This is a genomic window from Burkholderia sp. BE12 (assembly GCF_002959955.1).
Taxonomy (GTDB): Bacteria; Pseudomonadota; Gammaproteobacteria; order Burkholderiales; family Burkholderiaceae; genus Burkholderia.
In genome coordinates this window covers 1-42,901 of the sequence record NZ_PREY01000046.1, presented here as the reverse complement: position 1 = coordinate 42,901, position 42,901 = coordinate 1, and the positions used below count along the sequence as shown (strand labels likewise).

Here is a 42,901-nt window from a genome sequence, read left to right as displayed (position 1 = left end):
CCGACGAGAGACCGGTCGACGTGGAAGTCGAAAGCGACGTGACGGAGCTGTTGGCCGAACTGAGACCGGTGGACAGCGAGTTGATGCCGGTCGAGGTCGAGGTCGAGAGAGAGCCGATCGAGCTATTAGCCGACGAGAGACCGGTCGACGTGGAAGTCGAAAGCGACGTGACGGAGCTGTTGGCCGAACTGAGACCGGTGGACAGCGAGTTGATGCCGGTCGAGGTCGAGGTCGAGAGCGAGCCGATCGAGCTATTCGCCGAGGAGAGACCCGTCGACGTGGAAGTCGAAAGCGACGTAACCGAGCTGTTTGCCGAGCTGAGACCAGTGGACAACGAGTTGATGCCTGTCGAGGTCGACGTGGACAGCGACGTGATCGAGCTGTTAGCCGACGAGAGACCCGTCGACGTGGAAGTCGAAAGCGACGTAACCGAGCTGTTTGCCGAGCTGAGACCGGTGGACAACGAATTGATGCCAGTCGAAGTCGAAGTCGAAAGCGACGTAACCGAGCTGTTAGCCGAGCTGAGACCGGTGGACAACGAATTGATGCCAGTCGAAGTCGATGTCGACAGCGACGAAATCGAGCTATTAGCCGACGAAAGACCCGTCGACGTAGAAGTCGACAAGCTGACGATGTTCGACGTCGTGGTGCTGGCCACGGCGTAAAGCTGGCTACCGTTGATTGCATCCGTGCTGGTTGCACTGATCAACCCGGCCGCCACATTTTGGATGCGACGCTCGGAACCCGCGGCGCCCACGCTCACAACACCAGCGGCCGAATTCGCGCCGGCATAGGTACCGAATGTCTGACTTCCGATCGTCGTGCTGCTGACAGCACCGGTGCCGCCCGTCGCCGTATTCGCGGTACCGGTCGTGGCCGCACCAGAGCCGAGCGCGACCGAGCCCGTCACGTTCGCGTTGGCGCCAGCCCCGAATGCCAGTGCGTTCGTCGCACCGGATACCGCGGTATCGCCGATCGCGATGCCCCCGGCCGCGGTAGTCGTACTGCTATTGCCCAGTGCAACCGAGCCCTGGCCGATCGCACTGTTGCTGTTGCCGATTGCCACGGCACCGTTCGCGGCTGTCGTCCCCGCCGCATTGCCTGCAGCGACGTTATTTGCACCCATCGTCACGGCACCCGTGCCGTTCGCAATGTTCGGGTCGCCGATCGCCACCGCGCCGTTACCGCTCACGGTCTGTTGGCTGCCGATCGCAACGGCACCGGTCCCGGACTTGACGGTCGAACGGTAACCAATCGCCGTTGAACCCAAACCGGCCGTCGACGAAACGCTCGAGGTGTCGCCGATTGCAACCGACGAATTCGCCCCTGCCGTTGAAGTACTTCCCAGTGCCACGGCGGCGGAACCCGCGGCGGTCGACTGATTGCCGGCAGCCAGCGCGGCGAAATTCGACGCGACGGTTCCGATACCGAGCGCCGTTGCGTTCGTTCCGGTTGCATTGGCGCCGAGGCCAAATGCCGATGCTTGTCCGGCCGACGCGACAGATGACGCACCAACGGCAGTTGCATTAGCGGCCGTCGCGGCCGCCCTGTTGCCGAGCGCGACCCCGTTCCCACCCGACGCAACGGCCGTCACACCGATGGCGGTATCCTGCTGACCGCTTGCCGTGGCCTGGTTGCCGATAGCCGTCGCATCCGTGTTCGATGCAACCGCACCAAAACCGGACGCGTAACTTGTGGATCCGGTGGCGCTTGCGTTGAAGCCAACTGCCGTGCCGTCGAGTCCGGATGCCTTGGCGCCCCCACCCAGTGCAACTGCATTGCCACCCGTCGCAGAGGCTGCAGCCCCAATTGCAACGTTATTCGTGATCGAAGTGCTCCCCGCGACACCCGCAACCGCGCCGTCACCTTGCGCGATGCCGTACGCGCCATTGGCGGTCGCACCGCGGCCGAGTGCGATACCCGACGTGGCGGTCGATGCGACGGACGATTGACCGCCGATCGCGATGCCGTCCGACGCGGCGGACTGCGCGCCCTTCGTTGCGTTGCTGCCGATGGCGACCGCGCCCGCGCCCGATGCGATGGTCGAGTTTGCCTGCGACAGCGGCGTCGTTCCGTTGCCCCCCGCGCCGCCGATGGCGACGGAGTTCAGCGCATTTGCAGTCGAGCCGAAGCCGAGTGCGGTCGCTCCGGCACCGCTGGCCGTAGTTTCGAGGCCGGCCGCGACGCCCCAGAGGCCAGCCGACGACTGCATGCCGGTGGCGACGGCGCCGTTGCCGGTCGCCTGCGCGAACGAGCCATATACCGTGACGCCCGTCCAGCCGTTGCCGTTGGAGTTACAGCCGGCGACGACCGAGTACGTTCCGGAGCCGTCGCCGGCCTGGTTTTGCGTGCCGCCCGGGTTGACGCGGCCGACCGCGCCGCTGCTTCCCGTCAAGCAGGTTTGCTGTGTGTTGAGCGTATTGGCTTCGGCCAACCCGGGCAGGCTGATCGCCAGAGCCGCGACGGCGGCGACCACTACGGCCGACTTGTTCGGCTTGCCCCGTGCCGAATCGTATTCCGATGCCGCGACCCAGGCGCCAAGCGCTTCGTTCCAGATCGAGCGGTATGTGCGGTTCATGTCCTGCTACCTCCAAATGTGCACGCCACACACCGGTCTCTTTTGTTAGAGGATTACTCCGTGCGCTCGCGCGAATCTCAAAATTGATGGGCGGAGTTTATTGGAGGTGGATTTTAGAGATTGACAAACAGTGATAAATGAAGCGTTTTTAAAGTTAAAAAATGGTTAATGCATAGCGTTTTGATGTATCGAGTGCGAATGAATTTGAAAGATTCTGGAATGTACAATGTATGGTTTGAAATCTCCCCTTGAGTCTGAGAAATATTCATATAAATCAATGGCTTGAGAGGTGATTGTGCGCCAGGTCACACACTTTGTCGTCCAAAAAGTAAGACAAATGAAATAGCAAACGTTTGCGTGGCATGAGAGTCTTTCATGTTTGTAATGCAAACTGGCATGCTGAGAGATAATGTCTGGCGTCTTTAATTAACTTGTTAATGTTTTTGTTTAGAATGGACTTGTATTTGTATTTATTAATTATCTGATAATTAAATTTATCTGATATTGAGCACATTGGATTGTGCTGATTTGCGCATATCGGTCGGCGCAAGGTGCCCGTGTGGCGGGCGTTCCGGGCTGCCCGGCCCCTGAAAGTTGTAAAAAAATGCTACAGAGGGCGAGAATGAAACAATCCGCGTCAATTTATCGGATTTGTCCTATTGACGATGATGTGGATATCGGCGTTAAGGCGGAATCGCTGCGCATGCCGGAAGCCGAGCTGACGCGCTCGCGGCGGGTATTTCGCGTGATGGCGACAGGGCGTCAAAGACCGCGGGTCGGCGTCGCAACAGGGCCTGAAATGTCAGATCCATGGCGCGGCGATTTGACGCTCATGCGGTCTGCGCGTCGACGTGTCGAAGAAAAATAGGGGAGGATTGAATGTGTCGGATACGCGACATTCGGTCCAGGAACATGGACCGAACCGGGCGCTTGCCGCATGACCGGCGGCGAGCGCCCGACTTTACTTCTTCAGAAACCGCAGCGTGAACCGCGCCATCCGCGGCACGAACATCGGACGGAGCAGGCGCTTGTCGTAACCGGCCATCCGCCGGTCGTTCTCCACGAGACACAGCTCGATCAGCTCGCGCGGGTTCAGTGCATCGCCGATATCGGCGGTGCCCGTGGCCGGAAAATTCGCGTCACGCGCGGCGCCATCGGCATCGATGCCGCGCGCGATGTTCATGCGGTCGCGGATCAGTTGCACCCACACGGCCGCCACGCGTGCGAAGAACCACGGCCGGCGCCACCACGGCATCGTGCGCCAGTACCATGCGTACCAGTTCACGAAGAACAGGATGTGGCGGCCTTCTTCCTGGATCACCGGCTCGAAGGTCTCGACCAGTTCGGGCGGGAAATAGCCGGAGCGCTGCGCGGAGCGGAACAGGCCGAACGCGAAAAAGCTGTCGATGCATTCGCTGAAGCCCGTCATCATCCACGACCATTCGGGATCGGTCGGCGCGGGGTAGGCCGGCTCGGGCGCGAGCCGGATGCCGTATGCCTCGACGAGCTTCGACAGCACGACCTTGTGGCGGGCTTCCTCGCCGCCGTCCATCTCGAGCGCGCGGCGCAGCAGCGGATCGTCGACCGTCGCGGCGTAAGTCGCCACGCGGATCGACGCGCGGCCTTCGGTTTGCACCGCGATGTCCCAGATCGGCAGCGACGTGAGCCGCCTGAGTTCGGCCGGCTGGAGCGGCGGCCAGTCGATCACGGCCGGCTTGTACGGGTTGTGTGTGTCGAGCAGCATCCGACAGAACATCTGCTTGTGCGCATCGGAACCGATTCGGACCGGACCTTGCCTCTCGAAGGTCCAGTTGCGCATCGCGTGATCTGCGGCTGCATGTTCTTCCTGCAGCGTGTCGGTCATGACTATTGTTATGCGATTACGGATCGAAAGATTTTTGCACAGCTTCCGTAATCGCGTATTTTCGACGGGCCATGTGCACGCCGCCCGCGCGTGTCACGCGTTCGTGTCGACCCAGAGGCGGCCCCAGCGCGACGCGTAGGCGAGGGCGTGCTCTTCCTCGAAGAAGAAATCGATCGCGTCGAATGACACGGAGCGCGGCGACGGCCCGCCGCTCGCGCGTTCGATCGTCAGGTTGGCGGCGAACAGCCCGTTCGGCAACCGGGCGGCAGCGGGAGCGACTTCGTAGCCCTTGTAGCGGATCGTACGGTTCATGGCGTGCGCGGAAAAAGTGCGGACTTTCAGCGTACGAAAACCGGCCGGCCGCGTGAACCAATCTTTCGGCCAATGCAAATTACGCGGCGGGCTGAATCGTTATCGGGGTGGTGCGCGGGAACGGTGCTTGGGCAGGAGCGACGAGGCGTCCGGCACATCGCCACGCGTCGGAAGACGCGCCGCGCAACCCCGGCGACGCTCGTCGACCGAAGGCGCGCGGCGGAATGCGGAGGTTACTGGTTGGCGACTTTCAGCACGGGTGCGAGCGCGTCGACCGATGCCGCATGCGAGGCCGCGCGATGCGACGCGAACGCGAGCGCGAATTCGGCGGCTTGCGCGCCGACCGTCTCGAGTTGCGCGACGACCTTCGGATCCGAGCAGCTGTCGGCGCTTTCGAAGCGCGTTTCCAGCGTGTTGACGGTTGCGCCGAACGGCGTCGGCCAGCCGCGCAGCGCATGGACGATCGAGCGCAGCGACGTCAGTACGGTGCCGGCCGCCTGCCAGCCGTACGCGGTGACGATCAAGCCGACCGCGCGGCCGTCGAGATACGGGCGGTCGTCCGCACGCAGCTCCTCGAGCGTGTCGAGTGCGTTCTTCACGAGACCGGACACGCCGCCGTGATAGCCGGGCGTGGCGATGATGATCGCGTCGGCCTGGCGCACGGCGTCGATCAGCTCGCGCTGCGCGTCGGTCAGCGTTTTGTGTTCGGGTGCGTAGTGCGGCAGCGTATGCAGGAACGGGCCGTCGAACAGACGCGTGCGCGCGCCGGCGGCTTGCGCGCCGCGCAGTGCGAACGACAGCGCCCGTTCGGTGGACGACGCGGCGCGGGTGGTCCCGCCGATGCCGACGACGAACGGGCGGCGGTGTTGATCGAATGCAGTCAAGGGGCGCTCCTCGGAATGGCTGGCCCGGCTAAGCACAGGCTTAAAACCAGATGGTAACGACCCCGTCGCCACTCTGAAAACGACTTTTCGTTCTATCGATATGCCGCGCCGCCACGGCAATCGTGTGCGCAGCCCCGCAGATCGATAGCAGAAATGCTTGGTTGGGACGGTGCGCCACGGTCGATAAGATGGGCTCGTCTCCTCCATGATGTCTCTACTGACATGGGTTGGCCCCGCCGCGCGGATGCTGGCGGGGCTTTTTTTCGTCCTCGGCCGGAAAATGGGGGGCGATACGCGATGGCGCGGCCCGTTACTCGAACACCGGCCGGAAGAAGCTGCGCTCGTAGCTGACGATGCATCGCGTTTCCTCCGCGTAGCGGAACGCGGCCTGACAGGCCGGATCGTCCTTCGAGCGTTCGCGGTAGCGCTCGTATTCGGCGAGGCTCGGGAACGAGAACATCGCGAGCGCGATGTTGCTCGCGCCTTCGGACGGCAGGAAGTAGCCGTGATGCGTGCCGCCGAACTGCTCGACGAGCGGAATCCACATCTTGCCGTAGGTTTCGAATTCGACGAGTTTGTACGGATCGACGACGTAGCGAAGGAAGCAGGTGATCATGGGCGCTCGCGGTGGGGTAACGGAGCGGCGAGTCTGGGGCGCGGGGCGGCACGTGTCAACGGCGTGCGCGCCGGGTAGGCGCATCACCACGCGGCTTCGTTGCACGCGGCATCGGAAAGCACGGTATTCGTTCCCTTCGCCTGCCGCGTTACCCCGGGATTACCCGTCGCGGCTGCGCGTCTCGCCGCCGCCTTTCGCGAGGCGCCATGCGATCGCGCCGAGCACGCCGACCGCAACCACCAGCGCGCCCCAAAGCACGTAGCGGCGCCCGCTATCCAAATTGGCAGTTGCCGTCGGCGAGACCGCCGATACCGGCAGCGCCGCGCCGACGCGGGCGGGCCGCACTTCGGGCGCCATGCCGACCAGCAGTGCGTCGCGGCTCACGGCCGACGATACGAGCGACGCGTCGCCGACGCCGAGCGTAAACGGCGGCGTGCCGCGCGCGACGAAGGTCAGCGCGGCCGGATGCCAGCCGAGCGCGACGGCCGGCTGGCCGCCGCCGAGCCCGCCGTTGCGCATGTCGACGACGATTCGCCACGCGCGATCCGTATTCGCGATGAACTCGAGCGGCGGATTGCGCTGCTCGCCGCCCTTGCCCTGCAGTCGGAACAGCACGGCGGCCGCGACGTCGCGCCACGGCGCCTGCGCATCGGCGCGGCTTTGCAGCGTCGCGCGCGCGACGGTGTTCGGCTGCGGCAGGTCGATGCGCACGCGGTCGACCGGATACGCGCCGTCGGTGTCGAACAGATACTCGCCCGGCGCGGCGCCGGCACGTATCCGCACGGCGTCGCGCCACTGGCGCGGCACCGACGCCGTGTCGGTGCCGCGTGCGTCGCGCGAATGCGTCTCGACGTCGATCGACGCGATCGCCGGCGCGTCGTCGAGCCAGTCCAGCCGAAGGTAGCGCGGCGCCGCGCCGTCGAGCGCAATGCGCTCCTGCACCAGCATGTCGTTGCCGCGGCCCACTTTCAGCAACTGCGTGCTGCCGAGCGGCCGCCAGCTGCGCAGATCGTCGCTCGCCTCGACGGACACGCGTCCCTGGTAGCTGTCGTCGTCCACGTGTACGAGCAGCGCGTCGATGCTGCCGTCGGCATGCGACAGGTCGATGAGGTCCGCGCGGCGCCGGGTGCGCGAAGGCGTCGCGACGGCCGCGCGCAGCGCGCCGTCGGGGCCGACCGTCACGCCGAGCGACGCGTTGCCGTTCTCGGCGCGCGCGAGCGGCAGCGGGAACCAGTGCACCGGCGTGCGGGACGGCGGCACGGCGGGTGCGGCCGCGGCGGGCGTGTCGAGCGAGTACGGCACCGGCTCGCCCGCGCCGTTGAAGACGCGCACGTCGCCGAGATCGTCGCGCCGGCTCGCCGCATACACGGGCTGCGGCACGGTGAGCTGGTAATACGCGGCACTGCCGTCGAGATCGAGCGCGAAGCGCTGCGTGATGCGTCCGGCGTTCGGTGCGCCGTCGGCTGCCGCGAACGACGCGAGCAGGCTCAGCCCGAGCAGGGCGGCGAGTCGTTTCATGGCTGGCCGTCCTGTTGGGCGGCGGCCTTCGGCGGCAGCGGCGAGAAATAGCCGATCAACAGCAGCAGTACACCGATGCCGATGAACGACACGATGCGCTCGATGCCGGTGACGTGCGACAGGTCGAACAGGAACAGCTTGACGACCGTGAGCGCGAGCAGCGCGGCGCCGACGAACCACAGCGGTCGCAGCCCGCGGCGCGTGGCCCAGATCGTGATTGCGAGCGCGCAGACCGTCCAGTACACGGACACCGACGCCTGCACGAGCGTCGATTCGGCCATCGCGCCGAACTCGTACGGCACGCCGGCCCAGTGATGCAGCGTGCGCAGCAGGATCGCGTTCAGCCACAGGAATACGGTCGCGCCGGCCGCGCCCAGCAGTTCGACGCGATACTTGTCGAATGACCAGCCGAGCTTGCGCGCGCGCACGAACCACGACGCGGCGAGCGCATAGACGACCGCGAGCACGAGATCGAGCGGATTGAACAGCGGCACGCGCGCCCAGCTTCCGCCGTCCTGCGTGAAGTTCGCGTAGAAGGTCCACGCCCACATCACGACGATCAGCGGCAGCGACGCGAACGCGCAGAGGCGGGCGATGCCGTCGCGGCGCGTCAGCCACATCCCGGCGAACGCGAACAGGCTCCAGCCGACCATGAACACCTGCTGAATACCGAACGACGACAGCACGGTGTCGATGTCGTAGCCCAGGTGGAAGCGGTGATGCAGCGTGCGCAGCATCAGCGCGTTGAACCACAGGAACACGGTCGCGATCGCCGTATAGTCGACGGCGCGCGGATGCCATGTGATGCCGAGCGTTTTGAGGCGACGCAGCCACGCGGCGAAGGCGACGAAGACGAGACCCTGCGCGACGTCGAGCGGATTGAGCAGCGGCAACCAGAAGAGCGGCGCTGCGTCGCCGTCGCTCACCGTGCTGGCGATGCTCCATAGCCACAGCAGCGCGGCGAGCGGCGCGGCTCCCCATACCTGATAGGCGCGCGGGAACGCCGCGACGGGCCAGCGCAGCCGCGAGCCGGGGCCCGACACGAGCAGGAGCAGCGCGCCGAATCCGTACGCCCATGCGCTCCAGCTCCATGCGCCTTCCGGGACGAACGCGCGCAGGCGCCAGAAACCTTCGAGCGACAGCAGCCCGCACAGGGTCCAGAACGTCAGCGTATGCAGCGGCGCGAGCATGCGCGCTGCAACGGAGGGCGCCGCGCCGCTCGCGTCGGCGGCGTCGGTCGTGCCGCGCGACTGGCGCCACAGCAGCGCAAGTGCCGCGCCGATGGCCACGGGCCACGCGAACGCGCCCATGCCCGACAGCGGCGCTTCGTGCGCATCGAACGCGCGCAGCGCGAGCAGCGCCAGCACCGGCGTGAGCGCTAGCGCGGGCCATTCGGCGAGTGGCCACGCGAGCCGGCGGCGCGCGACGTGCGCGAGCCATGCGGTGCCGGCCGCGAACAGCGCGGTCGTATCGACGACGAAGCGGTCGGCGTGCAGGTCGACGTGACGGCTCGCATGGATGAGGATCTCGTGCAGCCCGCCGCTGACCCACCACAGCAGCCCCCACGCGGCGGCCGCGACACCGATCTCGGGCATCCAGGCGTGCCATGCGCGCGCTTCGCCGCGCCCGTGCAGCCACCAGCCGGTGAACAGGCCGGCGAGCGCGATCAGCAGCATCGCGATATACGGGCTGTTGAGCACCGGCAGCGCAGCCGTGTCGGCCGGGCCGAGCAGGCTCGTGAAGAACGCGCTGGCCGCGGCGACCTGCATCAGCAGCCCGAAGCCGAACGGCAGCAGGCGCTTCTGGCGCACGCCGAGCCACACGACGGCTGCGCCTTCGATGGCCCACGCGGCGCTGGTCGTCGGCCCCGAGAACGCGAGCGGCACCGCGAGCGTCGCGAAGATGACCGCGAGCGCGAGCATCGATTCGAACAGCAGCCCGAGGCGGTCGCGGCGCCGCGCGAGCCATGCGGCGACCGCGACGTAGAACGCCGACAGCGCGACCGCGCTCCACGCGAGCCCGAACGGCAGGTCTTTCACGAGCGACGCCTGCAGCGCGGTCGCGACGATCGGTGTGCCGAACACGAGCGTGCCGTCCACGTAGTGTCGCAGCGCGAGTTCGCGTTTCACCGCATACAGCAGCGCGATGCCGACATACATCAGGAAGAACAGGACGAGGAACGGCTCGGTGCTCGCGAACAGGACGGGGCGATAGGCCGTCACGCCCCACGCGGAGCCGATCGTGAACGTGAACACGAAACCGAGCAGATTCAGCGGGCGCCAGGCCTTGAACCACGCGATCGCGAAGATGCCCGCGTTCAGTAGTGCGTAGTAGCTGAACAGCGCGACGTGGTTGCCCTGGCCGGTCGACAGCAGGATCGGTGCGAGGAAGCCGCCCGCGCTGCCCATGAACGCGAGCGGCAGCGCGTTCTGCCGCACCGCGAGGAACGCGCTCAGCGCGCAGACCGCGACCATCAGCGGGAACGCGGCGCCGACGGGCAGCAACGCATAAAGCTTGGTCGCGGCGAAGATCGTCAGGTACAGGATGCCGACGCCGCCGCCTTGCAGCACGAGGCCGTATGCGGCGCGGCGCGCGCGCACGCGCCAGCCGATCGCGAGCAGCGCGGCCGCGGCGAGCGCCGTGCCCGCGAGACGGAATTCGATCGGCAGCATGTCGTTGTCGGCCGCGTACTTGAGCAGGAACGCGACGCCGAAGAACAGCACGATGATCCCGACGCGCACGACCGTATTGCCGCCGAGCAGCCAGTCGCGCGCGGCGCCGAAGGCGCGTTCGGCGATGCCGGGTTCGCGCGGCGCGAGCGGTTCGGGCGGGGTGGTGGGGGCGATGACGGTGGTGTCGGCGTGAGCGGACGCAGGCGCGGCGCGTGCCGCGGTTGCCGGTGCTAGCGGTGTAGTGGGCGCCGGGGTCGAAGGGGGTGCCGGCGGGCCCGCGCGTGCGGCGACCGGTTGTTGCGCGGGTGGTGTCGGGAAGTGTGTCGGCAGCGGCGCGGAGGCGGCGTCGTCCGAAGTCGTTGGCGCGCTGCCGCCGGATGTCGCCGCGCCGGCCTTCGCGCCCGCCAGTTGAGCGCGCAGCGCGTGGAGTTCGCGCGTGAGCGTGTCGACGGTTGCTTCGAGGCGCGCGACGCGATCGGCGAGCGGTAACGGGGCAGGAGGCGGCGCGGAGACGGCAAATGCGTCGGGCACGGCGCGCTGGTTCTGCAGCTTGCGTTGCCGCAGCGCGTGCCCGACGCAGAACCCGACGGCGGCCCCGAGCAGCGAGCCGCTCCCGGCCGAGAAATCCCCGATCAAGGCGGCGATGCCGCCCACGACGAAACCGATTACGGCGAATGCCCAGTTCAACGCCTTGCTCCCTCTCACTATCGTTATCGTCCTTCGATCGGGATCGCACCGGATCGAGGCTGTTTCAGCACGGCCGGCAGGCGAACCGGCATGTGCGCGCCGTGCGGTTGGGCCCTCGTGCGAAAGGCCCGCGGCAACGTCGCGATCGGCGTGTTTGCGGGGAATGTATCACAGCGCGTCTGCTCCGATTTTCGGGTTTGGCGCAGTATCGCGGGGTGCGCCTTTCGGTGTCGTCATACGGCTTTTTGTACGGTCATGCTTTTTACTGGCGAATGCGGTGTGCGCTTTCGTCTGAGCAGATCCGCGCCGGAACGGACGTCAACTTGTCGGAAAGCGACGCGTGCCCGATGCGGCCTGGCGCAAAATCCCATGTGTCGTTTGCCGCGCTGCTGCGCACAAGTCCGGCGGGCGATGCCCGTCGTTGCAGGCCGTGCGCGTATTGCGCCGCCGCAATCGGCGGCGCGGCCCGCCGGACGGGGCTGGCGGCCGTGTCGTATTTGCGCAAGCGTTTGTCGTAATTCGTCGGCAGGTCGGGGTTTTTTCTGGCAACTATGTAGGCACGCTATGACAAGCGCGAGTCCCCGCTACACGAGGAGAAGGTTTCGATGGATGCCCCCAAGGTTGTGGTCGAAGGTCTGTGCAAGGTGTTTGGAAGTAATCCGCAGCAGGCGCTCGACATGCTCGCCGCCGGCGCGACGAAGGACGATGTGCTCAAGCGCACCGGTCAGGTCGTCGGCGTGCACAACGTCTCCTTCGATGTGCAGGAAGGCGAAATTTTCGTGCTGATGGGCCTGTCCGGTTCCGGCAAGTCCACGCTGATCCGCCTCGTGAACCGGCTGGTCGATCCGAGCGCCGGAAAGGTGCTGGTCGACGGGCTCGACGTCGCGTCGGCGCGCCGCTCGGCGCTGACCGCGCTGCGCCGCAAGGACATGAGCATGGTGTTCCAGTCGTTCGCGCTGATGCCGCATCGCACCGTGGTGTCGAATGCCGCATTCGGGCTGGAAGTCGGGGGCATGGGCAAGAAGGAGCGAGAGCGCCGGGCGATGGAAGTGCTCGAGCAGGTCGGCCTCGCACCGTTTTCGCACAAGCTGCCGTCCGAGCTGTCGGGCGGCATGCAGCAGCGCGTCGGCCTTGCCCGCGCGCTGGCCGTGAACCCGTCGCTGATGATCATGGACGAGGCGTTCTCCGCGCTCGATCCGCTCAAGCGTCGCGAAATGCAGGACGTGCTGCTGCAACTGCAGAAGGACCAGCGCCGCACGATCATGTTCGTGTCGCACGATCTGGAGGAAGCGCTGCGCATCGGCAACCGCATCGCGATCATGGAAGGCGGCCGCCTCGTGCAGGTCGGCACGCCGCAGGACATCATCGCGAACCCGGCCGACGATTACGTGCGTGCGTTCTTCGACGGCATCGATACCAGCCGCTACCTCACCGCCGGCGACCTGATGCAGACGGGCGCCGTGCCGACCATGTCGAAGTGCGATGCCGCGAACGTCGCCGCGTCGCTGAACGGCAGCGCCGAATACGCGTTCGTGCTCGACGCGCAACGCAAGATCCGCGGCTTCGTCACGCGCGATGCGATCGGTCAGGACACGCCGTCCGTGCGGCCGGTCGAAAGCATCCGGCGCGATGCGTCGCTCGAACACGTCGTCGCGCGCGTGGTCGCGAGCCCGAATGCACTGCCCGTCGTCGACGACGACGGCTGCTACTGCGGCTCGGTCGATCGTGCGCTCATCCTGAAGGCCATCACGCGTTCGCGAGGCTCCCATGTCTGAAATGATTCCGCTCGGTACCTGGGTCGACCAGGGCGTTCACTACCTGCTCGACCACGACGCGAAGACGTTCGACACGATCGGTCAAGCGATCGAGGGGCTCGCGGCATTCGTCGAGCATGGCCTGCAAGCGATCCCGATGTGGATGATGATGGCGATCTTCATCGGCGTCGGGCTGTGGCGGGTGGGCTGGCGCTTCGCGCTGTTCACCACCGCGTCGCTGCTGCTGATCTTCGCGACCGGCTTCTGGGACCAGACGGTCATCACGCTCGGCCTCACGCTGTCGTCGACGATCATCAGCCTCGTGCTCGGCATCCCGCTCGGCATCTGGGCCGCGAAGAGCAAATGGGTCGCCGCGATCGTGCGCCCGATCCTCGACCTGATGCAGACGATGCCCGCCTTCGTCTACCTGATTCCGGCCGCGATGCTGTTCGGTCTCGGCCGCGTGCCGGGGATCCTGTCGACGGTGATCTTCGCGATGCCGCCCGCGGTGCGTCTCACGAGCCTCGGCATCCGCCACGTGAACCGCGAGATCGTCGAAGCCGGCCAGGCGTTCGGCTGCACGCCGTGGCAACTGCTGTACAAGGTGCAGTTCCCGAACGCGCTGCCGTCGATCATGCAGGGCGTGAACCAGACGATCATGATGGCGCTGTCGATGGTGATCATCGCGTCGATGGTCGGCGCGGGCGGCCTCGGCAACGACGTGCTCGCGAGTATCCAGCGCCTCGACATCGGCCTCGGTTTCGAAAGCGGTCTGTCGGTCGTGCTGCTCGCGATCATTCTCGACCGCATCACCGAGAGCTTCGGCCGCGCGCCGGGCACCGTGAAGGCGCCGCTGTTCTCGGGCCTCAAGCAGCTCTTTCGCGTGAAGGCCGAGCCCGCGCAGGCCTGATCTTCGGCGGCCAGGAATACCCTGGCCGCGACCCTGAATCGAGATAACGGCTCCCGCGGCTTGCGCCGCGGGGCTGGCTCCCTGCAACCTCCTCGCCAGGAGACCGATGTGACGTCCGCCGTCGCTGTCGCGCCCGCCGCCTGCGTTTCACCGGTTTCGTCCCTCGCCCATTTCGGCTTCCTGACGCTGCCGAACTTCTCGATGATCGCGTTCTCGAGCGCGGTCGAAGTGCTTCGGATGGCGAACTATGTCGGGCGGGCGGAGCACTACCAGTGGTCGATCTACTCGCTCGACGGCGCGCCCGCGCATGCCAGCAACGGCATCGCGGTGCGGCCCACGCAGGCGCTCGACTACGAGAACCTGCCCGACGTGATGATCGTGTGCGGCGGCATCCGCATCCGCGACACGGTCGACGAGGGCGCGCGCGATACGCTCGCGGCGCTCGCCGCACGCGGGCTGCCGCTCGGCGGCATCTGCACGGGCGCCTACGCGCTGATGGCGAGCGGGTTGCTCGACGGCTATCGTTGCACCGTGCACTGGGAGAACCTGTCCGCCCTGCATGCCGAATTTCCGCAGGTCGGTTTCGCCGACGAATTGTTCGTCGTCGATCGCGACCGGCTGACCTGCACCGGCGGCACCGCGCCGCTCGACCTGATGCTGAACCTCGTCGGCATGCGGTTCGGCCAGCAACTGGCCGCGCAGGTATCCGAGCAGTTCATTCTGGAGCGCATCCGCAGTTCGACCGATACGCAGCCGATTCCGGTCGATGCGCGGGTCGGTTTCTCGCGTGCGGAGCTGATCGAGGTCGTGCGGCTGATGGAGGCGAACATCGAGGAGCCGCTGTCGCTCGAGGAGCTCGCGCGGCTCGTGCGACTGTCGCAGCGGCATCTGCAGCGCATGTTCAAGGTGTACCTGAACGTATCGCCGACTCACTATTACCTGACGTTGCGCCTGAAACGCGCCCGCGATCTGCTGCGTACGACCGACGCATCGATCGCACGCGTGACGACGGTCTGCGGCTTTCACTCGCCGTGTCATTTCAGCAAGGCATACCGCGCGCAGTTCGGCCATGCGCCGAGCTACGAGCGCCGGTTGCCGGGGCGCTGAACGGGCCGAACAATCGGTACGCGACGTCGCCGGGATCGCGGCGCGCGGCTTCAATAAACGATCCCGCATTCAAGCAAACGACATCACTTTGAGGAGAAGAAAGATGAAGCGCCTATTGATCGCAGCGGTGTGCGGGATCGGGATAACCGCGCCGATGTCGGCCGTTTATGCGGCCGATCCGCCCGTTTGCAAGAACGTGCGCTTCGCCGATGTCGGCTGGTCCGACATCGCGGCGACCACGGGCCTCGCGTCGACGATGCTGCAGGGGCTCGGCTACAACCCGACGAAGACGATCGCCTCGGTGCCGATCACGTTCGCGGGGATCAAGAGCAAGCAGATCGACGTGTTCCTCGGCTACTGGTCGCCGACGATGGACCCGATCATTCAGCCGTTCACGAAGGCCGGCACGATCAAGGTGCTCGCGACGCCCAACCTGACCGGCGCGAAATACACGCTTGCGGTGCCCGACTACGTGTACCAGGGCGGCCTGAAGTCGTTCGCGGACATCCAGAAATACGCCGACAAGCTCAACGGCAAGATCTACGGGATCGAGCCGGGCAACGACGGCAACGCGCTGATCAAGAAGATGATCGACGGCAACCAGTTCGGTCTCGGCAAGTTCAAGCTGGTCGAATCGAGCGAGGCCGGGATGCTGGTCGAGGTGAACCGCGCGGCGCGCGACAAGCAGTGGATCGTGTTCCTCGGTTGGGAACCGCATCCGATGAACGTGCAGATGAAGATCGACTACCTGACCGGCGGCGACGACGTGTTCGGGCCGAACTACGGCGAAGCGAAGGTGCTGACGGCGACGCCGCCCGACTACGCGCAGCGTTGCCCGAACGTCGCGAAGTTCGTGTCGAACCTGCAGTTCACGACGTCGATCGAGAACCACGTGATGATGCCGATCATGAACAAGCAGGATCCGAACAAGGCCGCCGCCGATTGGCTGAAGGCGAATCCGCAATCGCTCGACAAGTGGCTGGCCGGCGTGACGACGATCGACGGCAAGCCGGGCCTGCCGGCGGTGAAGGCATACCTCGGCGTGCATTGAGCGTGACGCGTCGCGCTTTGCGGCCGGGGCCCGAAGCCTGACGTGAACGTCGAGCCGGCGCAAGCAGGGAGACCTGCTTGCGCCGGCTTTTTGCTGTGTGCATCGCCCTCGCGCCGACGGGCGGCGGGCGATGCGCTAGACTGCTCGATCCCCGATCGAGGAGCCGGCAATGACCCGCAACCCGCTTGATGCATCCGGCCGGCTACGCGTAGCCGGCACGCGGCCGAACGGCGCGACCGCTTCGGTCGACGCAGGCGGCAACCGGACGGTCCGGTACTTCGGCCATTCATTCGCATGAAGCGCATCGGGCAAGTCGTGCTCGCCGCCGATCTCGCGGGCACGGCGGTGTTCGCGATCGAAGGCGCCAATGCGGCGATCGGCGCCGGACTCGATCTGTTCGGAGTGATGGTGCTGTCGCTCGTCGTCGCGCTCGGCGGCGGCGTGATTCGCGACCTGTTGATCGGCGCCCGCCCGCCGAGCGCCGTGAGCGACTGGCGTTATCCGGCGCTCGCGTTCGCCGCCGGGTTGTTCGCGTTCGTGTTTCATGCACGGGTCGCGTCGTTCTCGCCGGCGCTGCTGACGACGCTCGATGCGGCTGGCCTCGCGCTGTTCGCAGTGGCGGGCGCGGTGAAGGCGCTCGAATTCCGCGTCCACCCGTTCATTGCGACGCTGATGGGCGCCGTGACCGGCTGCGGGGGCGGCGTCGTGCGCGATCTGCTGCTCGCGCGGATACCGGTCGTGCTGGTCACGGATATCTATGCGAGCGCGGCGCTGCTCGGCGCGGTCGTCGTCGTGTTGTGCCGGCGACTCGGTTGCCCTCCCGTCGTCGCGGCCGTGCTCGGCGGCGTCGCGTGCTTTGCGCTGCGGATGGCGGCGGTGCGCTTCGGCTGGCAGTTGCCGAAAATCGCCGCGGGGGCGTAAGCGCCCGACTCACGACCCCTTCGTCGCCGCCGGCACGTCGAACACGCGATCGAACGCCCACTGGAACACGAACGCGTAGCAGAAGAAGAACGCGAACAGTCCGATATCGACGATGAACGCGTCGAACCACGAGATGTCGAGCCACCATGACACGACCGGCACGAGGATGAAGATCAGCCCGCCTTCGAATCCGGTGGCGTGCAGAATCCGCCGCCCGAGCGTACGCGCCGGTTGTCGGCGCGATGCTTCCCAGCGCTCGAACAGCGCGTTGAAGATCATGTTCCACAGCATCGCGATCGCCGACATCGTCGCCGACAGCGCGCCCGAATAGACGAGATCCTGCTTGAAGAGCGCCGCGATCACGGGCGAAATGCAGGAAATGGCGATCGCTTCGTAGAGCACCGCCTGCGTGATCCTGCGCGGTAGGCCTTGCACGGGGTTCCTCCGGTTCGACTGCAACCGTCGCGGCGCCACGCCGCGACGTCCCGCAAGACTAGCCGCGTTGCGCGCCCGCTTCAATTCACCTAATCTCATCCCGATTGAATCCAATTCAACCCGGCCGCATCCGGCCCGCGAGGCTTCGTGTTCTCGAAACTCCCCCTGACCGCATTGCGTGTATTCGAATCATCGGCACGGCTCGGCACGTTCAAGGCCGCCGCGGACGAGCTCGCCGTGACGCCGGCTGCCGTGTCGCACCAGATCAAGTCGCTGGAGAGCCGTGTCGGCGTGTTGCTGTTCGAGCGCGGCGCGGGCGGCGTGCGGCTGACCGAAGAAGGCGAGCAGCTGTTTCGCGCGAGTCACGATGCGTTGCTGGCATTGAGCCGCGGGCTCGACGCCGTGCGTCCGGATGCGGCCGACGCGCGCCCGCTCGTGCTGACCACCACGCCGGCCTTTGCGGCGATGTGGCTGATTCCCCGTCTCGGTGCGTTTCGCCGCGTCGATCCGCACCTGCACATCAAGGTCGAAACGGGGAACGCGCTCGTCGATCTCGAACGCGATGCAAGGATCGATCTCGCGATTCGCGCGACGTCGCGCAAGTTTCCGGCGCTGCACGAGATTGCGTTGATCGACGAGTATTTCGGCGCGTATGCGGCCGCCGGCTTCGACGCGCATCGCACCGACGCGCCGCTCGACCTGATCGAGACCGTGTGGGATACACCGCTGCCCGTGTCGGTCGACTGGGCGTCGTGGTGTCGTGCGGCGGGCCGGCAAGCGTGGCTCGAACGCGCGGTGTTTCGCCATTACGACGACGAGCATTACGCATTGCAGGCCGTGCTGCACGGCCAGGGGATCGCGCTGCTCAGTTCGGTGCTGGCCGCCGAGCATGTCGAGCGCGGTGCGTTGATGCCGATCGAGCCCGCGGTGCGGCTCGACGGCGCGCGCTTCGTCGCGCTGTGCCGGCCGGGGCGGGAGCGCGAGCCGCAGGTCAGGCGGTTTCTCGACTGGCTCGAAGCGGAAATCGCGCGGACGCGCGATGCGGTGGCGCGGATGGCGCCCGACGATTCTCGCGCCGCTACCCGAACCTGACGCAATACACCGGCGGCAAATGCGCCGATACCTGTCGCCAGTTGTTGCCGCCATCGACTGACGTCCATAACCCGCCCGTCGTCGACGCCATCGCGAGGCGCGTGCCGGAATCGTCGACCGCGAGCCCATGCCGGTACACGAGGTCGTACGCGGGCGCGGGCGGCAACCCGTTCGACAGGCTCTCGAAACTGCGGCCGCCGTCGCGCGTGCGCGTGACGACGAACCGGCCGTTCACCGGAATCCGGCACGCGTCCTTCACGGCCGGCACGAACCACGCGGTATCCGGTTCGTGCGGATGCACGGCCACCGCGAAACCGAAGCTCGACGGCTGCGCTTCGATGCGGCGCCAGTGTTCGCCGCCGTCGGTCGAGCGGAAGATCGCGCAGTGATGCTGCGTCCACAGCACGTCCGGATCGGCCGCGCACTGCACGACGCGGTGCGGATCCTGCATGTTCGGCTCGCCGCGCCGCTCGGGCGGCATGTAGTCGGCTTCCATGCCTTGCGCGGTCACGCGCCACGTCGCGCCGCGGTCGAATGTCTGCCAGACGCCGCCGCACGAGATGCCGACGGCGACGTGTCGGCTGTCGCGCGGATCGACCATCACCGAATGGATGCCCGGCGCGTCGTACCCGCCGCCGCCCCATTCGGCGCGTTCGGGGCGATCCCACAGCGCGCGGTTGAGTACCCACGATTCGCCGCGGTCGTCGGAGCGGAACAGGCCGCCGGGAATCGTGCCGGCCCACAGTACGCCGGGTTCGTCCGCGCCGCCGGCTTCGAGCGACCAGATTTGCTGAAGGGTCCACGGCGGCTGCGGCGACCCGGGCGGTTCGTCGTCGGTGTCGCTGCCGCCCGTGTGCGTGTCGGCACGGGCGGGCGACGCGTCGGCGTCGGCGGGCTGGGGCGGATAAACCGGGGCCGCACATTCCTCCCAGTCGGCGGCGCCTGCGCGCAGCCGATGCAGCTTCACGCCGAAATGGCCGAGATTGAGCGCGGCATACAGCGTGCCGTCGCGCGGGTCGGCGAGCACCATGCTGACGGGCTCGCCGATGAAATGCGGTTCGCCGAGCGTCCAGCCGTCCTTACCGTCGGGTTGCAGGACGAACAGGCCCTTGCGGGTGGCGACGAGCAGTCGATCGTTCATTGTGCGATGTCTCCGGATGGTCCGCCTTGGGGCGACGGCGCTTGGTATGGGGGGATGCGCCTGTGCATCGGTCCCTTTATCCGCCTGTCAGCGCCTGCACGACATATACGCGGCTGGCGTCGCCGAGCGCATCGGACAGGCGCTGCCGGTCGCGGATCGGCTGGCCGTCGATGAACACCGACAGGTGCTTTCGCAGCGCGCCCTGATCGTCGACGATGTAACCGCGCAGCCGCGGTTGCTCGCTGAAAATGGTGTCGAATGCTTCGCCGACCGTGTGCGCGTCGATGTCGCGCTCGGGCGTTTCGACATGCCGCTGGATCGATGCGGCGAAGAAGAGGTGCGCCATGGCGGTAGCTGGCAGGAGCCGCACGAAGGGATGGCTTGTAGTTTAGGCGATCCAGCGGGTGCCGAAAGGCGGAACGGAGCGCCGTGCGCGGCGCGGCGGCTAGACCGGAATCGAGCGCCCCCTGATCCGGATCCCGAGCCGCACGACGCCGATCACCGCGTTCGACAGCCACATGAGCCAGCGCGGCATCCCGCGCCGGCGGATATCGAGCAGCAGCACGATCCGAACGGCGTCGCTGTCGTTCCATACCTCGTGCGTGAACGTGTCGTCCCACAGCAGGAAGCGGCCTTCGTCGAGCCGGTATTCGTGGCCGTCGACCTTCAGCACGGCGGCCGGCGTGCCGTCCGCGCGCTTCGGCATCGACAGCACGAGATAACCGCGCAGGATGCCGCGAAACGGCCCGCGATGCGGCGGGATGTGCTTGCCGGGCGCGAGGAACGACAGCGACGCGGACAGCACGTCCGGCGACGCCGCGACGAGCGACGCGACGGTCGGGCAGCGCGACAGGTTGCGCGCGAACGGCTGGCCGTACGCCTGCATGATGAACATGCGCCAGTCGCGCGCGTCGTTGGCCGAGATGTCGTACTGCTCGCGCATGATTTCGTGAAAGCGCGGGATGCGCGGCATGTCGCGTGCTACGTCGAGCGCCTCCGCGCGGATCGCGGGCCACGCGCGCACGAAACGCTCGGCATCCGGGAATGCGGCCGTGTCGAGCACCGCGCCGCTGTCGATATGGCGGTCGTACAGCGTGCGCAGCAGGGCGGCTGCATGGTCGTAAGCGGCGGACATGGTCGATCGATGGGCGGTCCGGATGAAGTGGTGGTCAGTCTGCCCGAAGCGCGACGGGCGCTGCGTTACGTCAGGTTACGCCGGCTGACGAACGAATGACAGGCCGGGAATAAACCCGCCCCCTCCGTCGTCATACGGGTGTAGCACGTCGTCTCGTTGACTTCTGAAGGAGTGGAACATGAACAAGCACTGGCTGGTGGCCGCCACGGTGGCGGCGATGTCTTTCGCGGGTGTCGCGACGCAAGCGTCCGCACAGGCGCTCACGCGCGCGCAGGTCCGGCAGGAACTGATCGACGCTGAAAACGACGGGCTGCGCTTCGTGACCGATACGTCGTATCCGGACGTGAGCCCGCTGTTCCAGCACGAGGCCGAGCGGATGCCGCAGCGCCAGGCCAGCACGGCGGTCGGCAGCGATCCGGCCATGTCGTCCGAAGCGGGCAAGCCGGCGGCGATGTCGCCGCGTCGAGGCGCCGCCGCATGCGTCGGCCCCGCAAGCTTCTGCGCCATCTATTTCGGAAGCTGATCCACCTGCCTGCATCCGCAGGTCACGCCTATACCGTGGTTGATCGATACGTCACATTGAAGGAGTTCATGATGAAAACATATATCGCACTACTGATGATAACCGGAGCGATCGCCGGTCAGGCGGCATTCGCGCAATCGGCCGCGCCGCTGACGCGCGCGCAAGTTCGCGAGGAGTTGATGCGTCTGGAAGCGGCCGGATACGACCCGGCGAAGGGCGACGAAGGCGAGTATCCGGCGGATATCCAGGCGGCGGAAGCGAAGCTTGCCGAGCAGGATCGCTCGCGCATGGCGGCGTCGGCCGCGCACGCACCGGATGCCGGCATGCCGGCGCAAACCAGCAACTAGGTGCCGACATGGTCGTGTGTCACGGCTGGCCGCCGTGTTCGCGGGACGGCAAATCGCATGCGCTTCGCGCCGCACCACGTGCCCGAAGGGCGCCGGCCGCGATGCCGGTCGTTGCACGCCGCTTCGCGCGGCGTCGCGATCAACTGGTCAACCGGTTCCGATGAGCGGCCCGATCGATCACCACGGCATCATGCGCTGCACGACCTGGTCGCGCAGCACGAAGCGGTGCATCAGCGCGGCTGCCACGTGCACGCAGATGCCGGCGAACAGTACCCACGCGAGAATGCCGTGCACGTCGCCCATCGCGTGACCGAATCCGGAGCCGGCTGCCGACAGCGCCGGCAACGGAACGATGCCGACGAGCGTCACGGCCCACGCGCGTGACGACGCGTTGATCCAGCCGAGCAGCGGCACCGCGATCAGCAACAGGTAGAGCGCGCCGTGCGTGATGCCGGACAGCGCGCGCATCGCGGGCGACAGATCGCTGGCGGGCGGGCGATGCGTCGCACGCCACAGCACGCGGCACGCCATCGCCGCGAGCAGCGCCGTGCCGACGATCAGGTGCGCGGCGATCAGGCCGACCGGCTGCGTGTCGCGATGCACGTCGGGCATCGTCCAGCCGATCGCATATTGCGCGACGACCAGCGCCACGATCAGCCAGTGAAGAGAACGGGCAACGGCGTCATAACGGGCGGGTGCGGACATGAAGACTCCTGACGGGCCACGGGGATGGCATGGTGCGGGCGGATTCTACGGCCGAATCCTTAACGAAACGTTAAGCGCGCGGCTCCGCTCGCCCCGCATCCGTCGACGGCAGCGTGATCGCCACGCCGAGGCCGTGGCCGCCGATGCCGGATTCGAACCGGACGGTGCCGCCGAAGTATTGCGCGATGCGGATCACGATCGACAGTCCGAGCCCGCTGCCGGGCGACGGCGTGCCGCTGCCGCGATAGAACCGGTCGCCGAGCCGTTCGCGCTCGCCGGGCGCGACGCCCGGCCCGTCGTCGCGCACGACGATGCATTGCCGCGAGCCGTCGTCGCGTACGCCGAGCTCGATGCGTCCGCCGGGGCGACCGTACTTGATCGCATTGTCGACGAGATTGTCGAGCAGGATGCCGATCAGGATCGGATCGGCGTCGATCGTCCGCGCGGACAGGTCGCCGCGTACGATGTCGATGGCCTTGTCCGCGGCTTTCGACAGATGGCGGTCGATAGCGGCATCGACGAGTTCGCGCACGACGAGCACACGCGCCGGAATGCGTTCGTACTCGTCGAGCCGCGCGAGCAGCAGCAGTTGTTCGGCGAGCCGCGCACTGCGGTCGACGCCCTGCACGACGCGCTGCATCGCCAGATGCTTGTGCGCGGGATCGTCGGTCGCGATGGCCACCTGGGCCTGCACCTTGATCGCGGCGAGCGGCGTCTTCAGTTCGTGCGCGGCGTCGGACGTGAACGCGCGCTCCCGGACGATCGATTGCCGCAGCCTCGCGAGCAGGCGATCGATCGAGTCGACGAGCGTGCGTACTTCATCCGGCACGGTCGCGATGCCGAGCGGTTCGAGCGATCGTGCATCGCGCGCGCCGATCAGCGTCGACAGCGTCTTCAGCGGTGCGAGACTGCGTCCGATCATTACCCACAGCAGCAGCGCCAGCACCGGCAGCGCGATGACCAGCGGCTGGACGATGCCGCGCGCGATACCGGTCGCCAGATCGCTGTGCGTATTCGACATCTCCATCACGCGCACCCGGCGCCCCGACTCGGGCGCGCGCAGCGTGTGCGTGCGCCATTGCACGTCGCGGATGACGATCGTTTCCGGTACGTCGGTCGAGCCGCGCGGGTCGGGCAAACCGGTAGCGTCGGCCGGGAGGCTCGACGCGACGACGTTGCCTTGCGCGTCGCGCACCTCGAACAGCACGTCGCGCGGCAGGCGATCGCCGTCGGCATCGGGGCCGGATTTCGCATCGCCGCGGGCCAGTTCGACGCGGGCGTCCGGTGGGAAGCGCGCGAGACGGTCGAGGTCGGCCGCCGACAGATCGACGAGCAGCGACGCATATTCGACGAGGCGCGCGTCTTCCCATTCGCCGATCTCGCGCGTCGCGTGCCGGAAGCTGCCGAACACGGCGACGAGCCAGACGACGGTCACGCAGCCGATCGCCATCAGCGACACGCGGCGTCGTATCGAGCCGGCGATCACGGAAGCTCGACCACGTAGCCGATACCGCGGACGGTACGGATCAGTTCCGCGCCGAGCTTCTTGCGCAGGTTCGACACATGGACCTCGATCGCATTGCTTTCGATGCCCTCCTGCCAGCCGTACAGGCCGTCCTCGAGACGTGCGCGCGACTGCGGCATGCCCGGGTGCGTGACGAGCTGAACGAGGATCGCCCACTCGCGCGACGTGAGCGCGATGCGCGCCGCATTGCGCGTCACGGTATGCGTGGTGAGGTCGATCGTGATGTCGCGCCATACGATCTCGTCGCCGGCACGGCCCTGCGAGCGCCGCACGAGTGCGCGGCAGCGGGCGAGCACTTCGGACAGTTCGAACGGTTTCGCGAGATAGTCGTCCGCGCCGTCGTCGAGGCCGCGGACACGGTCCGCCACGGTGCCGCGTGCGGTCAGCACCAGCACGGGGACCGTATCGCTGGCGTCGCGCAGCGCGCGCAGCAGTTCCGTGCCCGATTTGCCGGGCAGCCCGAGATCGAGCACGACGAGTGCGAAGCGCGTCGTCGCGAGCGCGGTCGCGGCCGCATGTCCGTCGCGCAACCAGTCGACGTGATAGCCGGCCTGGCTCAGGCTGATCTCGAGGCCGCTGCCGATCAGGTCGTCGTCTTCAACAAGGAGGAGTCGCATGGTCGATTCGGGGTGCGGGCGTCTGCGATTGTACGAGCGTGACCGTGCGCACCGTGAAACGGATTGTAATTGCGCTGCCGCAAATGTCGGACGATTCTGAAGAACGCTTAAGGTTTGGCGCCGGCAATCCCGCTACCATCGGCCACGACGTTTCCCGGGTGGTGTCCCGCTTCCCCCGATCCCGAACCGCTCCGGCGTGTCCGGCGCGAGCCGCCCGCGCCCGAGCGTCAATCCGCGACCCGTTCGTCCGATGTCCGTTCGATGCGCGTCGCCCGTACGGGAGGTTCAATCCTGATGGCATCCTCGACGATCGGGCAATGGCGCGCCCACCTGCTGATCGCCGCACTGGCCGGCATGTTCATTCAATGCTTCGTGCTGGTTTCGTTGCTTGCATGGCGCGTACCCGAAGCATTTTTTACCACGATGACGTTCCGCATCTGGACCGTCGTTGCGCTCGCCACCGCAATCCTGACGGCCCGTAAGCTTGCCGACGCGGCGTTCAAGGCCGCGATGGCGTGCGATTACGTGCGTGTGACCGGAATCGATCGCCGCACGGTAGTCGTGTCATCCGATTGCGCGTACCGTCGGCTGGTCGTCCTTCATATCCGGCTCAACGGGAACCGGTACGGCGGCGTGCACGGGTGAGCCCGCGTGTGCGCCGCCGTTCCTTGCAATTGCGGTCGTACGGGTCATCACCGGGGGAAAGCATGGTTTTTCTGCATGTGCTGCACGCGCTGGCCGGCGCAATGTCGGTCGTCTGCGGGCTCGGCGTGGCGCTGGGCATCGCGTACACGCTCACGGCTGGCGTGCTGGTCGGCCGGTTCTTTTCCCGGGCGATGGCGCAGCCACGCACGTATCCGGGCGTCACCGTCGCGCAGCCGCTGCACGGCGACGAATGGGATCTCGTACAGCATCTTGAAAGCTACTTCGTGCAGGATTATCCGGGCCCGGTGCAGCACCTGTTCGGCGTGCACGATGCGGGCGACGCGGCGCTCGCGGCCGTCGAGACGCTGCGCGCGCGATATCCGGACGCGAACGTCAAGGTCGTCGCCGATGCGCGGCTGTACGGGCCGAACCGCAAGATCGCCAATCTCGTGAACATGCTCGAACACGCGGAGTATTCGGTGCTCTGTCTCGCCGACAGCGACGTGCTGGTCGAGCGCGATTATCTGCGCGCCGTGGTCGGTGCGCTACAGCAGCCGGATGTCGGCATCGTGACGAGCGTGTATCGCGGCGTCGCATCGCCGGGATTCTGGCCCGGCGTCGCCGCGGCGATGACGAACTACCATTTTCTGCCGGGCGTGATCACCGGGCTCTTCATCGGGCGCGCGCGGCCCTGCTTCGGCCAGACGATCGCCATCACGCGCGCGACGCTCGAACGCATCGGCGGGCTGGTGCGTTTCGCGCATCACCTGGCGGAAGATCACGCACTGGGCGAAGCGGTGCGGCAAGCGGGCGCGCAGGTCGTCATTCCGTCGCTCGTCGTCGGGCATGCGTGTGTCGAAGAGACGTTCGCGCGGTTGTACGCACACGAATTGCGCTGGAGCTGCACGATCCGCGCGGCGGACCGGCCCGGTCATCTCGGCTCGGTACTGATGCATCCGGTGCCGCTGGCGCTGCTGGCGGTGCTGTTCTCCGGCGGCACGGCCGCGGCGTGCGCGCTCGCGGTCGCGGCGCTGGCGTCGCGCGCATGGTTGATGCTGAGAACGAGCCGCGCGACCGGCGCGAGCCTGCGCGGCGCATTCTGGCTGCCGCTCGTCGATCTCCTGCAGTTCGCGGTTTTCGTATCGAGCTTCTTCTCGTCGCATGTCGTATGGCGCGGCACGCGCTTTCGCGTCGACCGGCAAGGCCTGCTGTCGCCGGCGGGGGAGTCATGACGACGGAGCCGAACCGCGACGCGGCGGCGGGCCCGGTCGCCATGCGCGGCGACGCACGGCTTCGCCATGTGGGGCGCGCGGTCGCGCTCGGCGGGCTGGCGCTCGCGGTGTGGCTGGTCTGGCGCGAGCATCCGCAAGACATCCTGCATCGCCTGCGGAGCGCCGGGGCCGGGCTGCTGGTCGCCGCGCTCGCGCACATCCTGCCGATGCTCGCGAACGCGTGGGACTGGCGGATGCTGATCCGCGGCCCGCGTCGGCCTTCGTTGCTGGCGATGCTGAAACTCGTGTGGATCCGCGAATCGATCAACGGGTTGCTGCCGGTCGCGCGCATCGGCGGCGAGATCGTGTCGTTCGGGTTGCTGCGGCAGGCGGGCGTGCGTCCGGCGACCGCCGTGGCCAGCCTCGTCGCCGACATGCAGCTCACGCTGATCAGCCAGTTGTTCTTCGCGCTGGTCGCGATCGGCTATGTGCTCGAACGCGTGTCGTCCGATGCCGCGCGGGTGGCGGCCGATCTCGCGATCGGCATGGCCGCGCTGGTGCCGGTGCTGCTGCTGTTCGCGCTGGTGCAGCATGCGCGGCCGTTCGAACGCGCGATGCGTGTGCTCAACCGCGTCACGAGCGGCAAGGTGGTGGCGCTGGTCGGCGAATCGGCACGCACCGACCAGTCGATCCGGATGATCTGGAGAAAGACGGGCGTCGTCGTGCGCTATCTGGGGATCTGGCAGACGCTGCAGTTCGCGGGCTATGCGCTGGAAATCTGGCTGGCGCTGTACTTCCTCGGCGCCGAGCCGAGCTTCGCACAGGCACTGGCGATCGAGGCGCTGATCCAGCTCGTGAGCAGCATCGCGTTCCTGATGCCGGGCGGCCTGGGGGTGCAGGAGGGCGGGTTCGTGCTGATCGGCGGGCTGCTCGGGTTCGACCCGCCGACCTGTCTCGCGCTGGCCGGCGCGCGCCGCGTGCGCGACCTGCTGTTCTATCTGCCGGGGCTGCTCGCATGGCAGTGGGCGGCGGGTTCGGCGAACCGGCCGGGTGGAGCGAAACGTGCGCCGTTGCCGGCCCGGGAATCCGCCGGGCCGCGCTGACGCGGCCCGACGCGACGCGGCGGGATTCAGTGCCGCTCGTCGGCGATATGGCTGCGGATCACGTCCGCGAACGACGTGTCGCCCGTCAGCCCGAGCGCTTCCGCGCGCGACGTATCCCAGCGGCCCGGCCAGCTGCCGACGATCTTCTCGACGCGCTCGTCGGGCGCATGGCGGATCAGCTTGACGACTTCGTCGCCCGCGACTTCGCGCAGCGCCGCGATCATCTCGTCGACCGACACCGACAGCCCCGGCAGGTTGATCACGCGCTTGTTGCCGAGCTTCGCACCGTCGATCTCGCAACCGGCGACGAGCGCGTCGATCGCGCCGCGTGGCGACAGCAGCCACAGCCGCGTCGAGCCGGGCACCGGGCACACGCTTTCCTCGCCGTTCAGCGGCTCGCGGATGATGCCGCTCGCGAACGACGACGCGGCCGCGTTCGGGCGGCCGGGCCGCACGCTGATGGTGGGCAGCCGCAGCACGCGGCCGTCGACGAAGCCGCGCCGCGCGTAGTCGCACAGCAGCAGTTCGGCGATCGCCTTCTCGGCGCCGTACGACGATTGCGGGTTCAGCGCGGTGTCGTCCTGCACCACGTCGGGCAGCGCGCCGCCGTACACCGCGACGGAGCTCGTGAACACGACGCGCGGCTGGTGGCCGCGCGCACGGCACACTTCAAGCAGCGTGCGCGATGCGTCGAGGTTGATCCGCATGCCGAGATCGAAATCGGCTTCGGCCTGCCCGCTGACGATCGCCGCGAGGTGGAAGATCGCGCCCGTGCGCGTGTCGATCGCGCTTTCGAGCACCGCGCGATCGGCGATGTCGCCGACGATCGACGTCACGCGTGCATCGCCGAAATCGCTGCCCTGGACGACGTCGAGCAGCACCAGTTCGTCGATCTTCTCCGTCCGGCCGTCGGGGCCGGTCAGTTCGCCGCGCTCGAGCAGCTTGCGTGCGAGACGCTGGCCGAGAAATCCGGCGCCGCCGGTGATCAGTACTTTCATGTTCTTTGCCTCTTGGAAATTCGGATTACAGGTACGGCTCGAGCCAGCCGAGGCCTTCGGACGTGCCGGCCTTCGGCCGATATTCGCAGCCGATCCAGCCGTCGTAGCCGAGCGCGTCGATCAGCGCGAACAGGTACGGGTAGTTGAGTTCGCCGACATCCGGCTCGTGGCGTTCCGGCACGCCCGCGATCTGGATATGGCCGATGCCCGCGAAATCGCGCTCGAGTTTCATCGCGAGATCGCCTTCGACGATCTGGCAGTGGTAGCAGTCGAACTGCACCTTCAGGTTCGGCGCGCCGACTTCCGCGCGGATCGCCTGCGCGTCGTCCTGGCGACTCAGGAAATAGCCGGGCATGTCGCGCTGGTTGATCGGCTCGATCAGGATCGTGATGCCGTGCGCGGCGCCCGCCTGCGCCGCATGCCGCAGGTTCGACAGATAGGTGTCGCGATGGCGCGCGCGATCGGCGCTGGGCGGCACCATGCCGGCCATCACGTGCAGCTTCTCGTTGCCGATCACGCGTGCATAGTCGAGCGCCTGATCGATGCCGCGGCGGAACTCGTCCTCGCGGCCGGGCAGCGATGCGATGCCGCGTTCGCCCGCGGCCCAGTCGCCCGGCGGCGCGTTGAACAGCGCCTGTTCGAGGCCATGCGCGTCGAGACGCGCGCGGATCTCCTCGGCGGCGAAGTCGTACGGGAACAGGTACTCGACGGCCTTGAAGCCGTCGTGAGCGGCAGCGGCGAAGCGTTCGAGAAACGCGTGCTCGGTGTACATCATCGAGAGGTTGGCGGCGAAGCGTGGCATGGCAGCAGGTCCTGTGAATGAATGGGGCGGGGCGCCGTGCGCTCCCGCGTCGAATGATGAATCGGCCGGCGGCGGATCAGCGGTTCACGAGTTTCGCGGGCGTGAGCCACACGGCGATCGCGCCGATTACGAGCATCGCGGCCAGCACGTACATGCCCGACGACGTGCTGTGCGTGACGTCCTTCAGGTAGCCGATCACGTACGGGCTCGCGAAACCGGCGAGGTTGCCGACCGAGTTGATGATCGCGATCCCGGCCGCGGCCGCGGAGCCCGTGAGGAACGCGGTCGGCAGCGACCAGAACAACGGGGCGCAGGTCAGCACGCCGCCCGCCGCGAGCGACAGGAACACGATCGACACGGCCGTATTGTGCGAGTACGACGCGGCGACCGCAAACCCGAGCGCGCCCATCAGCGCAGGCACGATCAGGTGCCAGCGGCGTTCGCGGCGCTTGTCCGCGCTATGGCCGAACAGGTTCATCACGACGATCGCGACGACGAACGGAATCGCCGACAGCAGGCCGATCTGCAGCGTATCGGTGATGCCGGTCGATTTCACGAGCGTCGGCATCCAGAACGTGAGCCCGTACTGGCCGGTGACGAACGCGAAGTAGATCAGCGACATCCACCACATGCGCGGGTCCGAGAACACGGCCTTCAGCGAATGACCGTGCTTCTGCTGTTCCTGCGGCTGCGCGGCGATTTCGTCTTCGAGCAGTTGCTTCTCGCGCTCGTCGAGCCACTTCGCGCCGCGGATGCTGTTGTCGAGATACAGGATCGTCGCGATGCCGACGAGCACGGCCGGCACGGCCTCGATCATGAACATCCATTGCCAGCCGTGGAAACCCGATCCGCCGTGGAAGCGCTCCATGATCCAGCCCGACAGCGGGTTGCCGAAGATGCCCGACACCGGAATCGCGGACATGAACACCGCGATGATCTTCGCGCGGCGATGGGACGGGAACCAGTACGTGAGGTACAGGATCACGCCCGGATAGAAGCCGGCTTCCGCGAGGCCGAGCAGGAAGCGCAGCACGTAGAACTGCGTCGGCGTCTTCACGAACGCGAACAGCGCGGACAGCAGGCCCCACGTGATCATGATCCGCGCGATCCAGATGCGCGCGCCGAGGCGGTGCATCAGCATGTTGCTCGGCAGTTCGAACAGGAAGTAGCCGAGGAAGAAAATCCCCGCGCCGAGCCCGAACACGGTTTCGCTGAACGCGAGATCCTGCGACATCTGCAGCTTGGCGAAGCCGACGTTCACGCGGTCGAGATACGCGACCACGTAGCAGAGCATCAGGAACGGCACGATGCGCCAGAACACTTTCTTGTAGGTGCGGTCGAGTTCGCCCGAGTGGGCGGCCGCGGCGGGCGAGCGGCTTGCGGCCGCGTCGAGAGCAGTCATCGTCGTGTCTCCAAGGACGTCGTGTGCCGGCGGCGCGTAGGCCGCCGGATCGTATGTGTGTGCTGACGGAAGGGCCCGCGCACACGGCGAGCATGTGAATCGGTACGGGGTGCGCGCCGCGTTACCAGCGCGCGCCGAAGGTCTGGCGCAGTTCGTCGAGTGCCGCGTCGGACAGCGGCTCGGGCTTCGGCTGCGTCATCAGCCACAGCCGCGCCGTTTCCTCGAGCTCCTCGAGCGCATACGACGCGTGCGATACCGACGGCCCCCACATCACGGGGCCGAGGCGATCGAGCAGCACGCCGCGCACCTGGTCGGCGAGCGCCGCGACTTCGGCCGCGACGGCCGGGTCGCCGGGGCGGCGGTAACGAATCAGCGGAATGTGGCCGACCTTCATCACGTAGTACGGCGTGATCGGCGGCAGCACGTCGGTGTCGCGCCATACGCCCGCGAGCGTCAATGCGACGAGATGCGTCGAGTGCGTGTGGACGACGCCGTTCGCTTCGGCGTTGCGCGCGTAGATGCCGCGATGCAGCGCGAGCGTCTTCGACGGCTTGCCGCCCGAGACGGGCTGGCCGTCGGTGCCGACTTTCGCGATGTCGTTCGGATCGAGCCGGCCGAGGCATGCGTCGGTCGGCGTGATCAGCCAGCCGTCCGCGAGACGCGCGCTGATGTTGCCGGCGCTGCCGACCGCATGGCCGCGCGCATACAGGCTCGCGCCGACCACGCAGATCTCTTCGCGCAGTTTCGCTTCGTGGCTCATCGTGCGGCTCCGTCCAGCGCGCGCAGCGCCTTGTCGAAAAAGTCCGTCGCGCCGAAGTTGCCGGATTTCAGCGCGAGGCCGAGCGGCTGGGCGTCGGCGGTGGCCGTGGCCGGCACGCCCGGATCGATCTGCGCACCGATCTGCAGCGACTTCACGTCGAGCGCCTGCACGACCGCGCCGGACGTCTCGCCGCCGGCGACGACGAACTTGCGCACGCCGAGTTCGCGCAGCCCGCGCGCGATCGCCGCGAGCGTGCTTTCGACGAGATGGCCGGCCGCGTCGACGCCGAGTGCCTGCTGCACGGCCTTCACTTCGTCGGGCGTGGCCGTTGCATAGATCAGCACGGGTTGGGGCAGGTGCGAACGCGCGAAGGCAAGCGCTTCATCGACGACGGGCTCGCCGCGCGACGCCGCGAGCGGATCGATGCGGAAGCTCGGCCGTGTCGCACGCCATGCGGCGACCTGCGCGTTGGTGGCCTTCGACGCGCTGCCGGCGAGCACGGCCGACAAGCCGTCGATGCGCGGCAGCGATGCCGCGTTGTCGCGCTCGGGCAGTTGCTCCGCGCGGCGGAAATTCGCGGGCAGGCCGAGCGCGATGCCCGAGCCGCCGGTGACGAGCGGCAGGCCCGCGCACGCTTCGCCGAGGACGTAGAGGTCGCGGTCCGACAGCGCATCGGCGATCGCGAAACGCGCACCTTCCGCGCGCAACTGGTCGATCCGCGCGCGCACGGCGGCCGCGCCGAGCGCGATCGTGTCGTAGCGGATCAGGCCGACCGGCGACTTCGTCTGCTGCTGGAGCACGCGCACGAGGTTCGCATCCTTCATCGGCGTGAGCGGATGATTCTCCATCCCCGATTCGTTCAGCAGCACGTCGCCGACGAACAGGTGGCCGCGATAGATCGTGCGGCCGTTCTCGGGGAACGCCGGGCACGCGATCGTGAAGTCGCCGCCGGCAGCATCGAGCAGCGCGTCGGCCACCGGCCCGATGTTGCCTGAGTCGGTCGAGTCGAACGTCGAGCAGTACTTGAAGAAGAACTGTCGGCATCCTTGCGCGCGCAACCATTCATACGCGGCGAGCGATTGCGCGACGGCGTCGGCGGCGGGGATCGTGCGCGACTTCAGCGCGACGACGATCGCGTCGGCGTCGACGATCGTGTCGGCAGCCGCGCCATCGGCGGGCACGCCGATCGTCTGCACGGTGCGCATGCCGCTCTTGACGAGCATGTTCGCGAGATCGGTCGCGCCGGTGAAATCGTCGGCGATGCAGCCGAGCAGGGGACGGGAAGCGGAAGCGGTCATGGCGGGAACGTCGTTCGAATCAGCGGGCGGGCGGCAGCGTGATGCCGGGGAAAGTCTTGATCACGGCGGAATCGTCCTCGCCGCCGTGGCCGGCGCTCGACGCGCTCATGAACATCTGATGCGCGGTGGCCGACAGCGGCAGCGGGAATTTGCTGCGGCGCGCGGTATCGAGCACGAGGCCGAGATCCTTCACGAAGATGTCGACGGCCGACAGCGGCGTGTAGTCGCCGTTCAGGATGTGCGGCACGCGGTTCTCGAACATCCACGAATTGCCGGCGCTGTGCGTGATCACGTCGTACAGCGCGTCGGCATCGACGCCTTCGCGCAGGCCGAGGGCCATCGCCTCGGCCGCCGCCGCGATATGCACGCCGGCCAGCAACTGGTTGATGATCTTCACTTTCGAGCCGATGCCGTGTGCGTCGCCGAGGCGGTACACCTTGCCGGCGATCGCGGCGAGCACGTCCTCGCAGCCCGCATAGGCGGCGGCCGGCCCGGACGTCATCATCGTCATCTCGCCGGAGGCCGCGCGCGCGGCGCCGCCCGACACGGGCGCGTCGAGCATCTGCAGGCCGGCCGCTTCGATGCGTGCGCCGAGCGCGACCGCGAATTCGGGCGCGACGGTCGCGCTCGCGATCACGACGCCGCCCGGCTTCATCGCCGCGACCGCACCGTGTTCGCCGAACAGCACCGTTTCCGTTTGCGCGGCATTGACGACGAGCGTGACGACGACGTCGCACCGCGCGCCGAGTTCGGCCGGCGTCGCGCACGCGATGCCGCCTTCGGCGGCGAACGCCTGCAGCACGGTGTCGCGCACGTCGCATGCATGGACGCGCAGGCCGGCGCGCAGCAGCGAGCGTGCGACGCCGAGGCCCATCGCGCCGAGGCCGATGACTCCAACATTTCGTGACATGGTCAACCTTGATTGATTCGGGAGAGGTTCCGGACAACGGCGGCGCCCGGCTCGGCAGGCGCCGCCGGCTTCAGCAGATGCCGGCTTCCGCGAGGCGGCGGGCGGCGTTGTACATGTGCGTGCGCGCCGCGTTGCGGGCGGCCATCGGATCGCGCGCGCGGATCGCGTCGGCGATCGCCGCGTGTTCCTCGCGCACCTGCCGCGAGAAATCGTCGCGCGTCGCTTCGTTGCCCCGCGTGACCTTCACGCCGGCTTCGAGATACTGGTTCAGGAACTGCAGCGTCTTCAGGAAATACGGGTTGCCGGTGACGGCCGCGATCGTGCGGTGGAACGCGACGTCTTCCGCGACGCCGTCGCGCCCTTCGGCCGCCGCTTCGTCGATCTTGCGCAGCGCGTCGTCGATGTCGGCCATGTCGTCGGCGGTGTGGTGCAGCGCGGCTTCGGCCGCGACTTCAGCCTCGATCGCGCGGCGTACCGCGAGCAGGTGCGGCAGCGAACTCGCCTCGACGGCTTCCGCGTAGTCGATCCGCAGCGGCCGGATCGCGCCGTGCTGGTTCACGAACACGCCGCTGCCCTGGCGCGGCTCGACCACGCCTTCGTTCTTCAGCCGCGAGATCGCCTCGCGGATCACGGTGCGGCTCACGCCGAATTCCTGCGCGAGCACGGCCTCGGTCGGCAGCTTGCCGGTGGCCGAGAAACTGCCCACTTCGATCTGCTTGAGCAGTTGCTGCGCGACATGGTCGCTCATCGCGCGGGCCGGAATTTTCTCGAACATGATGCTCTGGTTTGTAAGGTGATGTGGTCATCATACAAATTTGAGCGCGCATCAGCATCCGGGATAACCCTCGTTTCACGGCGAGGAACGTCGGCTAAATTGACTGGAACCGGTTCCAAAAGCGTCAAAACGGAGGCGAACGTGTGCGGTTCCGCAATGGGTCGGGAAAGGGGCGGGCGCCCGCAGGCCGTCAGTCGGCGACGTCCTCGACGGCGTCGGCCGACGCATCGGGCGTCGCGGCGACTTCGGCCACGTCGCCGCCGCGCTCGCGATACGTCGCCGGCGGCACGCCGAACTGCTTGCGGAATTCGCGCCCGAGGTGCGACGCATCGGCGAATCCGCAACTCGACGCGATATCGGCGACCGTGCGGTCCGAACTCGTCAGCAGCCAGGCGGCCGTGCGCAGCCGCACCTGTTTCGCGAATGCCTGCGGGCTCTTGCCGGTCTCGGCCTTGAAGAGCCGTTCGAGCTGCCGCGTCGACAAGTCGAGCTTGCACGCGAGTTCATCGAGCGGCAGCGTACGCCCCACGTGCTGTTCCATCAGAAGAATCGCGCGCTTGACCTTCGGATGCGTCGCCGGTTCGAGGCCCGGCGGATGCGGCTGCGGCGCGTTGCCTTTCTGCATCTCGCCGACGAGCAGGATGCGCAGCGCCTTCTGCACGGTGGCGTGATCGAAATGGCGCAGCAGGATCGCGGCGGCGACGTCGATCGACGCGCGGCCGCCCGAACACGTGATCCGGCGGCGGTCGATCACGAACAGCCGGTCGGCGATCAGCAGATCGGGATCGGCGGACGGAAAGCGCTCGATGAAATCCCAGTAATGGAACCAGCTCACGCAGGTGCGGTAGCCGTCGAGCACGCCGGCGCGCATCAGCGTGAACACGCCGGTGCAGATGCCGACGACCGTCGCGCCGCTCGCCGCCGCGCGGCGGATGACGTCGAGCGTTTCAGGGCCGGCCTGCGGCCCCGAATGCAGCAGCCCGCCCACCACCACCACATAGTCGAACGGCTCGGCCGCGTCGAACGTCTCCCACGGCGTGATCTGGATCCCGCAACTCGCGCGCACCGGCGCGAGCGTCTCGCCGATCACGCTCCATGCGCAGCGCACGGGCTTGCTGTAGTCGCCGTCGTCGGCCGACAGCCGCAGCATGTCGACGAAGCCCGAGAAGGCCGTCAGCGTGAAGTTCGGCAGCAGCACGATGCCGAAGCGGATGCGCCGCGGCGCGGGTTCTGCGAGGGGGGAAGCGGGTACGTCGGGGGTCATCGCGGCCAATCTCGTCACGCCGGGCAGGCGGTCTCACTCGTTTCACTCTGTTTGCGGGCTACGGCTGCCGGGGCGGCACGGATGCAGCCAGCGTCGCCGATCGGCCGCGGCCGGACTTGTGGTTTTTCGTCGCGAACCATCGCCAAAACGCACTTTCCGGGCAGCCGGCGCGGCGCTTGGCGGCGCTATCCCACGCCGATGCCGTTTTTGTTCTATCGGCCGATTTTACGCCCTGATGTACTGAGGCCCAACGACATTTCACGCATGCAACCCAAAGGAAGCCAGATGAACGTCAGCGCGTTCGACCTGTTCAAGATCGGCATCGGCCCGTCCAGTTCCCATACGGTCGGCCCGATGATCGCCGCGTGCCGCTTCGCGTCGCACGTCGAGGACGCGAACCTGCTCGGCTTCGTGCGCCGCGTGAGGGTCGAGCTGTACGGCTCGCTCGGCGCGACCGGCAAGGGTCACGGCACCGACAAGGCCGTGCTGCTCGGCCTCGAGGGCCACCTGCCCGACACGATCGATCCCGACCTGATCGAGCCGCGGCTCGCCGCGATCCGCGCGGAGAAGACGCTGACGCTGCTCGGCAAGCAGACGGTGCGCTTCGACGAAAAGGAACACATCGGCTTCTATCGCAAGCTGATGAGCGGCACGGGCATCGTGCATCCGAACGGGATGCGCTTCCAGGCATTCGACGAACACGGCCAGCTGCTCGTCGAGAAAGAGTATTACTCGGTCGGCGGCGGCTTCGTCGTGAACCGCGACGGCGATCGCGTGAACGGCGTGCGCGCGGCGGTCGAGGTGCCGTATCCGTTCCGCACCGGCGACGACCTGATGCGCCAGTGCCGCGAACATGGGCTGTCGATCGCCGAGCTGATGCTGCGCAACGAATCCGCGCTGCGGCCGGCCGACGAAGTGCGCGCCGGGCTGCTCGCGATCTGGCGCACGATGGCCGCGTGCGTCGAGCGCGGCTGCAAGGTCGAGGGCGAGCTGCCGGGCCCGATGCGCGTGAAGCGCCGCGCGGCCGAAATGAACGGCCACCTGCGCGCGCGTTCGGAAGAGTCGCTGCGCGACCCGCTGTCGATGCTCGACTGGGTCAACCTGTATGCGATGGCCGTGAACGAAGAGAACGCGGCCGGCGGCCGGGTGGTCACCGCGCCGACCAACGGCGCGGCCGGCGTGATTCCCGCGGTGCTGCACTACTACGTGAAGTTCGTGCCGGGCTCGAACGAAGCCGGCATCGTCGAATTCCTGCTGACGGCCGCGGCGATCGGGATCATCTACAAGGAAACCGCGTCGATTTCCGGCGCGGAAGTCGGTTGCCAGGGCGAAGTGGGCGTCGCGTGCTCGATGGCCGCCGCCGCGCTCGCCGCCGTGATGGGCGGCACGCCCGACCAGGTCGAGAACGCGGCCGAGATCGGCATGGAGCACAACCTCGGGATGACCTGCGATCCCGTGGGCGGGCTCGTGCAGATCCCGTGCATCGAGCGCAACGCGATGGGCGCGATCAAGGCGCTGAACGCGTCGCGCATGGCGCTCAAGGGCAACGGCCAGCACTACGTATCGCTCGATTCCGTGATCAAGACGATGCGCGAAACCGGCGCCGACATGAAGACGAAATACAAGGAAACGTCGCGCGGCGGCCTCGCCGTGAACGTCATCGAATGCTAACGAAGGATCCAAACATGAGCCGCTACTCGATATTCAGCCTGTTCCGCAACGGCCTCTCGTATCACGAGAACTGGGAGAAGCAGTGGAAGAGCCCGGAGCCGAAGAAGGAATACGACGTCGTGATCGTCGGCGGCGGCGGCCACGGCCTCGCGACCGCGTACTACCTCGCGAAGGAGCACGGGATCACGAACGTCGCGATCCTGGAGAAGGGCTGGATCGGCGGCGGCAACACCGCGCGCAACACGACGATCGTGCGCTCGAACTACCTGTGGGACGAATCGGCCGCGCTGTACGAGAAGGCGATGAAGCTGTGGGAAGGGCTGTCGCAGGATCTGAACTACAACGTGATGTTCAGCCAGCGCGGCGTGATGAACCTCGCGCACACGCTGCAGGACGTGCGCGACACTGAGCGCCGCGTGAACGCGAACCGGCTGAACGGCGTCGACGCCGAATTCCTGACGCCCGCGCAGATCAAGGAAATCGAGCCGACGATCAACCTGAACAGCCGCTACCCGGTGCTCGGCGCGTCGATCCAGCGCCGCGCGGGCGTCGCGCGTCACGATGCGGTGGCCTGGGGCTTCGCACGCGGCGCGGACCGCGCCGGCGTCGACATCATCCAGAACTGCCAGGTAACGGGCATTCGCCGCGAGGGCGGCGCGGTGGTCGGCGTCGACACGGTGAAGGGTTTCATCAAGGCGAAGAAGGTCGCGGTGGTGGCCGCGGGCAACACGACGACGCTCGCCGACATGGCCGGCGTGCGTCTGCCGATCGAAAGCCACCCGCTGCAGGCGCTGGTGTCCGAGCCGATCAAGCCGGTGGTGAACTCGGTGATCATGTCGAACGCGGTGCACGCGTACATCAGCCAGTCCGACAAGGGCGATCTCGTGATCGGCGCCGGTATCGACCAGTACACGGGCTTCGGCCAGCGCGGCAGCTTCCACATCATCGAAAGCACGCTGCAGGCGATCGTCGAGATGTTCCCGGTGTTCTCGCGCGTGCGGATGAACCGCCAGTGGGGCGGCATCGTCGACGTGTCGCCGGACGCGTGCCCGATCATCACCAAGACCGACGTGAAGGGCCTCTATTTCAACTGCGGCTGGGGCACCGGCGGCTTCAAGGCGACGCCCGGCTCGGGCTGGGTGTTCGCGCACACGATCGCCCGCGACGAACCGCATCCGCTGAACGCGCCGTTCGCGCTCGACCGCTTCTATACGGGCCACCTGATCGACGAGCACGGCGCTGCCGCCGTCGCGCACTGACCACCATTGGAGAAAGAAACATGTTGCTGATCGAATGTCCGTGGTGCGGGCCGCGCGCCGAATCCGAGTTCTCGTGCGGCGGTGAAGCCGACATCGTGCGCCCGGTGGCGAACGAGAACATGACCGACCGCGAATGGGGCGAATACGTGTTCATGCGCGAGAACAAGCGCGGGCTGCACAAGGAGCAATGGCTGCACACGCAGGGCTGCCGCCGCTGGTTCAAGGTCACGCGCGACACGGTGACCTACGATATCAAGGGCTACGAAAAGTTCGGCGGGGCTGCCATCAGCGGCGCGGCTGCCGGCAACGCACACGAAGAGGGTACGAGCAAATGAGCCAGAAAGACCGCCTCGGCACCGGTGGCCGGATCAATCGCGCGATTCCGTTGACGTTCACGTTCAACGGCCGCACGTACCAGGGCTTCCAGGGCGACACGCTCGCGTCCGCGCTGCTCGCGAACGGCGTGCATTTCGTCGCGCGCAGCTTCAAGTACCACCGTCCGCGCGGGATCGTGACGGCGGATGTGGCGGAACCGAATGCCGTCGTGCAGCTCGAGTCCGGCCCGTATACCGTGCCGAATGCACGTGCGACCGAGATCGAGCTGTACCAGGGACTCGTCGCGACGAGCGTGAATGCCGAGCCCACGCTCGAGAACGACAAGTACGCGATCAACCAGAAGTTCTCGCGCTTCATGCCGGCCGGGTTCTACTACAAGACGTTCATGTGGCCGCGCAACATGTGGCCGAAGTACGAAGAGAAGATTCGCGAAGCAGCCGGCCTCGGCAAGGCGCCGGAGGTGCTCGACGCCGATCGCTACGACAAGTGCTACGCGCACTGCGACGTGCTCGTGGTCGGCGGTGGCCCGTCGGGCCTCGCCGCCGCGCATGCGGCCGCCACGGCCGGCGCGCGCGTGATCCTCGTCGACGACCAGCGCGAACTCGGCGGCAGCCTGCTGTCGTGCCGCGCGGAGATCGACGCGAAGCCCGCGCTGCAATGGGTCGAGAAGATCGAGGCGGAGCTGCGCAAGCTGCCCGACGTGACGATCCTGTCGCGCAGCACCGCGTTCGGGTATCAGGACCACAACCTCGTGACGGTCACGCAGCGCCTGACCGATCACCTGCCGGTGTCGATGCGCAAGGGCACGCGCGAGCTGCTGTGGAAGGTCCGCGCGAAGCGCGTGATTCTCGCGACCGGCGCGCACGAGCGGCCGATCGTATTCGGCAACAACGACCTGCCGGGCGTGATGCTGGCGGGTGCGGTGTCCACCTACGTGCATCGCTTCGGCGTGCTGCCGGGCCGTAACGCGGTCGTGTTCACGAACAACGACCGTGCATACCAGACCGCGCTCGACCTGAAGGCGTGCGGGGCGAAGGTCACGGTCGTCGATTCGCGCGCGTCGTCGAACGGCGCGCTGCCGGCCGCGGCCAAGCGGCAGGGCGTGACGGTGATGAGCGGCGCGGTCGTGACGGTTGCTTCGGGCAAGTGGCGCGTATCGTCGGTCGACGTCGCGTCCTACTCGAACGGCCAGACCGGCGGCAAGCTGCAGACGCTGCCGTGCGACCTCGTCGCGATGTCGGGCGGCTTCAGCCCGGTGCTGCACCTGTTCGCGCAATCGGGCGGCAAGGCGTGCTGGAACGACGAAAAGGCGTGCTTCCTGCCGGGCAAGCCCGTGCAGGCGGAGGCGAGCATCGGTGCGGCGGCCGGCGAATTCGGGCTGGCCCGTGCGCTGCGGCTCGCGGTCGATGCGGGCGTGGAAGCGGCGAAGGCCGCGGGCTTCACGGCCGCGCAGCGTCCGGCCGCACCGCAGGTCGCCGAAGCCGTCGAAGGCGCGCTGCAGCCGTTGTGGCTCGTCGGCAGCCGCGAGGCGGCCGCGCGCGGACCGAAGCAGTTCGTCGACTTCCAGAACGACGTGGCGGCCGCCGACATCCTGCTCGCCGCGCGCGAGGGCTTCGAGTCGGTCGAGCACGTGAAGCGCTATACGGCGATGGGCTTCGGCACCGACCAGGGCAAGCTCGGCAACATCAACGGGATGGCGATCCTCGCGGGCGCGCTCGGCAAGACGATTCCGGAAACGGGCACGACGACGTTCCGCCCGAACTACACGCCCGTGTCGTTCGGCACGTTCGCGGGCCGCGAGACGGGCGATTTCCTCGACCCGATCCGCAAGACGGCCGTGCACGAATGGCACGTCGAGCACGGCGCGATGTTCGAGGACGTCGGCAACTGGAAGCGGCCGTGGTATTTCCCGAAGAACGGCGAGGATCTCCATGCGGCCGTGAAGCGCGAATGCCTGGCGGTGCGTAACGGCGTCGGCATTCTCGACGCGTCGACGCTCGGCAAGATCGACATCCAGGGTCCGGACGCGGTGAAGCTGCTGAACTGGATGTACACGAACCCGTGGAACAAGCTCGAAATCGGCAAATGCCGCTACGGGTTGATGCTCGACGAAAACGGGATGGTGTTCGACGACGGCGTGACCGTGCGCCTCGCCGACCAGCATTTCATGATGACGACCACCACCGGCGGCGCGGCGCGCGTGCTGACGTGGCTCGAGCGCTGGCTGCAGACCGAATGGCCGGACCTGAAGGTGCGGCTCGCGTCCGTCACCGATCACTGGGCGACGTTCGCGGTGGTCGGCCCGAAGAGCCGCAAGGTCGTGCAGAAGGTGTGCCAGGACATCGACTTCGGCAATGAAGCGTTCCCGTTCATGAGCTACCGCAACGGCACCGTCGCCGGCGCGAAGGCGCGTGTGATGCGGATCAGCTTCTCGGGCGAGCTGGCCTACGAAGTGAACGTGCCGGCGAATGCGGGCCGTGCGGTGTGGGAAGCGCTGATGGCGGCCGGTGCCGAGTTCGACATCACGCCGTACGGCACCGAGACGATGCACGTGCTGCGCGCGGAGAAGGGCTACATCATCGTCGGCCAGGATACCGACGGCTCGATCACGCCGTACGACCTCGGGATGGGCGGGCTCGTCGCGAAGTCGAAGGACTTCCTCGGCAAGCGCTCGCTGACGCGCTCGGATACCGCGAAGGAAGGCCGCAAGCAGTTCGTCGGCCTCTTGACCGAAGACGAACAGTTCGTGCTGCCGGAAGGCGCGCAGATCATCGCGAAGGACACGCAGGTGTCGGCGGTCGATCCGACGCCGATGATCGGCCACGTGACGTCGAGCTACTACAGCCCGATCCTGAAGCGCTCGATCGCGCTCGCGGTGGTGAAGGGCGGCCTGAACAAGATGGGCGAGAGCGTCGTGATTCCGCTGGCCAACGGCAAGCGCATCACCGCGAAGATCTCGAGCCCGGTTTTCTACGATACCGAAGGGGTGCGTCAGCATGTGGAATGAAACGAGAAACCAGACGCAGGTGGCGGGTGCGGGCGGCGTGACGCTTGAATCGCCGTTCGTCGGCGCCGCCGACGTGCTGAAGGCGCACCAGGCGCGCGCATCGAAGAAGTTCGCGCTGCGCGAGCGGCCGTTCCTCGATCTCGTCAACGTGCGCGGCGAGTTGAGCGACCCGGCATTCGTGGCCGCGTTCGAGCGTGTGGTCGGCTGCCGCCCGCCCGCGGAGCCGAACACGGTGGCGCGCGGCGCCGAGTACGACGTGCTGTGGCTCGGCCCCGACGAATGGCTCGTGCGGTCGAACGGGCCGGTTCAGGCCGGCGTGCTCGAAGCGAAGCTGGCGGAGGCCGTGCAGGGCTCGTATGCGGCGGCCGTCGACGTCGGTAGCGGCTACACGGTCGTCGAGGTCGTCGGCGAACGCGTGCGCGACGTGATCGCGCGCGGCTGCCCGCTCGATCTGCATCCGCGCGTGTTCAAGCCGGGCCAGTGCGCGCAGTCGCACTACTTCAAGTCGCCGATCACGCTGATCCCGACCGGCGACGAGTCGTTCGAGATCGTCCTGCGTCGCAGCTTCGCCGACTATTTCGTGCGCATCATGCTCGACGCCGCGGCGCCGCTCGCATCATGAAGCCGTTCGACGAACCGTTCGTGGCGATCGACGCGCCGCGCCTGCGCGGGCGCGGCTGGAGCGTGTTCGTCGACGAACTGAAGGTGCCCGCGCGGATCGGCATCCACGCGCACGAGCATGAAGCGCCGCAGCCGATCGTGATCGATGCTCGGCTCGGGTATCGCTGCGAGCCGAGCGAGCAGGGCGAGTGGATCGATTACGACGGCTATTGCGCGCGCGTCGCGTCGTTCCTGTCGCACAAGCCGCATACGCGGCTGCTGGAGACGCTCGTCGCCGATCTCGCGGTGCTGTCGTTCCGCGAATGGCCGGCGCTGGAATCGCTGACGCTGTCGATGTACAAGCCGAAGATCCGGCCCGGCACGAAACGCGTCGGCGTGTCGCTCGACTGGACGCGCGGCGATTACCTGCGGTGGACGGGGGCGGCGGGGCAGCTTTGATCAGAGG

Annotated in this window: 40 protein-coding genes and 1 pseudogene; 18 read left to right on the top strand and 23 right to left on the bottom strand. The window is 67.3% G+C overall.

The annotated features are described in order from the left end of the window. Positions 1-2,578 (bottom strand): ESPR-type extended signal peptide-containing protein (locus tag C4B30_RS32645; RefSeq protein WP_267896670.1); only part of this gene is annotated, 2,578 nt, incomplete at its 3' end. 622 nt (positions 2,579-3,200) lie between these two features. Between C4B30_RS32645 and C4B30_RS32640 the strand changes: the two genes are divergently transcribed. Further along, positions 3,201-3,446: a hypothetical protein gene (locus C4B30_RS32640; protein WP_105133522.1), complete on the top strand. Its 246-nt coding sequence runs from the start codon at positions 3,201-3,203 to the stop codon at positions 3,444-3,446. 93 nt (positions 3,447-3,539) lie between these two features. On the opposite strand, the gene C4B30_RS32635 is transcribed toward C4B30_RS32640, so the two are convergent. The 7 genes from C4B30_RS32635 to C4B30_RS35480 all read right to left on the bottom strand — a co-directional run bounded on the left by C4B30_RS32635 (position 3,540) and on the right by C4B30_RS35480 (position 11,636). Further along, complete coding sequence (locus tag C4B30_RS32635) at positions 3,540-4,442, bottom strand: aminomethyltransferase (RefSeq protein WP_105133521.1); 903 nt, start codon at positions 4,440-4,442, stop codon at positions 3,540-3,542. 93 nt (positions 4,443-4,535) lie between these two features. Further along, complete coding sequence (locus C4B30_RS32630; RefSeq protein ID WP_006480563.1) at positions 4,536-4,754, bottom strand: hypothetical protein; 219 nt, start codon at positions 4,752-4,754, stop codon at positions 4,536-4,538. 233 nt (positions 4,755-4,987) lie between these two features. Beyond that, positions 4,988-5,638, bottom strand: a complete 651-nt coding sequence (locus C4B30_RS32625; protein ID WP_059502143.1) for an NADPH-dependent FMN reductase — start codon at positions 5,636-5,638, stop codon at positions 4,988-4,990. 310 nt (positions 5,639-5,948) lie between these two features. Then, positions 5,949-6,254 carry an NIPSNAP family protein gene (locus C4B30_RS32620; protein WP_006490913.1) on the bottom strand — a complete coding sequence of 102 codons (306 nt, stop codon included), beginning with the start codon at positions 6,252-6,254 and terminating at the stop codon, positions 5,949-5,951. A gap of 159 nt (positions 6,255-6,413) precedes the next feature. Beyond that, positions 6,414-7,772 (bottom strand): DUF3999 domain-containing protein, encoded by a 1,359-nt coding sequence (locus C4B30_RS32615; protein WP_089500582.1) that lies wholly within the window; start codon positions 7,770-7,772, stop codon positions 6,414-6,416. Then, the gene (locus C4B30_RS32610) at positions 7,769-11,131 is read right to left on the bottom strand and encodes a DUF2339 domain-containing protein (RefSeq protein ID WP_089500581.1); all 3,363 of its coding nucleotides are present in this window, start codon (positions 11,129-11,131) and stop codon (positions 7,769-7,771) included. Before C4B30_RS32610 ends, C4B30_RS32615 begins: the two co-directional genes overlap by 4 nt. A gap of 262 nt (positions 11,132-11,393) precedes the next feature. After that, the gene (locus C4B30_RS35480; RefSeq protein ID WP_155257273.1) at positions 11,394-11,636 is read right to left on the bottom strand and encodes a hypothetical protein; all 243 of its coding nucleotides are present in this window, start codon (positions 11,634-11,636) and stop codon (positions 11,394-11,396) included. On the opposite strand from C4B30_RS35480, the pseudogene C4B30_RS32600 reads away from it, so the two are divergent. From C4B30_RS32600 to C4B30_RS32580, 5 genes and pseudogenes are all read left to right on the top strand, one after another. After that, positions 11,615-12,906: pseudogene (locus tag C4B30_RS32600) on the top strand (quaternary amine ABC transporter ATP-binding protein); the annotation flags it as partial. The gene C4B30_RS35480 and the pseudogene C4B30_RS32600 overlap by 22 nt on opposite strands. Further along, entirely contained in the window at positions 12,899-13,795 is an 897-nt protein-coding gene (choW, locus tag C4B30_RS32595; protein ID WP_027781413.1) for a choline ABC transporter permease subunit, read from the top strand. The pseudogene C4B30_RS32600 and the gene choW, both read left to right, overlap by 8 nt. A 108-nt stretch (positions 13,796-13,903) precedes the next feature. Beyond that, positions 13,904-14,902, top strand: coding sequence for a GlxA family transcriptional regulator (locus C4B30_RS32590; protein ID WP_027781412.1), 999 nt, complete (start codon positions 13,904-13,906; stop codon positions 14,900-14,902). A gap of 103 nt (positions 14,903-15,005) precedes the next feature. Then, positions 15,006-15,953 (top strand): choline ABC transporter substrate-binding protein, encoded by a 948-nt coding sequence (locus C4B30_RS32585; RefSeq protein WP_027781411.1) that lies wholly within the window; start codon positions 15,006-15,008, stop codon positions 15,951-15,953. Positions 15,954-16,247: 294 nt separating this feature from the next. After that, on the top strand, positions 16,248-16,874 hold the full coding sequence (locus tag C4B30_RS32580; protein WP_027781410.1) for a trimeric intracellular cation channel family protein: 627 nt from the start codon (positions 16,248-16,250) through the stop codon (positions 16,872-16,874). A 9-nt stretch (positions 16,875-16,883) separates the two neighbouring features. Here C4B30_RS32580 and C4B30_RS32575 read toward each other — a convergent pair whose 3' ends face one another. Next, positions 16,884-17,309: a PACE efflux transporter gene (locus tag C4B30_RS32575; protein WP_089500580.1), complete on the bottom strand. Its 426-nt coding sequence runs from the start codon at positions 17,307-17,309 to the stop codon at positions 16,884-16,886. Between the two features lie 147 nt (positions 17,310-17,456). On the opposite strand from C4B30_RS32575, the gene C4B30_RS32570 reads away from it, so the two are divergent. Then, positions 17,457-18,401: a LysR substrate-binding domain-containing protein gene (locus C4B30_RS32570; protein WP_089500579.1), complete on the top strand. Its 945-nt coding sequence runs from the start codon at positions 17,457-17,459 to the stop codon at positions 18,399-18,401. On the opposite strand, the gene C4B30_RS32565 is transcribed toward C4B30_RS32570, so the two are convergent. From C4B30_RS32565 to C4B30_RS32555, 3 genes are all read right to left on the bottom strand, one after another. After that, a complete protein-coding gene (locus C4B30_RS32565) occupies positions 18,388-19,542 on the bottom strand; it encodes a WD40/YVTN/BNR-like repeat-containing protein (RefSeq protein ID WP_089500578.1) in 1,155 nt (384 codons plus the stop codon). The genes C4B30_RS32570 and C4B30_RS32565 overlap by 14 nt on opposite strands. A 76-nt stretch (positions 19,543-19,618) precedes the next feature. Next, positions 19,619-19,888, bottom strand: coding sequence for a MoaD/ThiS family protein (locus C4B30_RS32560; RefSeq protein ID WP_089500577.1), 270 nt, complete (start codon positions 19,886-19,888; stop codon positions 19,619-19,621). A 99-nt stretch (positions 19,889-19,987) separates the two neighbouring features. After that, on the bottom strand, positions 19,988-20,677 hold the full coding sequence (locus tag C4B30_RS32555; RefSeq protein ID WP_089500576.1) for an aspartyl/asparaginyl beta-hydroxylase domain-containing protein: 690 nt from the start codon (positions 20,675-20,677) through the stop codon (positions 19,988-19,990). Positions 20,678-20,855: 178 nt separating this feature from the next. Between C4B30_RS32555 and C4B30_RS32550 the strand changes: the two genes are divergently transcribed. Both C4B30_RS32550 and C4B30_RS32545 read left to right on the top strand, forming a co-directional pair. Then, positions 20,856-21,200: a DUF4148 domain-containing protein gene (locus C4B30_RS32550; RefSeq protein WP_089500575.1), complete on the top strand. Its 345-nt coding sequence runs from the start codon at positions 20,856-20,858 to the stop codon at positions 21,198-21,200. Between the two features lie 71 nt (positions 21,201-21,271). After that, positions 21,272-21,547, top strand: a complete 276-nt coding sequence (locus C4B30_RS32545) for a DUF4148 domain-containing protein (protein WP_089500642.1) — start codon at positions 21,272-21,274, stop codon at positions 21,545-21,547. Between the two features lie 177 nt (positions 21,548-21,724). On the opposite strand, the gene C4B30_RS32540 is transcribed toward C4B30_RS32545, so the two are convergent. From C4B30_RS32540 to C4B30_RS32530, 3 genes are all read right to left on the bottom strand, one after another. Beyond that, positions 21,725-22,252, bottom strand: coding sequence for a cytochrome b (locus C4B30_RS32540; RefSeq protein ID WP_089500574.1), 528 nt, complete (start codon positions 22,250-22,252; stop codon positions 21,725-21,727). Positions 22,253-22,322: 70 nt separating this feature from the next. Then, positions 22,323-23,738, bottom strand: coding sequence for an ATP-binding protein (locus C4B30_RS32535; RefSeq protein WP_089500573.1), 1,416 nt, complete (start codon positions 23,736-23,738; stop codon positions 22,323-22,325). After that, on the bottom strand, positions 23,735-24,394 hold the full coding sequence (locus C4B30_RS32530) for a response regulator (RefSeq protein ID WP_089500572.1): 660 nt from the start codon (positions 24,392-24,394) through the stop codon (positions 23,735-23,737). Before C4B30_RS32530 ends, C4B30_RS32535 begins: the two co-directional genes overlap by 4 nt. Before the next feature lie 261 nt (positions 24,395-24,655). Here C4B30_RS32530 and C4B30_RS32525 point away from each other — a divergent pair, with 261 nt between their 5' ends. The 3 genes from C4B30_RS32525 (at position 24,656) to C4B30_RS32515 (ending at position 27,353) form a co-directional block, all read left to right on the top strand. Next, positions 24,656-25,039, top strand: a complete 384-nt coding sequence (locus C4B30_RS32525; protein ID WP_143751626.1) for a hypothetical protein — start codon at positions 24,656-24,658, stop codon at positions 25,037-25,039. A 62-nt stretch (positions 25,040-25,101) separates the two neighbouring features. Continuing rightward, entirely contained in the window at positions 25,102-26,271 is a 1,170-nt protein-coding gene (gene hpnI, locus C4B30_RS32520) for a bacteriohopanetetrol glucosamine biosynthesis glycosyltransferase HpnI (RefSeq protein WP_089500570.1), read from the top strand. Then, complete coding sequence (locus tag C4B30_RS32515) at positions 26,268-27,353, top strand: lysylphosphatidylglycerol synthase domain-containing protein (RefSeq protein ID WP_089500569.1); 1,086 nt, start codon at positions 26,268-26,270, stop codon at positions 27,351-27,353. Before hpnI ends, C4B30_RS32515 begins: the two co-directional genes overlap by 4 nt. Before the next feature lie 26 nt (positions 27,354-27,379). On the opposite strand, the gene denD is transcribed toward C4B30_RS32515, so the two are convergent. From denD to C4B30_RS32475, 8 genes are all read right to left on the bottom strand, one after another. Beyond that, positions 27,380-28,351 carry a D-erythronate dehydrogenase gene (gene denD / locus C4B30_RS32510; protein ID WP_105133520.1) on the bottom strand — a complete coding sequence of 324 codons (972 nt, stop codon included), beginning with the start codon at positions 28,349-28,351 and terminating at the stop codon, positions 27,380-27,382. 25 nt (positions 28,352-28,376) lie between these two features. Then, on the bottom strand, positions 28,377-29,153 hold the full coding sequence (otnI, locus tag C4B30_RS32505; protein ID WP_089500567.1) for a 2-oxo-tetronate isomerase: 777 nt from the start codon (positions 29,151-29,153) through the stop codon (positions 28,377-28,379). A 76-nt stretch (positions 29,154-29,229) separates the two neighbouring features. Then, positions 29,230-30,555: an MFS transporter gene (locus tag C4B30_RS32500; RefSeq protein WP_089500566.1), complete on the bottom strand. Its 1,326-nt coding sequence runs from the start codon at positions 30,553-30,555 to the stop codon at positions 29,230-29,232. A gap of 121 nt (positions 30,556-30,676) precedes the next feature. Continuing rightward, positions 30,677-31,315, bottom strand: coding sequence for a 3-oxo-tetronate 4-phosphate decarboxylase (gene otnC, locus C4B30_RS32495; protein WP_089500565.1), 639 nt, complete (start codon positions 31,313-31,315; stop codon positions 30,677-30,679). Beyond that, the gene (gene otnK / locus C4B30_RS32490) at positions 31,312-32,613 is read right to left on the bottom strand and encodes a 3-oxo-tetronate kinase (protein WP_089500564.1); all 1,302 of its coding nucleotides are present in this window, start codon (positions 32,611-32,613) and stop codon (positions 31,312-31,314) included. The genes otnC and otnK overlap by 4 nt, the downstream gene beginning before the upstream one ends. Before the next feature lie 19 nt (positions 32,614-32,632). Beyond that, positions 32,633-33,523: an L-threonate dehydrogenase gene (gene ltnD, locus C4B30_RS32485; RefSeq protein WP_059575397.1), complete on the bottom strand. Its 891-nt coding sequence runs from the start codon at positions 33,521-33,523 to the stop codon at positions 32,633-32,635. A gap of 70 nt (positions 33,524-33,593) precedes the next feature. Further along, positions 33,594-34,298 carry a FadR/GntR family transcriptional regulator gene (locus tag C4B30_RS32480; RefSeq protein WP_027781390.1) on the bottom strand — a complete coding sequence of 235 codons (705 nt, stop codon included), beginning with the start codon at positions 34,296-34,298 and terminating at the stop codon, positions 33,594-33,596. Positions 34,299-34,488: 190 nt separating this feature from the next. Beyond that, the gene (locus C4B30_RS32475; RefSeq protein ID WP_089500563.1) at positions 34,489-35,562 is read right to left on the bottom strand and encodes a GlxA family transcriptional regulator; all 1,074 of its coding nucleotides are present in this window, start codon (positions 35,560-35,562) and stop codon (positions 34,489-34,491) included. 285 nt (positions 35,563-35,847) lie between these two features. On the opposite strand from C4B30_RS32475, the gene C4B30_RS32470 reads away from it, so the two are divergent. From C4B30_RS32470 to C4B30_RS32445, 6 genes are read left to right on the top strand one after another with little or no spacing between them, the layout of a single operon-like run. Beyond that, the gene (locus C4B30_RS32470; RefSeq protein WP_027781388.1) at positions 35,848-37,233 is read left to right on the top strand and encodes an L-serine ammonia-lyase; all 1,386 of its coding nucleotides are present in this window, start codon (positions 35,848-35,850) and stop codon (positions 37,231-37,233) included. Between the two features lie 14 nt (positions 37,234-37,247). Continuing rightward, complete coding sequence (locus C4B30_RS32465; RefSeq protein ID WP_006480591.1) at positions 37,248-38,492, top strand: sarcosine oxidase subunit beta family protein; 1,245 nt, start codon at positions 37,248-37,250, stop codon at positions 38,490-38,492. A 20-nt stretch (positions 38,493-38,512) separates the two neighbouring features. Then, the gene (locus C4B30_RS32460) at positions 38,513-38,827 is read left to right on the top strand and encodes a sarcosine oxidase subunit delta (protein WP_089500562.1); all 315 of its coding nucleotides are present in this window, start codon (positions 38,513-38,515) and stop codon (positions 38,825-38,827) included. Continuing rightward, entirely contained in the window at positions 38,824-41,835 is a 3,012-nt protein-coding gene (locus C4B30_RS32455; protein ID WP_089500561.1) for a sarcosine oxidase subunit alpha family protein, read from the top strand. The genes C4B30_RS32460 and C4B30_RS32455 overlap by 4 nt, the downstream gene beginning before the upstream one ends. Further along, the gene (locus C4B30_RS32450; protein ID WP_027781385.1) at positions 41,825-42,457 is read left to right on the top strand and encodes a sarcosine oxidase subunit gamma; all 633 of its coding nucleotides are present in this window, start codon (positions 41,825-41,827) and stop codon (positions 42,455-42,457) included. Before C4B30_RS32455 ends, C4B30_RS32450 begins: the two co-directional genes overlap by 11 nt. Beyond that, positions 42,454-42,894, top strand: a complete 441-nt coding sequence (locus C4B30_RS32445) for a dihydroneopterin aldolase (RefSeq protein ID WP_006749884.1) — start codon at positions 42,454-42,456, stop codon at positions 42,892-42,894. The genes C4B30_RS32450 and C4B30_RS32445 overlap by 4 nt, the downstream gene beginning before the upstream one ends. The last annotated feature ends 7 nt before the right edge of the window (positions 42,895-42,901 follow it).

Bases quoted from the DNA above. Each gene is read 5' to 3' on its own strand.
- C4B30_RS32640 (WP_105133522.1), top strand. From the start codon at position 3,201: ATGAAACAATCCGCGTCAATTTATCGGATTTGTCCTATTGACGATGAT.
- C4B30_RS32635 (WP_105133521.1), bottom strand. From the start codon at position 4,442: ATGACCGACACGCTGCAGGAAGAACATGCAGCCGCAGATCACGCGATG.
- C4B30_RS32630 (WP_006480563.1), bottom strand. From the start codon at position 4,754: ATGAACCGTACGATCCGCTACAAGGGCTACGAAGTCGCTCCCGCTGCC.
- C4B30_RS32620 (WP_006490913.1), bottom strand. From the start codon at position 6,254: ATGATCACCTGCTTCCTTCGCTACGTCGTCGATCCGTACAAACTCGTC.
- C4B30_RS32615 (WP_089500582.1), bottom strand. From the start codon at position 7,772: ATGAAACGACTCGCCGCCCTGCTCGGGCTGAGCCTGCTCGCGTCGTTC.
- choW (WP_027781413.1), top strand. From the start codon at position 12,899: ATGTCTGAAATGATTCCGCTCGGTACCTGGGTCGACCAGGGCGTTCAC.
- C4B30_RS32585 (WP_027781411.1), top strand. From the start codon at position 15,006: ATGAAGCGCCTATTGATCGCAGCGGTGTGCGGGATCGGGATAACCGCG.
- C4B30_RS32580 (WP_027781410.1), top strand. From the start codon at position 16,248: ATGAAGCGCATCGGGCAAGTCGTGCTCGCCGCCGATCTCGCGGGCACG.
- C4B30_RS32565 (WP_089500578.1), bottom strand. From the start codon at position 19,542: ATGAACGATCGACTGCTCGTCGCCACCCGCAAGGGCCTGTTCGTCCTG.
- C4B30_RS32560 (WP_089500577.1), bottom strand. From the start codon at position 19,888: ATGGCGCACCTCTTCTTCGCCGCATCGATCCAGCGGCATGTCGAAACG.
- C4B30_RS32555 (WP_089500576.1), bottom strand. From the start codon at position 20,677: ATGTCCGCCGCTTACGACCATGCAGCCGCCCTGCTGCGCACGCTGTAC.
- C4B30_RS32550 (WP_089500575.1), top strand. From the start codon at position 20,856: ATGAACAAGCACTGGCTGGTGGCCGCCACGGTGGCGGCGATGTCTTTC.
- C4B30_RS32545 (WP_089500642.1), top strand. From the start codon at position 21,272: ATGAAAACATATATCGCACTACTGATGATAACCGGAGCGATCGCCGGT.
- C4B30_RS32540 (WP_089500574.1), bottom strand. From the start codon at position 22,252: ATGTCCGCACCCGCCCGTTATGACGCCGTTGCCCGTTCTCTTCACTGG.
- C4B30_RS32530 (WP_089500572.1), bottom strand. From the start codon at position 24,394: ATGCGACTCCTCCTTGTTGAAGACGACGACCTGATCGGCAGCGGCCTC.
- C4B30_RS32525 (WP_143751626.1), top strand. From the start codon at position 24,656: ATGCGCGTCGCCCGTACGGGAGGTTCAATCCTGATGGCATCCTCGACG.
- hpnI (WP_089500570.1), top strand. From the start codon at position 25,102: ATGGTTTTTCTGCATGTGCTGCACGCGCTGGCCGGCGCAATGTCGGTC.
- C4B30_RS32515 (WP_089500569.1), top strand. From the start codon at position 26,268: ATGACGACGGAGCCGAACCGCGACGCGGCGGCGGGCCCGGTCGCCATG.
- denD (WP_105133520.1), bottom strand. From the start codon at position 28,351: ATGAAAGTACTGATCACCGGCGGCGCCGGATTTCTCGGCCAGCGTCTC.
- otnI (WP_089500567.1), bottom strand. From the start codon at position 29,153: ATGCCACGCTTCGCCGCCAACCTCTCGATGATGTACACCGAGCACGCG.
- C4B30_RS32500 (WP_089500566.1), bottom strand. From the start codon at position 30,555: ATGACTGCTCTCGACGCGGCCGCAAGCCGCTCGCCCGCCGCGGCCGCC.
- otnC (WP_089500565.1), bottom strand. From the start codon at position 31,315: ATGAGCCACGAAGCGAAACTGCGCGAAGAGATCTGCGTGGTCGGCGCG.
- otnK (WP_089500564.1), bottom strand. From the start codon at position 32,613: ATGACCGCTTCCGCTTCCCGTCCCCTGCTCGGCTGCATCGCCGACGAT.
- ltnD (WP_059575397.1), bottom strand. From the start codon at position 33,523: ATGTCACGAAATGTTGGAGTCATCGGCCTCGGCGCGATGGGCCTCGGC.
- C4B30_RS32480 (WP_027781390.1), bottom strand. From the start codon at position 34,298: ATGTTCGAGAAAATTCCGGCCCGCGCGATGAGCGACCATGTCGCGCAG.
- C4B30_RS32475 (WP_089500563.1), bottom strand. From the start codon at position 35,562: ATGACCCCCGACGTACCCGCTTCCCCCCTCGCAGAACCCGCGCCGCGG.
- C4B30_RS32470 (WP_027781388.1), top strand. From the start codon at position 35,848: ATGAACGTCAGCGCGTTCGACCTGTTCAAGATCGGCATCGGCCCGTCC.
- C4B30_RS32465 (WP_006480591.1), top strand. From the start codon at position 37,248: ATGAGCCGCTACTCGATATTCAGCCTGTTCCGCAACGGCCTCTCGTAT.
- C4B30_RS32460 (WP_089500562.1), top strand. From the start codon at position 38,513: ATGTTGCTGATCGAATGTCCGTGGTGCGGGCCGCGCGCCGAATCCGAG.
- C4B30_RS32455 (WP_089500561.1), top strand. From the start codon at position 38,824: ATGAGCCAGAAAGACCGCCTCGGCACCGGTGGCCGGATCAATCGCGCG.
- C4B30_RS32450 (WP_027781385.1), top strand. From the start codon at position 41,825: ATGTGGAATGAAACGAGAAACCAGACGCAGGTGGCGGGTGCGGGCGGC.
- C4B30_RS32445 (WP_006749884.1), top strand. From the start codon at position 42,454: ATGAAGCCGTTCGACGAACCGTTCGTGGCGATCGACGCGCCGCGCCTG.